This window comes from Kordia sp. (genome assembly GCF_050633145.1).
GTDB lineage: Bacteria > Bacteroidota > Bacteroidia > Flavobacteriales > Flavobacteriaceae > Kordia.
The window spans coordinates 1-43,178 of record NZ_JBOEFY010000059.1; the positions used below are offsets into that span (position 1 = coordinate 1).

A 43,178-nucleotide genomic window follows, 5' to 3' on the forward strand; every position below is an offset into this window, starting at 1 on the left:
AATACCCAACACCCAACACCCAACACCCAACACCCAACACCCAACACCCATAACATCAAGCGTAGTCGAGATACAGACTCAATTCAAGACATTAACTCATCAACAACTTGAGCAACTCCTATTGAAGCTTTTTCTGCGATAACAGTTAAGTTTTGATAGGATTTTTGATCTACAGCAGGTTTTGGATCAATGAAATATATCGGAATGTTTTTCGGAACAAAGTTAATCAGACTAGCAGCTGGATATACTTGCATAGAAGTCCCAATAATTAATAAAATATCTGCTTGGATACATTCGGCAACAGCCGTTTCAATCATAGGAACGTCTTCGCCAAACCACACAATATGCGGACGTAATTGCGAACCGTTTTCACACAAATCACCTAGCGAAATATCACCTGAACAATCATATATTTTATTTGGATAGTTTACACCTCGCATTTTAGACAATTCGCCATGTAAATGCATGATTTTAGAACTTCCAGCGCGTTCGTGTAAATTATCTACGTTTTGTGTGACAATAGTGACATCGTATTTGTCTTCAAGTGTAACCAATGCTGTATGTCCATCATTAGGAGCAACTTCATTCAATTGTCGTCTTCGTTGATTATAAAAATCTAACACCAATGCAGGATTTTTTTCAAAACCAATTGGTGAAGCAACTTCCATAATATCGTGTCCTTCCCATAATCCATCTGCATCACGAAAGGTTTTAATACCACTTTCGGCACTAATGCCGGCGCCAGTAAGCACAACTATTTTTTCTTTTTCCATCTTTTGTAAATACGAGCGTTTGGTAAATGTATAAAATCGTTTGATTTGTCGTCTATAAATTCGATCAAGTCTTCTTTATTATATTCTTCGCTTTCAATCATGCGATTCAGCAATACAATATTATCTTCATGCTTTTCTAAAAAGTCATACAAATACAGTAGGTTTAGTTTAGCTTCTTCAAACCCAGGATATTCAATAATAGTATTCGCATACGATCTTTCAGCCAATTCATAATCTTGAAATTGCCAAGCTACGTTTCCTCTAACATATTCAATAAAAACATCTTCCGTACTTTCCTTTATTTCATCTAAAAGGCGCATTGTTGCGTTGTAATCTTTCAACATCACATAATAATCAACCGCCATTAATTTGGTGTACGGATCATTTGGAAACTTTTTTAATAGTTCGTCAATAGCTTCTAAATGAAATACGGTATTAATTTTTGAAGCAATTTTAATTTTTGTGGTATAATACACTTTTTTCTTTGTAAAATCGCCTTTTAAGCTATGTGTAAGTTCCAATGCTTCTTTAAATTTGTTAGTATTCAGTAAACTTTTTAAACGCATAAAGTAAATCAAATTCTTCAAGCGTTCTCTATTGGTTTTAATATCTTTACGGTCTTTGCTAGGAACACTTAATTGATACAAATCTTGATAGGTATCACTCATATATTCGCCCATTACATGAATAAATATATCTTCTAATTGAAACCTTTCATTGTCATAACTTAATTGATAATCATGATAATTAAGTCCACCATTTTCAGAATATATACGAAATAACAAATGATATTTGCGTTCATCTAAATGGTAATAAAAATTGACAAGACTATAAGAAGCACCATTTTCTATAGAAGTACGAATGTTTTGAGGAAACATGTGAAACTTTTCAATGAATAATCCGTCCTTAAAAACTTCATTAAACTTCTTTACAGCATCATCTTCCGAGATTTTATCATTAATTGAGATTACTTTTTTAGCAAAACTTTCCAGATTAAAATTATCTAGAAAAAAGGTAGAATCTTCTTCATAAAAGGAATCGGCAAAACGTTGTCCAAATTCAATTACCTTTTCATCATTCTGCTCATCATTTTTGGCAAATACTTCTAATGTTTCTTGTGAAGAAACAATCATAGAACAAAAAAGGAGTAAACAGGAGAAAATATACTTCATTCATTCGGTTTTAATGAATTACTAAAATAGTTAAATTATCAATGAAATTCATTCTATTCGTTAAACATCTTGATATTTTGCTTGCTAGTGTTTTTATAATAGTTTTGTAGCATGATTAATGAAGACTTATTAGAACATTTAGAGAGTTATCTTACCGAACGAAGAAAAGGCTTGTTTTCCAAAGTGTTAGCGCAACGTACACGTCATTTTACAGTTGCTGTAGAAGATGTATACCAAATGCACAATACAAGCGCTGTATTGCGTAGTTGTGATGTTTTTGGCTTGCAAGATGTGCATGTTATTGAAGAACAATTGGGAAAAAAAATGGACCGAGAAATTGCAATGGGCGCGCAAAAATGGGTAGATATTCATCGTTATAATAATACAAAAAGCTGTATTTCACGCTTAAAAGAACAAGGATATCGCATTATTGCAACAACACCTCATATAGATTCTCAATATGTATATGATTTTGATATTACTCAAAAAGCAGCATTCTTTTTTGGGAAAGAACAAGAAGGTTTGAGTGAAGAAGTATTATCGCAAGCAGATGAATTTTTAAAAATTCCAATGGTTGGTTTTACTGAAAGCTTAAATATTTCGGTCTCAGCAGCAATAACGATACAACATGCTACTTCAAAATTGCGGAACTCTGATATAGCTTGGCAATTGACAAAGCAAGAAATACTAGAAAAACGTTTCGATTGGTGCAAAAAATCAATCAAAAGTATTGACGATATTTTGAAACGTTATCACGAATTAAACCCACAATAATCAACTATTAGTACATCACTTCGAATGAAATTTTGAAAAGAATTTTGTGTCGAGAAATGCTTGATTATACTATTTTCTCACCACATTCGCTTCATACAAATCAATCCAATCTTGTGGAGACATTTTTGTAGCCAGTTCGGTAATTAAATCATACGGAATATCGTCCATCTTTTTAAAGCGAATACAACTTTTTCCCATATCGAGTTTTCGTTTGCAATGTTTTGGGTATTCGCCAACAAACCAATCCATCAATTCTTTATTCGCGTAAATTCCCATGTGATATAATGCTACAAAATTCTTCTGAGAAGCAAAACTTATAAAAGGCAATGGTAATTTTGGATCGCAATGATAACCGCCAGGATAGGTATCATGAGCTACAACAAAAGCAGGCATGTTATAGCCAATTGTTTCTGTAAAACCTGCGGGTAAATTGTCTTGTAAAATACTTCTAATTTTAGTAACTGCTTCTTTGCGTTCTTCTGGGAGTTGTGCAATATATTCGTCTACTGAGTTCGCGTCGTATTTCATGTTATTCGGTGTTTTTAGGTAGATAAATTTACTATTTTTTTGAAGATAACCTAATCTAGATTACAAACAGATTTTTTTCATATAATTTGAATACACAAAATAAAAACTTAATTTTAGAACTCAATTGAATAACCTAAGTTGTTCTTTTTGAGTGTAAAATATCCTAAAAACCAACAAAACCCAACTATTATGATGATTGTATTGTACATCCTTGGCGGACTTTTAGCTTTACTTATTTTCTTAGCTTTAATTGCTCCCAAAAATTTTGCTCTATCTAGAAGTATTATCGTAAACAAATCGCTCGCCGATACGTTTGAGTTTGTAAAATTTACAAAAAATCAAGACTTGTGGTCACCTTGGAAAAAGAAAGATCCAAACATGGTGCAATCGTATGAAGGAACTGATGGCGAAGTAGGTTTTATTTCACGTTGGCAAGGAAACAAAGATGTTGGAGAAGGAGAGCAAGAAATTTTGAAAATTGTAGAAAATCAAAAAGTGATTTCGAAACTGCGTTTTTTTAAACCATGGAAATCAGAGTCGGATGCATATTTAGGAACGGAAGCTGTAAGTGATACTGAAACCAAAGTTACTTGGGGATTTTCAGGAAAGAACAAAATTCCATTCAATATTTTTATGTTGTTCATGAATATGGACAAAACAGTAGGAAAAGATTTTGAAGAAGGATTGGCAGATTTAAAAGCATATTTAGAAAAATAAAATACTAGTATTATGGTAAACTGGTTTGAAATTCCTGTGGAGGACATGAATCGAGCTCAAAAATTTTATGAAACTGTTTTTAATGTTTCTATTAAAGTACAGGATTTGGGCGGATTATTATATGGCTGGTTTCCACCAAATCCAGCTTCAGAAAGTTGTACAGGCGCATTAATAAAGTATGAATCGTATGTACCAAGTAAAACAGATGGTGTATTGATCTATTTTGCTTCAGAAGATGTTGATAATGAATTAGCTATTATTTCAGAAGTTGGCGGAACTGTTGTACAAGAAAAAACACAAATATCTCCAGAAGTAGGGTATATGGCTGTTTTTATAGATTCTGAAGGAAATAGAATTGCTTTATTTTCAAGAGCGTAAAGAAATTAAATCTTAAAATAGATTTTATAATATAAAAAAGAGAAGCAAACCGAAGTTCGCTTCTCTTTTGTTTTATGTTGGTTGATAACAAGAGTGACTACTTATATTACAAAGCTCATGCGCATAGCAATCTTCATTTGAATCACACAGGTTAGGACGATCTTTAGCTCCTCCATGAATAGATTTTTGTTCAGCTTTATTTAATACTGATCCTAAGTTTATAATGTTTTTTAACATAATAATAGTTTAAATTAATAATGTTTCAAATGAATAGAAAATTATAAATAGAAACAATAAAAGCAAGTCGTGATTAACGTAAATACGATACTTAAAAATCTATAATCTGGAATAGTATCAGAGGAATAATAGAAACTACTTATTTTTTTGAAGTATACACAACTCCTAAATTCCCGTCAAAATCAAAATCACGTTCGCAGGACAAACCAATTTTTTCTAGGACTTTGACAGAAGCAATATTGGCTTTCATAGCTCTACCAACAATTGTGTTGAGCTGTAAAGTATGTAAACCATATTCAATACAAGCTTTGGCAGTTTCTGTAGCATATCCTTGATTCCAATATTTCTTAAAGAATCGGAAACCGATGTCGTATTCGTTAGATTTCGATGTAAATTTAAGTCCACACCAACCTAAAAACTCTTCCGTATCTTTATGAATCACTGCCCATCTTCCAACTCCAAATTTTGCGTATTGATCGTAGTTTTCTAGAAACATTTTTGCATGATTGATGCTTTCAAAAGCAACATCGCCAGTATATTGTAATACTTCTTTATCGAGATTTAAGCGATAAAAAGATTCTGCATCTCTAACCGTTAATTCTCGTAAATATGTGCGTTCTGTTTCTAGAATTTTTTTCATGAATTATTGATGTAATAATACAATTGAAAACTGTGAGTCAATCGTCACTTTTCCGTTTTCAATTGTAGCAGTTTTTCCAGAATAATGATCTGTAATTGTTGTGCCGTCTTCAAACTGCTTTCCAACATTGATTTCTTTTTTTCCTTTCGGAAGATCTAATCCAACGACAACTTTATCTGTGTTATAGTTTCTCTTAAATACATATGGACTTTCTGAAATCATGCTATGTGTTCCAGCACCAATTGCAGGATGCGCTTTTCGAAATTGTCCTAATTTTTGCCAATGTGAAAGTAGCGCTTTAGTTTCTGCATCGTTCATCATATCCCAATTCATAAATGAGCGCAACGTAGCATCTCCGTTTGTGCCTTCAATAATTAAAGAACGTTTGGTTTCGTCTCCATAATAAATTTGAGAAATCCCAGGAGTTAATAACAGTTTTGTTGCCGATTCGTAGGTTTTCGTGCGCGCTTTATCAAACGGATCGCCATCATCATGCGAACTGATATAATTCATCACGCTTTTTCCTTTTAAATCCGTATGAAGAATTTTGTCATATTTAGAAAACAACGTTTCATAATTTCCCTTCGCATCATATTTGAATTGAAAGTTGATCAAATTATCAAAACCATTTGCATAATAATCTACTTTCTTGTCGCCAAAATCATAAAAGCGTTTTGAGTCAATTCCGTAGCCATACAATTCGCCTAACATAAAAAAGTTTGCATCGTCCAACACAGCTTCAGGGTTTGCCGTTTTCCAAGCTGAAAAGGCAATCTGTGCTTGCTTGTTTAATTCGTTCCAAGCACTTTCCTCTACATGTTTTACCGTATCAACTCTATAACCATCTACGCCATATTCACGTACATAATCTGTCAACCATTTAATGATATAATTCTTCGGACTTCTTTCCAAGCCTGTTTTTTGAAAAAACGCATCTAATTCTTTTATTTCTACATCATAGCGACCTTCTGCTTTCCATTTTTCAACTAATGGAGTAGGTAAGGAGACCATTTCTGAATTGTTTGTTAAAATATCTGGAAGATTTTCTACAAGCGTACAACTTACGGCAGTGTCGTAGTTTTGGTACGAGCAACCAGGTTCCGTACGAACCCAATTTACATCCCAAACAGGATCTTTTTCAGTAACTGGACCTGTATGATTCATAACAACGTCCATTAAAATTCGAATTCCGTGTTTGTGTGCAGTTTCAATCAATTCTTTAAAATCGGCTTCTGTTCCAAAATTAGGATCAAATTGCGTCCAATCTTTCGTCCAATATCCATGAAAAGCATATGTATTTCCTGTGCCTTCATCTGTACTATCGTGAATTTGCTCTAATACAGGTGAAAACCAGATTGCATTCACGCCTAAATCATCAAAATAACCTTCTTTAATTTTTTGTGTAATTCCAGCCATATCACCGCCCATAAAACCTCTTAGTTTTGCAGGTTTTTTGGTACGATCAAAATTTAAATCATTTTCCGAATTTCCATTATTAAAACGATCCGTCAACATAAAATATACATTGGCAGCTTCCCAAACAAAAGGCTGTACTTCTGTTGTCGTTTTTGCTACTTTAGAAGATTTAGATGTACATCCAAAAAAACAAAAAGTGATTAAAATTAAGAAGAATGATTGCTTCATTTTACAAGTAAATTTACGTTAGTACTACTGCAATATAAAGGTTACATCGCTATTTTCATATCGTGAAATTTGGATTCAGTCAAAAAACAGGTACTACAACGATTGAGTTAACTATTTTCTTAATAACTTATTTTTATTTTGAATAAAAAAAGTGAAAATTAAAACTGATTTGTGTGTGGAAAGAAAGCATAAATGAATCTAAAATCTATTTCTTCTTTTGTCTACTTAGTATTTTATACTCTTCATAACAATCATTAATAGCGTCCAAAATCTGTAGATCATTGGCATTTGTAATGAATGTTTTAGAATAATTACATAGCGAAAGAATTTCATCAATATCAACACGTTCTACTTGTAGTAGTTCGCGGAGCATTTGTCGGTCAAACTTAGAAGCTAAAAGTTCACGAATTTTATCATCTTCTTTCATGCGACGTAGTTTTCGCATTTGTCTAGGCTTTTTACCAAAAATATTTTTTAAGAAATCTGCAGGATTAAAAATTGCACCTAATACAGAAGAGATAGCTCCTGGCGCTTTTTCTCCAGCTTCGTACCCTGTAGAAAGTCCTGCAATACGATAGCGATAATTTGGACGTATAGGAACGTTTTTCGCGTCTATATCTAAATATCCTGTGAGTTGATATGGTGTCAATACAACTTTTTCAAGTGCATACGCCAATTCGGTCAATCTAATTGTAGAAGAACCTTTGTATTTTAGCATGTCGTTGGTAACACGAACTTTTATCGATTTAAATCCTAAAAAAGAAAAGAACAGCATATCATCTGCTTTTGCTTCAATTTCAAATTCTCCTTTCTCGTTTGTAATTACACCTTTAATAGTTGTCAAGTTTACAACATGCACCGTTTTCATGGCTTTGTCATCTGCATCGTTGACAACTTTAGCATACAACTTTTTCATTTCCTGTGCGGAAAGCGTAGTAATCGTTAAAAATAAAAGTAGAAAAGTATATACTTTTTTCATGTATGCAATTTTTGTATAAATAGTCTTATTGACGTAATAGTCGTATAAAAGTACTAAACAAAACAATAAAAAGTGCGCCGAAGCACACTTTTTACTTAATATTAACAATTATTGTTGTTATTTTCTTCTAGATCTTCCTCTAAATCGTTCGTTTCCGCCTCCGCTATCTCCAGAGCCAGAACGTCTTCTACGATCTCCACCATTAGATGATGAACTGTTATCACTTCTACGGCTTCTTCTACGATCTCCACCGTTTCCACCACCGCCATCTCTACGACGACGACCGCCACCGCCGCCACCATCTCTACGACGACGTCCACCGCCACCGCCACCAGTGTTGGTAGATTCTTCTACATTTACAAAACGTCCATCAACTTTAAAGTCAGTGAAATGTTGTAAAACTTTTTCTTTCTTATCTACATCTGTATTAAAGAATGAAAAACTTTCTTTTACATCTACTTTATATACATCGTCACGTCCTAAATCTAATGTTTCTTTTAAGAAATCTTTTAAACGCATCCAATCGTATCCATCTTTTTCACCAACATTGATAAAGTAACGTGTACTATGATCATTACTTCTTCCGCGAGATGAACCTTCTTCATTGTTTCCTTTCGGCTGATTTAAATCACGTTTCTTATTATAGTAATTGAAGAATCTGTTAAATTCAACAGAAACCATACGCTTGATTAATTCTTCCTTAGAAGTATCTTCAAAAATTTCGCTGATAGAAGGTAAAAACTTTTCTACTTCTTCGTTTACTTCCGTATTGTGAATTTTGTTAGCTAAGTGAAATAACTGAACTTGACAGATTTCAATTCCTGTTGGAATGGCTTTTTGCTCAAATTTCTTCTGAATTTTACGTTCAATCGATTTGATTTTACGCATTTCACTTTTGGTAACAATTACCATTGAAACTCCTGTTTTTCCAGCTCTACCAGTACGACCACTTCGGTGCGTATAGGTTTCTATTTCATCAGGAAGTTGGTAGTTAATTACGTGTGTAATATCGTCTACATCAATTCCACGTGCCGCTACATCGGTTGCAACTAACATTTGAATTTGACGTGTACGGAATGATTTCATCACTAAATCACGTTGATTCTGACTTAAATCTCCGTGAAGTGCTCCAGCGCTGTAACCATCTTCAATTAATTTTTCAGCAACACTTTGTGTATCACGTTTTGTTCTACAAAAAACTACTGAAAATATATCTGGATTGGCATCTGCCAAACGTTTTAAAGCTAAATAACGATCACGACCACTTACGGCGTAATATTCGTGTTGTACTGTATCTGATCCTGAATTACGTGATCCAACTGTAATTTCTTTTGGATCATGCATAAACTTTTTAGCAATGGTAGAAACTTCTCTTGGCATTGTTGCAGAGAATAACCAAGTGCTTTTATCTTCTGGAGTATGTGATAAGATAGCTGTAATGTCTTCATAGAATCCCATGTTTAACATTTCATCAGCTTCATCAAGTACACAATACTCAATTTTAGTAATATCAACCAAACGACGATTAATCATATCTTGCATACGTCCAGGTGTTGCCACTACAATTTGTGCACCTTTCTTTACTTGTCTTGCTTGATCTGTAATACTAGCTCCACCATAAATAGCGACAACATTAATGTTTTCGTATTTAGAGTAGTTTTTTAATTCATTGGTAATTTGCAGGCATAATTCTCGCGTAGGCGATAAAATTAGTCCTTGCGTTGTGCGACTATTTGCGTCTATTTTTTGAATAAGTGGAAAACCAAAAGCAGCAGTTTTACCTGTCCCTGTTTGGGCAAGTGCCACAATATCAGTTTCTTCGTTAAGTAATAATGGAATTGCTTTTTCTTGAACTTCACTAGGCGTTTCAAAGCCCATATCTTGGATAGCACGCAAAAGCGAATCTTGAAGACCTAATTCTTCAAATTTTGTCATAATGTAATTTTAAAAAGGTTCGTACAGCTTCTTGCTGTGTTGAGAAGTTACATGGAGCGTTACGACCTATTAAAATACTTTGACGCTGCATAACTTCATCCCGCTCTGGGATTTCAAGGCGCAAAGGTAGTGTTTTTATTTAGATATACTATTATGTAAGCATAGCGAATTTTAAAATGCTGTTTTTAGGTTGTAACTTGCTGTAAGTAAATGCGTTAATTTGCTTTGGGGAGCGAAACTTTTATTTGTGGGTAATCAACACCAAATGCTTTTTCGTTTTTAAATGGAATTTTTAGGGTGTCTGCCTTACCAAACGGAATCCAAATTTCGAGATCGTCGAGGTTTTTGAGTTCGTATGCTGCTAGTGGAATATCATAAAATCCTGTTTTTGGCTTGTTTTGATCTTTTAATTTTATGAGATAATTTTCACTATAATTCATTTCATGTTCTAAATTTGAAAAACTAACATATTGCTTTCCTTTGTCTTTATTTTGAATAACAATGGTTGGCGCGTCATATACTTCATTTTTTAAAGAACTAATTAAATAATGATTGTCCTTCGTAATTATAGATTTTATAATGTCGTTTGATTTTAATACTGAATTGCCTTTTAAATCCAATAAATTATATGTGGATGTACTTGTGCAACAGCCGTATTCAATAGCTAAAAAGTAACCTTCTTCCTCATAAAGGTCTAAACGATCTCCATAGGCTACAACTTCGTATGTAGGCTTTGTCATTTCTTCATTTTCTGACCTTGAAAATATCTGAATGGTATGCTTTTTACTTCTTCCACCTTCAAAATAAATATTTCTAAATTGTTGAACTAGTTTTTTTATAACATGCCCGCGTGTATCATATGTATTATAAAAATTGATTCTTTCATGTGCTACAGTCGCACTTTTTGTATAAGTATAACTATCATCTAATTGCAGATATTCTCCTTTGAATGAATCATCAAGGTTATACTTTTTCTGCATCTTTTTAAATTCTCTTCTATGACCATTTTCTGGTGATAGATAGGTAACTAAGCTATCAATTTTTTCTATTTTAAAATGAATTTTTCCAGATGCGATTTTTGATTTTGAAATTGAAACTTCTTGTAGGCTATCATTAACCTTTTGGAGATAAACGATTTCTTTCTCAACAATTGTCTTAGTAACTGTTTTAGTACAAGAGAAAACAAAAGCTAAAAGGAAAAATGATAAAAGTAACTGTCTTTTCAAGATTGACTATTTTTTGGTGTTCAAAAAGTCAATCAATTTTTGTACCGCTTTTCCACGATGTCCTACACGATTTTTTTCTGCTAACGATATTTGAGCGAATGTTTCCGTAAATCCATCTGCCATAAAAATAGGATCGTAACCAAATCCTTTTCCGCCTCTTTTTTCTTTGATGATAGTTCCTTCACAAATTCCAGGAAATGTATGTTGTTCCCCATTTAAAATGAGCGCAACTACGGTTTTGAAATGTGCAGAACGATCTTCTTTGTTTTCGAGTTCATTCAATAGTTTATTCATATTATCGTCAGCATTTCGCTGCAAACCTGCATAACGTGCCGAAAATACACCTGGTTCACCATTCAATGCATGTACTTCCAAACCTGTATCATCAGCAAAACAATCGTAACCGTAATGCTCTTTCACATATTGAGCTTTCTGAATGGCGTTTCCTTCAATAGTAGGTTGTGTTTCAGGAATATCTTCATCACAATTAATATCCTTCAAACTTAAAATAGTAATGTGCTCAGGCAATAACGATTGTACTTCGTTGACTTTATTTTGATTATTGGTTGCAAATACGAGTTTCATAAATTATAAGTTTTATCGATGATGGTACGGCTCATTCCGTAAAATAGTAAAGGCTCTATAAATCTGTTCTACCACAAATAAACGGACCATTTGGTGTGAAAATGTCATTTTGGATAATGATATTTTTCCTTGCGCTTTCGCGTAAACGGTCTCAGAGAAACCATACGGTCCGCCAATAACGAATACTAAGGTTTTAATACCTGAATTCATTCGTTTTTGTAAATAGCTAGAAAAATCGACGGAAGAAAACTGTTTTCCGTTCTCATCTAACAAAACCAATACATCGGTTGCAGACAGTTTTTTAAGAATGAGTTCGCCTTCTTTCTCTTTTTGTTGCGCTTCACTGAGATTTTTAGTGTTCTTTAAATCAGGAATAATTTCCAAATCAAACTTTACATAATGTGACAATCGTTTTACATACTGATCTATCAATTGTTGTAATTGTTTGTCATCCGTTCGTCCAATAGCGAGCACTTTTATATTCATCTGGCAAAAATAATAGAATTGACATAAAATAAAGGTAATTTATCTGTTTTTAGACTTTCTTAATCGGAATACGGAAAATAATGATATGTCAATTTTGATATGCGATATAAACTTTGCAAATTTGAGGGAATTACTATTATTATCTTAAAAGAATGATTTCAGAAACACAATTTCAAAAAGAATTAGAATTAATAATCTCAAATGCTATCCGTGAAGATGTTGGTGATGGCGATCACAGTTCGTTAGCTTGTATTCCAGCTACAGCAGAAGGAAAAGCAAAATTACTAGTGAAAGATGAAGGAATCATTGCAGGAATTGAATTTGCAAAAATGGTTTTTAATTATGTTGATCCAGACATGCAAGTAGAAACTTTAATTGAAGACGGAAGTTCTGTAAAATATGGAGACATCGCTTTTTATGTCACTGGAAAATCACAATCAATCTTGAAAGCAGAACGTTTGGTGTTGAATGCAATGCAGCGTATGAGTGCCATTGCGACAAAAACAAATATGTTTGTACAATTGTTAGAAGGAACAGGAACTAAAATATTAGATACTCGTAAAACTACACCAGGAATTAGAGCACTTGAAAAATGGGCTGTAAAAATTGGCGGTGGTGTAAATCATCGTTTTGCATTGTACGATATGATTATGCTAAAAGACAATCATATTGATTTTTGTGGAGGAATAACACAAGCAATCACACAAACAAAAGCATATCTAAAAGAGAACAATCGCGATTTAAAAATCATTGTGGAAGCGCGTGATTTAGATGAAATTGCTGAAATCTTAAAAACGGAAGGTGTGTATAGAATTTTGATTGATAACTTTAATTATGAAGACACACGAAAAGCTGTGGAAATGATTGGAGATCAATGTTTGACAGAATCTTCGGGAGGAATTAACGAAAAAACCATTCGCGATTATGCACTTTGTGGCGTAGATTATATCTCTTCAGGAGCATTGACACATTCTGTATACAATTTAGATTTAAGCCTAAAAGCGGTTGAATAATGTCTAAAGACATCGAAGACAAACTTGATCAAATTCCCATCATCAATATATTGGTGATGTTGCTTAGGAAAGTAAAACTTCCTGGGCTCGAAGGTTTGTCTCTCTATGACTTGTTAGAAATGTACATTGTTGGTATTATCAACGGAACGTTAACAGCACGTGCTGGTGCTATTGCATTTAGTTTTTTTATGGCAATATTTCCATCACTGCTATTCTTTTTAAACTTACTTCCGTATGTGCCAATCGATGATTTTCAGGCAAACTTTATAAATACAATTACTTCGTTTCTTCCGGATGAATCAGGAAGTTTTTTAAATGAAATTATTGTTGATATCGTTAAAAACAAACGCGGAGGATTGCTTTCATCTACTTTCTTTCTCTCCATATTCTTAATGGCAAATGGAGTAGGAGCTATTTTTGCAGGATTTGAAAATTCATACCACGTCCATGAAAAGCGTAATTTTTTTAAGCATTATCTATATGCTTTAAGTGTTGGTTTGCTTTTGGCATTGTTGTTGATTTTAAGCATAATAGTATTGGGATATTTAGAAATATATATACCGCTTCTAAGTAACTCGGAAGGACAGGCAAGTGGCGGAATTTGGATGCGAATTACTGAATATGTCTTCTTGATTTGTATGATATATTTAGGAACAGCAATCTTATATTATTTTGGAACAGTTAGAGGGAAAATAGCACGATTTTTCTCAATTGGAGCATTATTGACAACTGTGCTTATTATACTTACGTCGTATCTGTTTGGAATTTATATTGCTAACTTTTCTCAATACAATGAATTGTATGGTTCTATAGGAGCTTTGTTAATTTTAATGTTATATATCTGGCTGAATGCGAATATATTACTCTTAGGATTTGAATTAAATGCTTCTATTGATATGTTGAAAAACAAAAACCAGACTTCCTAATTTATTATGTTTGCATAATAAAAAGTAGTATATTACGAACGAAAATTATAAATAAACCCAATAGAAAATGAAAAAGACAATTTATGCGTTGATCGCTTTTTTAATCGTAGGTATGAGTGCTGTAAATGCACAACATGAAGTAGGATCAACAACTTTGCCAGACACTGTTACTTTTGAAGGTCAGGAACTTGTATATAATGGTGCTGGTGTGCGTAAAAAAGCTTGGTTTAAGCTTTATTCAGGCGGATTGTACTTATTACAAAAATCAAGTAATGCGTATGATATTAGAACTGCAGATGAGTCGATGGCTATTAAGTTAAAGATTACATCAGGTATGATTTCAAGTAAAAAAATGATCAATGCTGTAAACGAAGGTTTTGAAAAATCTACGAAAGGAAAAACAGCGCCAATTTCTTCGGAAATAGAAACATTTAAAAGTTTCTTTAGTGATGAAATCAATGACGGAGATATTTTTGATATTGTATATATAAAAGACAAAGGAGTTATTGTGTATAAAAACGGAACTGAAAAAGGAGTGATTCCTGGTTATGAATTTAAAAAAGCACTTTTCGGAATTTGGTTAGGTATGAAACCAGCTGATAAAAAGCTTAAAAACGGAATGTTAGGAAACAATTAATCCTACACTTATATACATGAAAACTGCATACATTTATAGTGCGTTACTTGCGTTTACGCTGCAAATGGGTTTTGCTCAAAGCGTTGTTGGGAAATGGAAAACCATTGACGATGAAACGGGAGAAGCAAAATCAATCGTAGAAATCTACCAAAAAAATGGAAAGATTTATGGAAAGGTAGTAGGCATTTTTGATGCATCAAAACGTGATGGATTATGCGAGAAATGTAAAGGAAGTCGAAAAAATAAGCCAGTTTTAGGAATGCAAATCATCGATGGATTGACCAAAGATGATGATGAATATTCAGATGGGAAAATTCTTGATCCTGAAAAAGGAAAAGAATATACTTGTAAAATATGGCTCGATTCCAGCAATAAAAACAAATTATATGTGCGTGGTTATGTCGCGTTTTTTTACCGAACCCAAAATTGGTATCGCGTAGAATAATTACATAAAACAAACTTCAAAAACCACTCTGAAAAATGAGTGGTTTTTTTATGCAAAGTATGTACCTTTGAACAATGGCATATTTCATTGACGTCATATTACCAATTCCACTTCAGCGACTTTTTACGTATAGTATAACAGAAGCCGAAGCACAATTTCTGCAACAAGGAATGCGCGTGGCTGTACCATTTGGAAAAAGTAAAGTATATACAGCCTTAGTCTACAAAATTCATCAGCAAGCTCCAGAAGTGTATGAAGCAAAAGAAATTCAACAAATTCTAGATGAAGAACCAATTGTTACGAAGCAACAATTACAGCATTGGGAATGGATTTCAAGTTATTATATGGCGAGTTTGGGCGAAGTATTCCGTTCTGCAGTACCAAGTGCATTTTTATTAGAAAGTGAAACGATTATTTCTAAATACGAAGATGGGAATGTAGATGAAAGTCAGTTAAAAGATGATGAGTTTTTAATTTTTGAAGCATTACAGCATCAATCGTTATTAAAAATTCAAGAAATCAGTAGTATTCTCGGAAAGAAAAATGTGTTGCCAGTCTTAAAAAGATTGATCGACAAAGAAGTAATTCAAGTATATGAAGAAATCTACGAGCAGTACAAACCAAAGTTAGTTCGTTATGTAAAACTGCATACAAACTATGCGAGTGAAGAAAGTTTGCAAGAATTATTAGACTCACTCAATAGAGCAAAAAAACAACGCGAAGTTATTCTCTCATTATTCTCCATTTCGGCAACAACAAAACGACCGATTTCTGTCAAAGAATTAACAAAACAAAGCAAAGCAAGTTCGGCTGTTGTCAAGGTGTTAATTGACAAAGAAATTTTAGAGGAATATTACATTCAAAAAGATCGAATAGAATATAACGGTGATGAAACGGAAGATTCAAAACAATTAAATCCGTACCAAGAAGAAGCCTACGAAACCATACAAACTGCTTTTAAAACACAAGATGTTTGCTTGTTATATGGTGTAACATCTTCGGGAAAAACGGAAGTATATGTAAAGTTGATTGAAGAGATTATAGCAACTGGAAAACAAGTATTATACCTCTTGCCAGAAATAGCCTTGACAACGCAACTTATCACACGTTTACAGCAATACTTTGGAGAAAAAGTAGCAATATATCATTCTAAATATTCTGTTCATGAACGTGTAGAAGTTTGGAATAATGTATTGCATAGCAAACCCAAAGCTCAAATAGTAATAGGAGCACGTTCTTCATTGCTATTGCCGTTTTCTAATTTAGGTTTAATTATTGTGGATGAAGAACATGAAACTTCATTTAAACAATACGATCCTGCACCGAGATATCATGCACGCGATGCCGCAATTGTATTGGCAAAAATGCATCAAGGAAAAATAGTATTGGGTTCTGCAACACCAAGTGTAGAGAGTTATTTCAACACAAAAAATAACAAGTATGCATTGGCAACGATTACAAGACGTTATGGAGATGTTTTAATGCCAGATATGGAATTAGTCGATATCAAAGAAAAGCATCGTAAAAAGCGCATGAAAGGTCATTTTTCAGACCGTTTGTTAGAAGAAATAGAAGAAACGCTTGAAAATGGCGAACAAGTGATTCTATTTCAAAATCGTCGTGGTTATGCGCCAATTATTGAATGCAATACTTGTGGACATTCACCACAATGCCCAAATTGTGATGTAAGTTTAACCTATCATCATTATAAAAATCAATTGCGTTGTCATTATTGCAGTCATCACATAGCGATGCAACAACAATGTTTGGCGTGTGGAGGTCACGAATTGGACTCCAAAGGTTTTGGAACGCAACAAATAGAGCAGGAGCTGAATGAAATATTGCCCGATATTAAAGTTGGGCGAATGGATTTAGATACAACTCGTGGGAAACACGGCTATCAAAAAATTATTTCTTCGTTTGAACAACAGGAAATTCAAATTTTGGTTGGTACGCAAATGCTTACGAAAGGACTGGATTTTAGAAATGTGAATTTGGTCGGAATCATGAATGCAGATAGCATGCTTAATTTCCCTGATTTTAGAGCGCACGAACGTAGTTTTCAACTTATTCAACAAGTTGCCGGTCGCGCCGGAAGAACTAAAAAGAGAGGAAAAGTCATTGTACAGACGTACAATCCGTATCATCAAATATTGCAACAAGTTTCTATGGGAAATTACGAAGCAATGTTTATAGATCAACTGAATGATCGACGACAGTTTCATTATCCACCGTTTTATAGATTAATTAAAATTACGCTTAAACACAAAGAGTACAATCGCGTGAATGAAAGTGCGGCATGGTTTGCTAAATCGCTTCGCAACAGTTTTGGAGATAATGTATTAGGTCCGGAATTTCCGCCAATTGCACGAATTCGAAACTTGTATTTAAAAAACATCTTATTAAAAATTCCGAAACAACAGTCGTTGGCAAAAACCAAAGATGTGATTTCACGAATTAAAGCGAGTTTCTTGTCAATTTCAGAATATAGAAGTATTCGAATTATTATTGATGTAGATACGGTTTAAATTTGGTATTGATAAATTGGTAATGAGTGTAGAGATTTTTTTTCTAAAAAGTCATTTCAAGTAATTTTTGGGGGAAATGTATGGAGGAATACTTGAAAATTTTTGTTTTAACGTCAAGCAATCTATGTGAAGTCGAGAAATGTGTAGCTTACAGTCTGAGCGTAATCGACGACTAAATATTAGAAAGAGCTTCAGATAATTCTACTTTCTTATTTCTACTTAAAGGAATTAATTGACCAGCAATTTCAACATTTTTACTATTAAAACGATCTACTTTGTCCAAATTCACGATATAAGATTTGTGAATTCTTAAAAACTTATTTTCAGGCAATTGCTTCTCAAAAGCTTTCATTGTAGAAAGAACGACAATATTACTTTCGTCAGTAACTAATTTTACATAATCACCTAGCGCTTCAATCCACTTAATACTGTTTAAAATAACTTTACGTTTTTTCAAGTTACTCTTCACAAAAATGTGATCATCATCTTCGGCGCTTTTTGCTCCAAAGCTCGACTTGTCAAGGGCTCGCGCAATTGCTTTGTCAAAACGATCTTTCGTTAAAGGTTTGTGTAAAAAGTCGGTAACATCGTAATTAAAAGCTTTAAAAGCGTATTCAGTTTTTCCTGTTACCATGATAACCTGCGGCGGATTTTTTAACGACTCAAGCAAGTCAAAACCGTTTAAAACAGGCATTTCTATATCCAAAAATATTAAATCGACGTTATTTGTTTTAAGGCCATTTTTAGCCTCTATAGCGTTACTATACTCTGCAATTAAATTTAAAGAGGGATGATTTAATATCAACTTGGCGACAGCCATACGTTGTATAGAAGAATCATCTACGATTATACAGTTAAGCTTCATAAGCGAATTAGCGATTTTTTGAAATTTGGGTACATGCAATGTTATAAAAAATAAATCAAAACAGCAACAAATTAGCGGATTTATTACTGAATTTAACGAAAAAAAAGAAGTATTTTTATTTGGTTTACAACAAATAAACAGTACATTTGCGCCCAATTTCAATTAAAAATAGTATTTATGAATCATTATGAAACTGTTTTCATTTTAAATCCCGTTTTATCTGAAACTCAGATAAAGGAAACAGTAGCGAAATTTGAGGATTTCATCGTTTCTAGAGGTGGCAAAATGATTTCAAAAGAAGATTGGGGGCTAAAAAAGTTAGCGTATCCAATTCAACACAAAAAGAGTGGTTTCTATCACTTATTCGAATTCCAAGCTCCAGGAGAAGTTATTACTCCGTATGAGTTAGAATTTAGACGTGACGAGCGTATCATGCGTTATTTAACAGTACGTTTAGATAAACATGCAATTGCTTGGGCAGAGAAAAGAAGAAATAGAAAAACCGCTAAATCTTAAGAAATATGTCTTCAATAGAACAACAAGCAAAAGGAAAGAAAGAAGGAGAAATTAGATATTTAACTCCTTTAAACATCGAAACTACAAAGGCAAAGAAATATTGTCGTTTTAAGAAGTCAGGTATCAAATATATCGATTATAAAGATCCAGATTTCTTAATCAAATTTGTAAACGAGCAGGGGAAATTATTACCACGTCGTTTAACAGGAACTTCATTAAAGTATCAACGAAAAGTGTCTGTAGCTGTAAAAAGAGCACGTCACTTAGCATTAATGCCATATGTTGGCGATATGTTAAAATAAAATAGAGACAGATTATGGAACTTATTTTAAGACAAGACGTTGAAAACTTAGGATTTAAAGATGACGTTGTAACTGTGAAAAACGGATACGGAAGAAACTATTTAATTCCTCAAGGATTTGCAACATTAGCAACAAGTTCAGCTAAAAAAGTTTTAGCAGAGAACTTGAAACAAAAAGCATATAAAGAGCAAAAATTAGTGGATGAAGCTAACGCAACTGCAAAAGCATTGTTAGGTTTAGAAATTAAAATTACTGCAAAAACAGGAGCTGGAACGAAATTATTCGGATCAGTTAATAACATCGATTTAGCAGAAGCATTAAGTAAAGCAGGTCACGCAATTGAGAAGAAATTCATCAAGGTGATCGGTGGAAGCGTAAAAAGAACTGGTAAATACGAAGCGAAAGTTAGATTGCACAGAAGTGTAGTTGTTGACTTACCATTCGAAGTTATTGCAGAAGCAAAATAAGAACGCCAAGCGTTTGTATAGAAAGCCACTCAATTTTGAGTGGCTTTTTTTGTGCTATAATTTTCAATAGTTGTAAATTTGCACTTTTATTTTCAAAAGCATGAAATATACTAGACTTACAAAAGAGCAGTTAGAGGAGTTACACCAAGAATTTATCAACTTTTTAGCAACGCAATCCATTACTGCAGACGAATGGGCAACGCTTAAAACGGAAAAGCCAGCAGTAGCCGAACAAGAAATTGATGTGTTTAGCGATTTGGTTTGGGAAGGTGTATTGACACAAGCAACGTATCTTGAAAATATTTCATCGCAACACATGTATTTATTTCACTTGCGTGAAGACGAAATGAAGTTGATTGCTGTAAAAATTCTAAACGAATCTATTGATATCACTACGAAAGAAGGTTTTGCTTGGTTGCAAGAAAACTATTCAACTGAAGAAGTCGAAATTTTAACAGCTAATAAAGCGTATTCAGAAGACAGAAACGCAGATAAATTTGCACTGTTACAACAGGGTTCAAACATTACCAAAGGGCAATTGTTTCAATGGTTTGAAACGATGATGGCGTAAATGATTTACGATTTTAGATTTACAATTGTTGATTGCTGATTTTTGAGTATATTAATTTAAATAGATTTAAAAATATAATAGTTTTAAATCATTCAATCTTTTCATCTTTCAATTTTTCAATCCACAAAAAAATAGACTTATATTTGCGGGATAATACTGAATCATGGCACAAAAACCAAGCATACCAAAAGGAACAAGAGACTTTTCTCCAATAGAAGTTGCAAAACGTAACTATATTTTTAACATCATAAAATCAGCTTTTCAAAACTTTGGATTTCAACCTATTGAAACACCATCGTTTGAAAAATCGAGTACGTTGTTAGGGAAATATGGTGAAGAAGGCGATCGCTTGATTTTTAAAATATTGAATTCAGGAGATAAAGTAAAGAAAGCTGATTTGAAAGCTTTGGAAGATGGAAATTTAGCGCGTTTTTCAAATTCACTTTCTGAAAAAGCGTTACGCTATGATTTAACCGTTCCTTTTGCACGCTATGTAGTGCAACACCAAAATGATATTACATTTCCATTTAAACGCTATCAAATTCAGCCTGTTTGGCGTGCTGATAGACCACAACATGGAAGGTTTCAAGAGTTTTTTCAATGTGATGCTGATGTCGTTGGATCAAAGTCTTTATGGCAAGAAGTGGAATTCGTTCAATTGTATGATAAAGTATTTTCTAACTTAGGTTTGAATGGTGTTACAATCAAAATAAACAATCGTAAAATCCTTTCAGGAATTGCGGAAGTGATTGGTGCAAAAGATAAGCTAATCGATTTTACAGTCGCGTTAGATAAGTTAGATAAAATTGGCGAAGATGGCGTGAAAAACGAAATGATGAACAAAGGCATTTCTGCGGAAGCGATAGAAAAAGTACAGCCTTTATTCAGTTTTTCAGGAAGCTTAGACCAAAAGTTAGAGCAGTTAAAAGGTTTATTGGTAAGTTCGGAAGAAGGAATGCAAGGAGTTTCTGAATTAGAATTTGTTTTTGAAGCCATTGAAGTTTTAGGATTAGAAACTGCTGCATTAGATTTAGATATTACGCTTGCTAGAGGTTTAAATTACTATACAGGAGCTATTTTTGAAGTTGCTGCACCAGAAGGCGTAAAAATGGGCTCTATTGGCGGCGGCGGACGTTATGATGACTTAACTGGAATCTTTGGATTAAAAGATGTGAGTGGCGTTGGAATTTCGTTTGGATTAGATAGAATTTACTTAGTGTTAGAAGAGTTAGGTTTATTCCCAGAGACAGTTTCTGACAAAGTAGATGTATTGTGTATTAATTTTGGAGAGAAAGAAGCATTGGCCTCTTTAAAATTAATCAAAGTATTGCGTGAAGCAGGAAAAAGCGCAGAGCTATTTCCAGACAATGCAAAAATGAAAAAGCAAATGAATTACGCTAACAAGCGCGATATTCCGTATGTAATTATCATTGGAGGAAACGAATTGGAAAACAATACGTGCATTGTAAAAAACATGAAAAACGGAACGCAACTAGAAGTTCCTTTTGATGAAGTGTTGACGGCGTTTTGAAATGCTAAATGTTAAATGCTGAATTTTAAATGTAAAAGTGTTTTTGTACTAAGAAAGAGTTTAGTTTTATAGCACTTCTCGATACAAATTTGTTGCACTTGATAGCTGCGCTAGGTATTTTCAATCAAAATATATTTTGGTTTTAATAATACTCGAAGTGACGTTTTTTGTTTGAAATAAAATGGTGTTTTTTAAGACCCAAGACCCAAGACCCAAGACCGTTTATAAGTTTAACAGTTTAGATTTTGAAACAAGCAGAAAGTAAACAACCAACTTACTATTATTTAATAATAATCTTTTTAATCAAACTACCTTCTGTAAAGTCTAATTTTATGATATAGACTCCTTGCTTCATTTGTTGTACATCTAGAGTGGTTTGTGTATTTCCAGAAATAGTACGTTGTAAAATTTGTTCTCCTAGTAAATTGTAGAGCACAATATTTTGTAATGAATGATTGGCTGTATCAATGTAGAGTTTATCTTTTACAGGATTTGGATATATATTCACGTTAGCTAAAAGTTCATCATTTACACTTAATGGAATCACGATGACACTTACCATTTTGTTTGTAACATTATTTCCACATTCAGCATTTGTAGCTGTTAGTGTAACTGTGTAATCTCCAGAAACAGCATAGGTATGCGTTGGACTTACATCTGTAGACATGTTTCCATCACCAAAACCCCAAGAATATGAAGTAGCATCAGAGGACGTATTTGTAAAAGTTACTTCTCCATCATCGGCTGCACTAACTTGAAATGTATAGTCAGGAGTAGGAGAAGGATTTACGGTTACAGTAACTTCTTTTCGAGCACTTTTTAATGAATTTATTTTCCAATCGTAAAAGAAATAATAGAAATCTGCACCAGCACTACTATTTTTGATAGAGACACTTCCGTTAGTATACGGATAATTTACTCCAGAATTAGTTCTATAAACAGATAAACCTGACGATAATTCTTTTATCGCTAAGCGTAAATTGTTAGCTACAGGTAAAATGAAATCTAAATCGACTGTTTGTACACCAGAAGTTGGAAGAATTACAATTCTTGAATCTAGCATGTTTCCAGAACTATCTTGTAATTGTATTTCAAGTTCTCCCGTTTGGTTAGAATTTATTGTTACTTCATCTAACATTACAGATTCTACACAATCGAATATTAGGTATTGCGCAACATTTGTAAACTGAGATCCACCTGATTCGCTATCTGTGATGCCAATATTAGCTTTGTCAATAACATCTTCTACATAATAACTTGTCGTTGAAGTTAAGGTAGGTGTATTGTATGTACTTCCTGTTGCTATAGGTGTATCGCCATCAATAGTTGTATACCAATTTAATGTTCCGCTTCCGGTCGCAGATAACATGGCAGATCCTGAATCGCAAAAGTCAGTTCCGTTTGCTACTGGTATCGGTGTAGTAGCTATCAAAGTAACGTCTTGTACTGTTTTAGCATTGTCTGTTACAGTAACTGATATTGTTTGTGGTTGATATCCTGGCGCTTCATAAGTAACATTGTATGTTCCTCCATCTATAAGTCTATAGTAATCTCCGTGTTCTTCATAAGAAAAAACATAAGAGTTCAATTTATCATGTCCAGCAATAGAAATTTGTGCTGCAATAGGGTTTCCAGATGCATCAGTTATCTTTCCTTGAAAACCATAATTAGCTTGTTTCATATAATCTAAAAAAGCTTGTCTATTAAATTCCCAGTGATTAGGTAGCTCTGCTTCAGGCAGAAATTTTATATCAGATAATTCTACGGTCACTTCTTTACTGTGAAGATAAAAGTTTGTAAAATCTTGTCTTCCGCCATAAACTAAAAACCATTGTACGCCATTGGTAACACCAGGACTTGGGTATATACCAGCATCTTCATCAACGGTCATATAGGTAGTGTCTCCTAAAAGATCGCTAGCATTTTGTGCATTGGTAGCGTATATTACAGAAATGCGCTCATAATAATCATGATCGGCATGTTGTGTTGTTGTATTGTCATACGGATAGTTTATTAATTCTGTTCCACCATGAAGATTTGCTACAAGTACAAAGTTTCGTGAAGCTTGAAAATTCATAAAAGACTCAGTTTCTGCTTCGTAATTACCATTTACGGCATTATCGTGAATTCCACCTATGTTATCAGGATAGTTACGATTCAAATCTTGTCCAGAAGAATTAGATCTAGTAGGATTATTGATCGTATTACTTCCGGCTGCGCCATAAGTTCCGTCTGGGTTTGCTAATGGATTGATGTAAATTTCTGTAGAATTTACTAAATCAGCTATCTCACTATCTGTTGCGTAGTTTGAAAGTAAATGGTCAATGAGCCTAATCATTAATGGATATCCAGCCAATTCATCTCCATGCATGGAAGAAGAATAGAAAAATTCAGGTTCTGCTTCTTTTGTAGCTACATTATCAGAAATTTTCAAAACATATAATTCTCTTCCGTTTGGAGTCGTTCCTATACTTTCTAATGAACATAAACTTGGATAATCAGTTACAAAAGATTGCATTTTAGCAACATATTGTGAATAGGTTGGATATAAATTCCACTGTGTATCCCATTGGGCTAGTGTATGTTCAGGGAGATTTGCATGCGGATTAAATTCATTGTCTTCCGTAGAAACTTCATAATCTAAACCATACGATAAAAATCGATTGAATGTCGTAGGGTTTGCATAGGCCTCAACTTTTAATGTTTGCCTATTAATTGGTTTGTGCCCAAAGGAAAGAAACGAAGCAATTTCTTGTAACTGTGTTTCATTTTGTGCTGTAAATTGAAAACAAACTTCTCCTTTTTGGTTCAGATATTGTTCAGCTTTAGAGCGATTTCTATTTTGGGAATGTAATGAGTACGCCAAAAACCCTGCTAATATGAGCAACATGGTAGTTTTTTTCATTGTAGGTTATTTTTTTGATGTGTTTGGGTGTTATAATAAAAAGTAAAAACTGATTATTATAATAATCTTTTATAGGTCTTTCTACGCTTGTGTGTCACAGGTTCAAAATGTTTCCAAAGTTGGTGAATTGCAGTGTTTTCAATCAATTCAGGGGTTCGGATACAGGTTTGAATATTCTTTTCAGTAAACGTAAGGTAATATTCCATAAATAGAATGGCTGTCAATCCTTTGTTTTGATATTCAGGATGCACGCCTATTAAATAGAATGTGATATTTTCTGGTTTCTTACGAGCTTTCAATAAGTGAAAAATCCCGAAAGGAAACAACTTGCCATTTACTTTTTGCAAGGCTTTCGCAAAAGAAGGCATTACAATAGCAAAAGCAACTAATTTATCATCTTTATCAACTACAAATTTTATAAACTCAGGATTGATAAATCCGATATATCGCTTTTTAAAATATTCTTTTTGAATGTCATTAATCGGAACAAAAGAAGACAGAGAAGCATAGGAAGCGTTGAATAAATCAAACATTTCATCAACATATGGCATAATCTCTTTCGTCTTTGTAAAATTGAGTTCTCGAAGTTGATAACGCTTTTTAACTAAGTTTTGAACGCGTTCAAAAAACTTAGGTTTTACATTCTCAAAAGGAAACTTATTTTCTAAATATTCCTTTTCTTTCACCAATCCGTGATGAATTAAATGTTTCTCATAATAGGGATGATTGTACCAAGTAATCATGGTTCCAATATGTTCGAAACCTTCGGTAAGTACTCCAACTTTATCTAAATTGGAAAATCCGACAGGACCTTCCATGTATTCTAAATTATGTGATTGACCTATTTCAGTTATTTTATCAAGCAAAGCACCTGAAACCTCAAAATCGTCAATCATATCAAACCAGCCAAAACGCATTTTGGATAGTTTTTGTTCTTTCACTTCAATCCAATTGACAATAGCAGCCACACGACCAACAATTTTCCCATCTCTAAATGCTAAGAAAAACTGTGCGTCAGCATCTAAAAAGGCTGGATTTTTATCTTTGTCAAATGTTTCTAATTCATCCTTTACAATAGGCGGAACCCAATATTTTGAATTTTTATAAAGACTAAAAGGAAACTTTACAAATGCTTTTAATTCTTTCTTATTGGCTACTTCTCGAACGTGAATCATTAATTATGAATTTGGTTGATACAAAAGATTAGTTGTCATTGTCACCATCATCTTCAAACTTTTCCAACTCTTTTTCATCTTTTTTCTTCTTCTTATCCTTAGGATCTTCACCATTTGGATCTTGCTCATCAATCGGAATCAATTCATCTTCGTGCCAATCATCAAATCGATACGAAAGTCCAAAACCAGCAAAAATACGTGTTGGTGTATTCTTTACTCCAGCACCAATATATCCGTCTAATTGAAGGTTTTCAGCTAATAAATACGCGCCTCCACCTCTAAATAAAGCATCTGCATATAAATCGCCATCAATTCCTTGATGCTCTATAAAAGCAGACCATTTTGGATTGTCAAACGCATGTGTTAAAGTTAAAATATAGCTCAATTCTTTAGAGTCTGAAGTAATTCGATCATAAGTAATATTAGATACAAATACCCAACGTCCTGCAAAGTGACTTTGTGTAGCAACCGTAACTTTTGGACTTATCGAAGGTTCTGTACGTGGAAAATACGGATTGTCTGAAAACACAAAATTAGCGCCAACATATACACCAATTGCAGGAATTAAATCTTTCCAACGGAATGAGTTGTTTGCTTTCCAGCTATATAAATTTGGCTTTTCTTGTGACGATTTAATGTACGGATCGTAAATCATATATTTTGCACCAATGGTATGTGATAAAAAACCATTTCTATTAAATTCTATTGCTGGACTTGAAGCGTTTCTTGTAAACGTGTCAAATTGATATGCGCCTTCCCAACTAATTTCTAATTGTTCTTTAAACAGCCCATAACGTAAGGCGAAATCGATTCCGAAAGCATTTGTTTCGGTATTTAATTTCTTGTGTTCTTGTTTATCTACAAACATTCCAGCTTCAAACTGAATGACTCTTTTTCCAACAGAAAATGCGCTTATAGATGCTCCTGGACGATTGGAATTAATTACTTCTGTATATTGAGCAAACGCAGCAGTTGAGAAAAATAAAAAACCGATTACTGCTAAGAAAGATGTTGTTTTCATATATCTATAAATAGGTTGTTTTTGTAAATTAAAAAAAAACATTCGTTCAAATAATGCTCACAAATAATATAGGCTATGAGCAACGTATGTTTTTTTAACAATTTTTAACAGGTTTAAGCCAAAACTACATAAAATTATAGTTTTTTATCTAGTAAAAACGATAATAAATCTGCATAAATTGTATTTTTGAAAAAATATAGGTCATAATATAATATGGGAGTACTAAGAACAATAGCAATCATAATTCTAGTGATGTATGCATTACGCATATTGGGTAGGTTGTTTGCGCCTTTTATGATACGTTATGTAGCAAAGAAAGCTGAAAGGCGTTTTTCAGAACAATTCAATCAGCATGCTCAGCACAATGAGCAGCAACGTACTAAAGAAGGAGAAACTACGATTGATAAAGTGCCGAATAATAAATCATCCAAAAATGTAGGAGAATATATAGACTTTGAAGAAGTAGATTAGCATTTTATAAATTTGCCTTTCTATAAAAAGTCTTTCCAAAAAAGGTTTAGTATATTGCCATCGATCCATACACGTTAAAAATTACACCAAGTGAATTTAGATATTAAAAAGTTTATTCCACATGCAATTGCGTTAGCGCTGTTTATTGCGATGTCACTGGCATACTTTTATCCTGTCGTTCAAGGAAAAAAAATGCAACAGCAAGATATTATCCAATATGCTGGAATGGCAAAAAAGCAAAATGATTTCCGAAATGCAACTGGAGAAGAATTGTATTGGACAGATAATGCGTTTGGTGGTATGCCAACGTATCTTTTAGGAGCTAGATATCCGCATTCGTATATTAAAACCTTAGACAGAACGCTGCGATTTTTACCGCGTCCGGCAGATTATTTATTTCTATATTTCTTAAGTATATACGTCTTGTTGCTTGTCATGAAAGTTGATTGGCGACTCTCCATACTGGGCGCCATAGCGTTCGGGTTTTCCACCTATTTTATTATCATTCTCGGTGTTGGTCACAACGCCAAGGCACATGCCATAGCTTATTTTCCATTAGTATTATCAGGAATATTACTCGCTTTTCAGCGGAAATACGTCTGGGGATTTTTGTTAACTGCAGTCGCCATGTCATTAGAAATTATGACGTCGCATCCGCAGATGACATATTACTTGATGATGTTGGTCTTTGTGATTGGTATTGTGTATTTGATCGATTTCTATCAAAAAAAGGAGCTACCACACTTTTTTAAAGCTTCCGGATTATTGTTAGCAGCTGTGATTTTAAGTATAGGTGTGAATTGTGCAAGCCTACTGACAACTAAACAGTATGCAGATTGGAGTATTCGTGGTGAAAGCGAATTGACTATAAAACCAGACGGAAATAAAAAAGAACGTAAAGGACTCTCTAAAGAATATATTACTGAATACAGTTACGGAAAAATGGAGACTTTCAACTTGTTAATGCCTCGATTTATGGGTGGAGCAGGAACTGAAGATTTTGGAACAGATTCCAATTTATATGAGGTTTTATTGAAAGGTGGATACCCTCCAGCTCAAGTGCGAGAAATTGTGAGGTATGTTCCAGGGTATTGGGGAGATCAACCTATTGTAGCTGCGCCAGCGTATGTAGGAGCAGTTATTATTTTCTTAGCATTTTTAGGATTGTTTTTGGTTAGAAGCAGAGCGAAATGGTGGCTTGCTGGTGGAATTTTATTATCTGTGTTATTGTCTTGGGGGAAAAATCTAAGTTTCCTTACAGATTTTATGATTGATTATTTTCCACTGTATAGCAAATTTAGAGCGGTTTCGTCCATGCAAGTGATTTTGGAACTGTGTATTCCTATTTTGGGTATTTTGGCCTTAGCGCGATTATTTAAAAAGGAAACTCTTGAGGAGAACCAGAAAAAAACGGAACGATTAATTTACATTGTAACAGGATCTTTTGTAGTTGTAATTTTAGGACTTGTCGCTTTTAAATCCTCTTTATTTAATTTTACTGGTTTAAGTGATGCGTATTATGAGCAAGTAAGTTTTGGTCCAGAACTTATGAAAGTCATTCGCGAAGATCGATCTGCAATGTTGACAAAAGATGCAATCCGTTCTTTAATCTTAATTCTACTCACCGCAGGAGTTTTAATTGCTTTTGTGAAAAGAAAAGTCAAAGAAAATGTTGTCATTGTATTAATTGCAGGATTGTTACTATTCGATTTGGTTTCGGTAGCAAGAAGTTATGTAAGCACGGAAGGATTTGTGAGTAAAGCACAATTTGAATATCCATACAAAACACTTGAAGTTGACAAACAAATTTTAAAAGATAAAGGACATTACCGTGTATTTGAACCAAGATTAAAATTGGCAAATTCACGTACTGCTTACTTCCATAATACACTTGGTGGTTATCATGCCGCAAAACCAAGACAATTTCAAGAGTTATATGACTTTTATCTTGATAGTGGGCGTAAAAGGTTTGAAGTTACTGAGCGAAATATCAATATCATCAATATGATGAATATACGATATATCATCAAAGATTTAGAAGGTGAACAAGATCAAGCTGGAGCAGGAGCAATTGCACTCAGAAATCCGTATCCAAATGGAAATGCTTGGTTTGTTAAGAAAATAAACTTTGTTGAAACAGCAGATGATGAAATATTGTCGCTTTATGGGTTGGATACAAAAGAAGAAGCTATCTTCCGTAAAGGACAAGAGGCAGAAAAAAACCTTAAAGATTCTTATGGCAAAGATTCACTATCTACAATTAAATTGACAAGCTATAAACCAAATGATTTAACCTATACTTCCGAAAATACAGAAGCAGGTTTTGCTGTATTTTCAGAAGTTCATTATCCACATGGATGGAATGCCTATCTTGATGGAAAACCTGTTCCACATTATCGTGTAGACTACGTTTTACGTGGACTGGAAGTACCAGCAGGAAAACATACAATTCAATTCAAATTTGAGCCTACAATTGTAGAAAAAGGAATTACTGTTTCACTTACGAGTACTATCATTTTATTTTTATTGATTCTTGGTGGTGTGTACTATGAGTTTAGGCGTAAAAAAGGAATGGAAAAAGCATAATTAGTTTTTTAGATTATGGCTAAAAAGGTAGTAATTGTTACATACTATTGGGCACCTGCCGGTGGACCGGGCGTACAACGTTGGTTAAAATTTGTAAAATATCTACGTGATTTTGACATTGAACCAATTGTGTTTATTCCTGAAAACCCAAGTTACCCAATGGTGGATGAAACCTTTTCGGATGATATTCCTAAAGATATTACTATCATCAAGCAGCCAATTTTTGAACCATATAAGTTTGCGGAACTATTCTCAAAGAAAAAATCAAAAACAATTAGTAAAGGCATTATTGCGAAAGAAAAACAATCTTTTGTAGAAAAAACGATGCTCTATATTCGTGGAAACTTTTTTATTCCTGATGCGCGAAAATTTTGGGTAAAGCCTTCGGTTGCATTTTTGAAGAAATACCTCAAAGAGAACAATATAGATACCATCATAACTACTGGTCCGCCACATAGTGTACATTTAATTGGACTCAACTTGCGAAAACAATTAGCTGTAAAATGGCTGGCAGATTTTAGAGATCCTTGGACAACGATTGGATATCATAATGAATTGCGTTTGACAGAAAAGTCAAAACAAAAACACCTCAAACTTGAATCGGAAGTATTGCAAACGGCAGATCAAGTGGTGACTACAAGTTTTACTACAAAAGAAGAGTTTTCAGCACTCACTAAACAGCCTATAGAAGTGATTACCAACGGATATGATGTAGAGAAATATTCACAACTTCCAATGGATAAAAAATTTACTTTATCACATATTGGTTCCTTGCTTTCTGAGCGAAATCCGTTGATTTTGTGGGAAGTATTATCCGAGTTGGTTCAAACAAATGAAGACTTTGCCAATGATTTTCAATTACAATTTGCTGGAGTTGTTAGTGAACGTATTCAACGTGCTATACGTGAAGTTGGCTTGGAAGATCGTACAATCTATTTTGGCTATGTTTCACATCAAAAAGCATTGCAATTACAGCGTTCTTCACAAGTTTTATTAGTGATTGAGATTGATGCCGAAAAAACCAAAGGAATTATAGCTGGAAAGCTATTTGAATACATGGCAGCGGAACGACCAATTATTGGTCTAGGACCGAAAGATGCAGACATTGCAAAGATCATTCAGGAGACCAATACAGGAACTTACTTTTTATATACCGAAAAGGAGCAACTCAAAACACAAATCTTAACGTACTACGAAGCATTTAAGAATAAACAATTGCAAGTGTTTCCAATTGGATTACAGAAGTTTTCGCGCAAAGCGTTAACCAAAAAATTGGCTGAGGTTTTGAAATCACTTTAGTTTCTTTAAGAATTACTTCGCATCTTTATATCTACTTTATTTATTACTATTGATTCGGTATGAATTTTGATAAAATACTGCACAAAAAGTAGTTGATATTTTTACTAAAAAGCAATGCCATGCACAAACCATTTTTCATTATAGTTTTATTTTCATGTATTTTTTCTTGTAAAGCGCAAATTGAGATAAAAGAAAGCGAAACGCAGCAAAAGGAAACATATACAAGGTTAAGGGGTAAAAAAGGTTGGGGATTTGTCAATCAAAAAGGAGATACTATTATTCCTTTTGGGAAATATAAGTTTTTAAATCCTATTGATGAAGAAGATATGATTTTGGCGCATGGGAAAGGAAAAAGCGGTTATATAAATATCAAAGGAGATACTATTGTACCGTTTATATACGAAGATTTAAGCGTATTTTCGCAGGGTTTGGCGCCAGCAAAAAAGAATGGTAAGTATGGTTTTGTTGATAGAAAAGGAACTGTTGTTATTCCGTTTTTATATGAGAATGAAAGTCATTTTCGTAAATGTAAATTGGCTCGTGTAAAACGAAATGGTGCATACGGATTTATCAATCAAAAAGGAGTTGCAGTACTTCCTTTAAAATATGAAAATGTAAATTGTAATAATGTAGATTCAATGGTTTCTGCAAAACAAAATGGAAAATGGGCTTTCTTTTCTTGTGGTGGTGAACAATTAACCGATTTTGAGTTTGATAAAATAAAGGAATCACGGTATAATTACAGAAATGGAACGTACTTTGAGAATGGTTTGTGTCTTGTAGAAAAAAATGGAAAATATGCTTATTTGAATAAAAAATTAGAAGTAATTGTTCCGTTTGGCACATACGATGTTTGCAAACCTTTTCGTAACTTTTTGAGTATTGTAGCGAAAAGAGGGAAATTTGGAATTATAGATAATTTGGGCAATGTTATTTTACCACTACAATACGATCTAATTGAGTACCCGAAAGAATATTCAAGCGAATCTGAATTGTTTGCAGTCACAAAAGGAAAAAACATCCAGTTCTTAGATAAAAATGCGAAGCCTATTACCGATTTTACAATTAAATCATATGAATGGGATTCGTATAAAAACAATGAAGAAAAGTATAACCGATATTTTGTATTGACGAATACTTCAGGGAAAATGGGGACATTATCAAAAAATGGTACAGCGGAAATTCCTTTTATATATGAAACAATAGAACCTTTTGACGGAAACCCAGTAACGTCTGCTACAAAGGGTGGAAAAGTTGGTCTAATTGATACTAAGGGAAATACAATACTTCCATTTAAATATGACGAAATTGCTACAGGAAGATTCTTTGATCACTATATAGTGCGTATAGCAGATATGTGTAGCATTGTAGATAAAAAAGGAAATCCATTATTTACAACTTCTTATGAAAGTATTACACCAGTTTTTTATGATAGAAATAATAAGTTTATTGTTCAAAAAAATGGACTTCGAGGTATTGTTGATTTGAATGAAAAAGTAATCATTCCAATTGAATATGATGAAATTTCAAATTGGGTTGAATATGGTCCAGATGAACATTTTGTCACAAAAAATAATAAAAAAGGATTGATAAGTAGGGAAGGGAAAATTGTTATTCCAGCTGCATACGATGAAATTAGAGTAGATAATTCAAAATTGATTCGAGTGAAAAACAATGGACTTTATGGTACTATTGATTGGAATAATACAATTGTACATCCAATAAAATATCAACAGATTTTATGGAAATGGCCATACTTAACACGAAAACCATTAAACATTATTTATCTTCAAAAAGATGGGCGTTATTTCTCAACAGATATTAAAGGGAAAATACTAGAAAAAAGTGTGAGTAAAAAGCGTATTGATGAAATGTTTAATTAGACGCTAGTAATGTAAAAATTAGCTATATAATTGGTGAGTACATTACAAAGTGTATTTGTCACTTTGTACAGCTATATGATTCTTAATCATGCTATTCTTTCTGTAAAGTAAAAAGTATTAAAAGTCTTACTTTTTACTTTGATTTCGAATAAAATTCTTTTAGTTTTAGCTATAAAAGAAATAGTAGATATTATGAGAACTGAAGAATTAATATTAACTGCATCTGGAATCTTATTGACTCTTGTTACTTTGATTATCGGTATTTTAAAATTTTCAAAGCAAAAAAAAAGAGAGTTTCAAAAGACTTTTTTCTCAACCCAATTAGAAATATACAAGCAAGCTGCACATCACGCAGCTGCATTATATGTGTATCCGAAATCATCTGATGAATATATGGCACATCGCTATAAATATAAAAATCTATTCTTAGGTGAAATGTGTATTGTGGAAGATAAGATAGTAGAAGAAAGAATGGTTCAATTCAACACTATTTTAAATTGGTATCACGAATCTAAAAAAGAATCAGAAGCAGCTATTTTGAAGAAACAGCTTAAACATTTTGCGCTAGTATTGGCGCATACTTTAAGAAATTCAAGTATTGAAACTTGGAAATTAAAGAATGATGTTTTAGGAGAATTATTTAATGATTTTTCTATAAATATAGAGGAAGATAAAGTTAGAATCAAAATTTGTCGTCAGATGATTTCCGGGGAACTTACACCAGAACTTTATGATAAAGAGCTGAATAAACAACTGAATGAATTAAGGATGAAAGAGCCTATAATAATATACCACGATTAAAATAAACTTCCCCAAACTCAAAACCAACACACAAAAAAACCTCACTCAATTTTTACATCAAGCAAGGTTTCATTTTTATAAAGGAACAACTAAATTTTAATTTCTTTTTCTAGAACTTCTTTGTCTACTATTCGTTGCCTTTCTTTGCGTACGACTAGAACTTCTGGTAGCTGACTTACGCTGAGAACGATTATTTGATCTTGTAGCTCTAGAAGAATTACTTCTCTGTGGCTTTGCGATCGTTCTTTTGTTAGATCTGCTATTGTTTCGTGCCGAACTGTTATTTCGTGTGCTTCTCGTAGCTCTTACATCTCTTGAATTTCGAGAGTTGTTACGTGTTGCTCTTGTATTGTTTCTTGAGTTGCTACGTGTAGCTCTTGTGTTATTTCTTGAGTTACTACGTGTAGCTCTCGTGTTATTTCTTGTTGTATTAGAACGAACACTATTGTTATTTTGTGATCTTGTGTTTCCGCGTTCAATTCTAGTATTGTTGTTATTGCTACTGCGAACACCACCTAATCTACTGTTGTCACGTGTGTTTCTCGTATTTCCGTTTCTTACAGTATTACGAGTTGTAGAACGTGTACCTTGAGCTCTTGTGTTGTTACGCGTTGCAGAACGTGTATTTTGATTTCTCGTATTATTACGTGTTGCAGTGCGTGTATTACGAGTTGTCGTATTAGTACGAGTTACGGTTCTACGTGTATTGTATACTGCTGCATCATTTCTACGTGTTACTCTACGATTGTTTCTGTAAATACTTCTTCTATTTGTGTTTACGCGTGCTGCGCTGTGATAAACGTGTCCAACTCTAGCTCTTGCATATCTGTATCTAAGATTATTTCTATATGGATTACAGTATGTGTAACGTACTGGAGTATAAAATCTTCGGTATGGATTTACGTTTACTAAGCAAAAGTTAATGCTTGGGCGAAAGAATACTGTATTGTAATACGCTGTACGTCTGTAAATTCTATTATAAGGATTTATAAAACCACTTGTGTGTGAGAATCTAGAGAAAGAATCGTAGTAAAGAAACAATCCGCCAACTTGTATTAAGTTTCCAAAATTATTGTAATTAAAGTTTACTTGTCCAATTCTATATACTCTACCATAATAATCATAGTAAATTGGTGTGTTTTCTATTTGAATAATGGCACCATAATCATCATACTGAACATACGGATTGTAATTATATCCTGAATTATAAGAAATTTCTAAACTACCAAGATTTATATTGGCATTTATATTTGAATGTAGTCGGTTAATGAAAAAATCAAACTCTCCATCATTATATACTGAAAACGTAATTCCGTTTTCAACAAAAGAAATAGCTTCGTTTGATAAAAAAGAATCTGCGGTTGGTGCGTTTGTCCGTTTTGCTTCGACAGTGTGTGTTGCCAAGAAGAACAATCCTGTTAGTGCAATTAGTATTTTTTTCATAACGTAAGGTTTTAATATTCAATTAATAGTAACCAAACAGCGTGCCAAAAAATAAATGATATTGTTAATTAAAAAAAGTAGCGCTATCAAACGAGTTTAATAACTGATGTAAAGTATGGTTTTGCCATACTGCAAAGTAGTTGCAAATAACTATTTTAGACACCTAATATAGTAGTGCTGTGACCGTATGCGTAATTACATAAAGAAATTAGTTATAATCGTTTGATGTAATAAATTTTGTAGTTTAGTTGGCTCTTTATGTCTTATGAGAAATACGAGAAAAGCGAAGAAATAATTGGAGCGTTTTCTTTATACTATAAAAAAATAACCTCGTGATTCTATTGATTCACGAGGTTTTATAATTATAGGAATTAATGCGAGTTAATGTCCTTTTTTAAACTTCTTTTGTTCTCCTTTCTTTTTGTAGTAATACAAATCTTCATCATCTGCTGGTATATTATGTCCACCACCATTATAATCATCATTTCCGTATGGACTTCCATGGTCAATTCCACAACTAGTAACACCACAAACAGCACAACTAGCAATTGGTTTAACATTTCCAATTTGTCTAATCAATCTTCCTCTATAGTTATACTTTAAACGCAAACCACCAACTTGTTTTAATTTTCCATGTCTGTTATGGTAACGCATATAAATAGATCCAATTCTTTTTACTCTACCAAAACGGTCATAATTGATGAATAAATTTCCAATTCTTCGAACTCTTCCGTTGTAATCGTGTTCAACTCTCACACCAATATTTCTGGTGTTGTGACGGTTTCCTCTAGTTCGAACTCTTGGAGCACCATACGTTCTGTTTGCAGTACTTCTTCGTCCTCTTCTGTAGTTGACAGGATGTGTGTTAAAATCGAATTCTCCATTTAAGAAAACGAAAAATTCAACACCTCGTTCTACAAACTTAATTGGTTGTGCATAACGATAGCGATTGGTTAACCCGTTTTCGCTTCCATTTCCTTGGTCGCTTTTTACATTTGCTTGTGTAGTTGTTACACTAAGTAACAATCCTACGAATAAAAGATAAAAGTTTTTCATATTCTGTACTTTTAGGGTTATGCCTACTCGTAAGCTTTTCGGCGTGCGCTATTTGCTAATAGTAAAACCAATTTGCGTGCCAAAAATGTAAAATATTGACAGTCATATATTTAAATGGTGTTTTGAATTGTATTTTTTTGAGTAAATTCACAAAGAGAAAATAAATAGTGTAACGAAAACCATTTTTTTTGGTCTGATGCACATAATTACTTTTTACACATAGTTTATATGAAAAAGAAAAAAATAAGCTTAAATAATCCGTGGTTTGTCACATTGATTTCTACCATGATTGGTATCATTTCAGGATTGTACATCACCAGTTATTTTGAAAATAACAGATTGCTCGATGCGAAAGAAAACGCATTGAAACAGGTAGAAAGTGAGTTAAAAGAGAATTATAGCTTACTGAAAGATTTTAATGAGAAACTAATCGAAAAATATGAGCCAGTTGGTATAGTATTATCAAATTTGGACAAAAAAATGAATCTTGTCATTCATAAAGATTCACTGAAAAGTTTTCAATTAAATACAAGTACAGTCTTTAAATATGATTCTTTCACTGCTGTAGATGAAACTCAGATTCAATTACACGGCGATTTTAATTTCAATATAGAAGCTGGCTTGATGGGGAAAAAACTATCTAGTATTGTTTGGAATTCTTATAAGCAAACTAATTATCTATCGATCACTAATTTTAAATGTTTAACTGCTATTGAAGCATTTTATGAATTACAAGAAGAAGTGAATGAAAGAACCATCATTTGGAAAAACGAATTATACCAAGCAGGTTTCACGGCAAATAAACGAGCTATAGAAAAATTTAAGAACGCATGGAGAATGCTTCTTTTACAACAAAAGTTATTGTTAGATTATTATGAATATATTGATGACATACTTGCCAATTGTAAATAGATTTTAGCATATTTGCGTAACCGATATAGCCAACTAAAGTAAATGTCAGCCGAAAATAAACATTGTCCAAACTGTAAGTATCTACTAACACGCTATCATAACTATTGCCCAAACTGTGGTCAAAAGGTAGATGATAAGCTGAGTATGCGTGTATTGTTTCATAATACAGTAATGAATTACTTTTCGGTAGATGCACGTTTTTTTAGAAGTTTTATTCCTTTACTTATGCGTCCAGGCTATTTGGCAAAGAAATTTGTGTCGGGAAAACGGTTACTATATTTGCATCCTGCACAATTTTACTTATTTGCTTCTATTGTGTTTTTCTTTATCTTCTCTATTTCTACCCGAGCTATGCAGCAAGATGTTGAAGCAGAGTTGAAAGCTACTTTTGGAAAAACAAAACGATTTCAGGATTCTATAAAAAATGTATTAGAGGTAGATTTATTAAAAACAGAAGGAAAAGATAGTCTGGCGATTCAAAAGTTGACCTATTTTCTCAAAAATGGTGAAATGCAACCTCACGACAGTATCCGTAACGATTCTACAAGAGCATCTAAAAAAGGGCGAAGAAGAAGTGGAAACATTCAAGGGTCAATTTTTGGCATTGATTTTAATACCGAAAAACTCGATTCATTGTACGCTTCTGGCGCAAGTATGGATGAAAAATTGAAAGCATTAGGGCATAAAGAATCTGATGGATGGTTTTCTAAGTTTTTTGGAAAACAGCTTATAAAGTTTCGAGAAAAAATGGGAGATGGAATTTTAAAAGCTTTTATGGATACCATTCCAATTTCAATGTTTTTCCTAATTCCAATTTTTGCGCTATTGCTAAAACTATTTTACAGAAAACGTGGACGATTTGCGCATCACATGGTCTTTAGTTTCTACTATTTTGCTTTTATATTTTTAGCTTCAAGTATTATTATTGTTACAAATTATATTATAAATATTCCCGATTGGATAGATCTTACATTAATTCTGTCTATGCTAATTTATTTAATGATAAGTTTGAAACATTTTTATGAACAAGGGTATATACTAACGTTTTTCAAGACAACTATATTAACGTTTATTTACCTCATATTCGTTATACCATTGACATTTGTAATCCTTTCTGCAGTGACATTTTTTATGTACTAAAATCGTTTGTAACGTTCTCTAATAATGTTTATAAGTTCTTTATGAAACTCAAAGATTGCCGAAATACTACTTGTGTTTTCTTCAAAAACTAATGAGAAAACGGTGTGAATTGTATATGTTTTTTCAGAATTAACTCCTTCTGTGGTAGGTTCAAAAGCAGTGTTTTTAATCAATTTATCAAGTGTATGTCTTTGTAGTAATTTTTCAATTTCTCTTTTTAAGTATATGTCTTTGCATTGTACTTTAAAGTTGTGTTTTTTGAATAAGACGAGTTTTGTAAAATGACTAATTGTGGTAAGTTCAAACTTAGGAACGTTCTTTAAATCATTGAAGCCAATCTTAAAATCTGCCGTAACTGAATTCCCAAAATCATACAGAATATCAATCATACAATCTTGATAAGGAATTTTTAGATAGTATTTGACAACATAAATAGATTCACCCATTTTAGCGCCACCAACCTTAAAATCTTTTATTGTGAGTTTACCATTGTATTGATCGCAAATTCGTTGTAATTCTTTTTCAGGATCCATGTTATGTGTGACGTATCAATGATAGAAACGTTACAACTTCTCCTTTAAATACTTCCCTGTAAACGAGTTTTTATTCTTTGCAATTTCTTCAGGTGTTCCTGAAGCGACAAGTGTTCCACCATTTTTTCCACCGCCAGGACCTAAATCAATAATATGATCGGCACATTTAATCAATTCAATATTATGTTCTACCACAATGATCGAATGTCCTTTCTCAATCAAAGCATCAAAAGAAGTTAACAGCTTTTTAATATCATGAAAATGCAAACCTGTGGTTGGTTCATCAAAAATAAACAGCGCTTTTTCTTTTGTGTTTCCTTTCACCAAGAAAGAAGCCAGTTTAATACGTTGCGCTTCTCCACCTGAAAGGGTAGAAGAGCTTTGTCCTAATGTTACATAGCCTAAACCAACATCTTGCAAAGGTTTTAACTTACGATATATTTTTTTCTGCTCGTGCTTTGTAAAGAATTCCATTGCATCGTCAAGCGTCATGGTTAAAATATCATCGATATTCTTTCCTTCATACGTAACTTCTAAGACTTCCTTTTTAAAGCGTTTTCCGCCACATGTTTCACATTCCAAATGCACATCTGCCATAAACTGCATTTCAATGGTTACTTGTCCTTCACCTTTGCAGGTTTCACAACGTCCACCATCAACATTAAACGAAAAATGCTTAGTTTTATAGTTTCTAATTTGTGATAACTTCTGACTTGCATACAAGGCTCTAATATCGTCATAGGCTTTAATATACGTCACAGGATTGGAACGTGAAGAACGTCCAATTGGATTCTGATCAACAAATTCAATATGTTTTACGGTACTATATTTTCCGTCTAATTTGGTAAACTGACCAGGTTTTTCACCATAACCGCCAGTTTCTTTCAACATAGAAGGATATAATATCTTCTTTACTAACGAACTTTTTCCACTTCCAGAAACACCAGTAACAACCGTAAGCATGTTCAACGGAAAAGTAACGTCAATATTTTTTAAATTATTCTCACGAGCACCAATAATATCAATATACTGATTGGAAGTCCTACGTTGCTGAGGTACTTCAATTTCAATGGATTTGTTGAGATATCTTGCTGTGAGCGAATCAGCTTTTAAAATGGCTTCATAATCCCCAAAAGCTACTACATGTCCACCATGTGTTCCTGCTTCAGGACCTATATCAATAATTTCATCTGCCGCACGCATAATGTCTTCGTCGTGCTCTACAACAATCACGGTATTTCCTAAATCGCGTAATGACAATAATACTTCTATCAAACGTTCACTATCTTTTGGATGCAATCCAATACTAGGTTCATCTAAAATATACATAGAACCAACCAAACTACTTCCTAATGAAGTTGCTAAGTTAATTCGTTGCGATTCTCCACCAGAAAGTGAATTCGATTTACGATTCAGTGTCAAATAATCCAATCCGACATTGGTTAAGAACTGCAAACGATTTTTAATTTCTTTCAATAAACGTTTGGCAATTTGCTCATCGTTTTCATTGAGTTGTAATTCATCAAAAAATACAATCAATTCATTTAATGGCAATACCACCAAATCAGTAATCGTTTTTCCGCCAACTTTTACATGATTGGTTTCTGGGCGTAAACGTTTCCCTTCACACACAGCACATTTAGTTTTTCCGCGGTAACGAGAAAGCATGACACGATTCTGAATTTTATAACTTTTTTCTTCTAGGAAAGTGAAGAATTGATGCAATCCTTCAAAATATTCATTCCCATCCCAAACAAGTTTCTTTTGTGCTTCAGTAAGCTCAAACCATGGTTTATGAATTGGAAAATCAAATTGATAGGCATTATTTACCAATTGATCTCTGTACCAACTCATGCTTTCACCACGCCATGGAAAAATAGCGTTATCATATACAGAAAGTCCCGTGTTTGGAACCACTAAATCAGCGTCAATTCCTATAACATCTCCATAACCTTCACATTTTGGGCATGCACCATACGGATTGTTAAAACTGAATAAATGCACATTTGGTTCAAGGAACTTCATGCCGTCTAGTTCAAATTTATTGCTAAAATGAACTGACTTTTTATCGTTAACGGTTTCAATATAGCATTCACCTTTCCCTTCAAAAAAGGCAGTTTGTACGGCATCCGCTAAACGATTGTAAAAATCTTCATCATGAGAAACGACAATACGATCAATGACAAGTGAGAAATCTTCTGTAAAATCCTCATTAATTTCATCAATACGTAAAACCTCGTTATTCTTCTTAATTCTCGCATATCCTTGTTGTGCCAATACTTTAATGGTATGAAACGCACTTCTACCTTCTGGTACAGTAACAGGAGCTAATAACAATAATTTGCTACGCTCATCAAAAGTCTTTATATAATTGATAACATCAGTTACGGTATGTTTTTTAACTTCTTTTCCAGAAATAGGAGAGATGGTACGTCCAATACGTGCATACAATAACTTTAAATAGTCATAAATTTCGGTGGTTGTTCCTACTGACGAGCGCGGATTGGTAGAGTTTACCTTTTGCTCAATGGCAATGGCAGGAGCAATTCCTTTAATATAATCTACTTTGGGTTTGTGTAAACGTCCCAAAAACTGTCGCGCATACGAAGACAGGCTTTCTACATAGCGTCGTTGTCCTTCTGCATATAAGGTATCAAAAGCCAAACTTGATTTCCCTGAACCCGAAAGTCCAGTAATCACAACCAATTTATTGCGTGGAATTACCACATCAATATTTTTAAGGTTGTGCAGTTTTGCACCTTTTATGATGATATTTTCTTTTGGATTTACAGTAGCGAGATCTTGTGTCATTGGAAAAAAAATAATTGCAAAGATACTGCTTTTCATTGCCGAAATAAAATCATTTTGAAGTAAAACATCTTTAAGAAATATTGTTTTTTGTTTAAGTAATTCTTTAAAAATGACCGTTTGAGCGCAATAAACTCATTGAAAATGTTAAAATATTGGGTTTTATTTGCATTTTTTTAACGAATGTTGTTATATTTGGGAATCATTAATCAAATTCTACAAAAAATCTGCGTATAGCATAAAAATACTTTTTTAAGAAAATCGGAAAAAATTATCAGCCTCGATAATTATTATATAAAAAAGTTAGTGTTATGGGACAGATCCTGCAAGATTCAGTATTGGTATCTAATTACATCAAAGGTGACGAATGTGCTTTAGGCGTATTAATTGAACGTCACAAACAGCGTATATACAGCTTTATATACTCTAAAGTATTAGATAGAGATATCACAGAAGACATTTTTCAAGACACTTTTATCAAGGTGATTAGAACATTGAAAAAAGGAAATTACAACGAAGAAGGAAAGTTTTTACCTTGGGTAATGCGTATTTCGCACAACTTGGTTATTGATCACTTTAGAAAAAATAACAGAATGCCAAAGTATGACAACAGTGGTGATTTTAATATTTTTTCTGTGTTGAGTGATAATGACTTAAATGCGGAAAGCAGAATCATTAAAAATCAAGTAGAAACTGATGTTCGTCGTTTGGTAGATGAACTGCCAGCCGATCAAAAAGAGGTGTTGTTGATGCGTATGTATCAAGACTTGAGTTTTAAAGAAATCTCAGAGAAAACAGGTGTTAGTATCAATACAGCTTTGGGTAGAATGCGTTATGCACTTATCAACCTAAGAAAAGTGATTGAAAAACATAACATAGTTTTAACAAATTAATACAATAAAAAATAAATACCTGCGTTGTTATTTTAAATATAAAACCAACGTATGGCAAAAAATTACACTAAAAGTTCACCTGAAATGAAAAAAATGCTTCCTAAAAAGGAAACAATTAACTTCTTGCTGAACTATTCGAAAGCTTTAAGTGTTATTAATTACAAAAGGATGAAGTTTGAAACGCTTCTCAACTAAACTTTGGAAAAAAGACTCGTTAGCTGCGAGTCTTTTTCGCTTTTAAATAGTCATCAATAACCGTTTTTCTACCAATAGTTTTGGTAATAATATCTTTTTCTAAGTCCCAACCACGCGCAGGAGAATATTCTCTCCCATACCATATAATTTGTAAATGTAAATCGTTCCACTTTTCTTTTGGG

The 43,178-nt window shown here is 33.2% G+C and carries 40 protein-coding genes and 1 pseudogene; 21 read left to right on the plus strand and 20 right to left on the minus strand.

The window, feature by feature from the left end:
- Positions 1-83 precede the first annotated feature (83 nt).
- Together ACRBBL_RS22550 and ACRBBL_RS22555 are read right to left on the minus strand one after the other, a co-directional pair.
- The gene (locus ACRBBL_RS22550; protein ID WP_431371360.1) at positions 84-773 is read right to left on the minus strand and encodes an SIR2 family NAD-dependent protein deacylase; all 690 of its coding nucleotides are present in this window, start codon (positions 771-773) and stop codon (positions 84-86) included.
- On the minus strand, positions 755-1,945 hold the full coding sequence (locus ACRBBL_RS22555; RefSeq protein WP_431371361.1) for a tetratricopeptide repeat protein: 1,191 nt from the start codon (positions 1,943-1,945) through the stop codon (positions 755-757). Before ACRBBL_RS22555 ends, ACRBBL_RS22550 begins: the two co-directional genes overlap by 19 nt.
- A gap of 114 nt (positions 1,946-2,059) precedes the next feature.
- Here ACRBBL_RS22555 and ACRBBL_RS22560 point away from each other — a divergent pair, with 114 nt between their 5' ends.
- Entirely contained in the window at positions 2,060-2,719 is a 660-nt protein-coding gene (locus ACRBBL_RS22560) for a TrmH family RNA methyltransferase (protein WP_431371397.1), read from the plus strand.
- 69 nt (positions 2,720-2,788) lie between these two features.
- Here ACRBBL_RS22560 and ACRBBL_RS22565 read toward each other — a convergent pair whose 3' ends face one another.
- Positions 2,789-3,247, minus strand: coding sequence for a DUF1801 domain-containing protein (locus tag ACRBBL_RS22565; RefSeq protein WP_431371362.1), 459 nt, complete (start codon positions 3,245-3,247; stop codon positions 2,789-2,791).
- 189 nt (positions 3,248-3,436) lie between these two features.
- On the opposite strand from ACRBBL_RS22565, the gene ACRBBL_RS22570 reads away from it, so the two are divergent.
- Together ACRBBL_RS22570 and ACRBBL_RS22575 are read left to right on the plus strand one after the other, a co-directional pair.
- Positions 3,437-3,964 (plus strand): SRPBCC family protein, encoded by a 528-nt coding sequence (locus ACRBBL_RS22570; RefSeq protein ID WP_431371363.1) that lies wholly within the window; start codon positions 3,437-3,439, stop codon positions 3,962-3,964.
- A gap of 12 nt (positions 3,965-3,976) precedes the next feature.
- The gene (locus ACRBBL_RS22575) at positions 3,977-4,342 is read left to right on the plus strand and encodes a VOC family protein (RefSeq protein WP_431371364.1); all 366 of its coding nucleotides are present in this window, start codon (positions 3,977-3,979) and stop codon (positions 4,340-4,342) included.
- Positions 4,343-4,414: 72 nt separating this feature from the next.
- Here ACRBBL_RS22575 and ACRBBL_RS22580 read toward each other — a convergent pair whose 3' ends face one another.
- From ACRBBL_RS22580 to rlmH, 8 genes are all read right to left on the minus strand, one after another.
- Complete coding sequence (locus ACRBBL_RS22580) at positions 4,415-4,579, minus strand: hypothetical protein (protein ID WP_431371365.1); 165 nt, start codon at positions 4,577-4,579, stop codon at positions 4,415-4,417.
- Positions 4,580-4,718: 139 nt separating this feature from the next.
- Positions 4,719-5,219, minus strand: coding sequence for a GNAT family N-acetyltransferase (locus tag ACRBBL_RS22585; RefSeq protein WP_431371366.1), 501 nt, complete (start codon positions 5,217-5,219; stop codon positions 4,719-4,721).
- Positions 5,220-5,222: 3 nt separating this feature from the next.
- Positions 5,223-6,863: an alpha-amylase family glycosyl hydrolase gene (locus ACRBBL_RS22590; RefSeq protein ID WP_431371367.1), complete on the minus strand. Its 1,641-nt coding sequence runs from the start codon at positions 6,861-6,863 to the stop codon at positions 5,223-5,225.
- A gap of 205 nt (positions 6,864-7,068) precedes the next feature.
- Positions 7,069-7,842, minus strand: coding sequence for a carboxypeptidase-like regulatory domain-containing protein (locus ACRBBL_RS22595; protein WP_431371368.1), 774 nt, complete (start codon positions 7,840-7,842; stop codon positions 7,069-7,071).
- A 117-nt stretch (positions 7,843-7,959) separates the two neighbouring features.
- A complete protein-coding gene (locus ACRBBL_RS22600) occupies positions 7,960-9,777 on the minus strand; it encodes a DEAD/DEAH box helicase (RefSeq protein ID WP_431371369.1) in 1,818 nt (605 codons plus the stop codon).
- 215 nt (positions 9,778-9,992) lie between these two features.
- Positions 9,993-11,003 (minus strand): hypothetical protein, encoded by a 1,011-nt coding sequence (locus ACRBBL_RS22605; RefSeq protein WP_431371370.1) that lies wholly within the window; start codon positions 11,001-11,003, stop codon positions 9,993-9,995.
- Positions 11,004-11,009: 6 nt separating this feature from the next.
- Positions 11,010-11,588, minus strand: a complete 579-nt coding sequence (locus ACRBBL_RS22610; protein WP_431371371.1) for a non-canonical purine NTP diphosphatase — start codon at positions 11,586-11,588, stop codon at positions 11,010-11,012.
- 12 nt (positions 11,589-11,600) lie between these two features.
- Entirely contained in the window at positions 11,601-12,074 is a 474-nt protein-coding gene (gene rlmH / locus ACRBBL_RS22615; protein ID WP_431371372.1) for a 23S rRNA (pseudouridine(1915)-N(3))-methyltransferase RlmH, read from the minus strand.
- A gap of 152 nt (positions 12,075-12,226) precedes the next feature.
- Here rlmH and nadC point away from each other — a divergent pair, with 152 nt between their 5' ends.
- From nadC to priA, 5 genes are all read left to right on the plus strand, one after another.
- Complete coding sequence (gene nadC, locus ACRBBL_RS22620; protein ID WP_431371373.1) at positions 12,227-13,087, plus strand: carboxylating nicotinate-nucleotide diphosphorylase; 861 nt, start codon at positions 12,227-12,229, stop codon at positions 13,085-13,087.
- Complete coding sequence (locus ACRBBL_RS22625; RefSeq protein ID WP_431371374.1) at positions 13,087-14,013, plus strand: YihY/virulence factor BrkB family protein; 927 nt, start codon at positions 13,087-13,089, stop codon at positions 14,011-14,013. Before nadC ends, ACRBBL_RS22625 begins: the two co-directional genes overlap by 1 nt.
- A gap of 67 nt (positions 14,014-14,080) precedes the next feature.
- Positions 14,081-14,650, plus strand: coding sequence for a chalcone isomerase family protein (locus ACRBBL_RS22630; protein WP_431371375.1), 570 nt, complete (start codon positions 14,081-14,083; stop codon positions 14,648-14,650).
- Positions 14,651-14,666: 16 nt separating this feature from the next.
- Positions 14,667-15,095, plus strand: a complete 429-nt coding sequence (locus ACRBBL_RS22635) for a DUF2147 domain-containing protein (protein WP_431371376.1) — start codon at positions 14,667-14,669, stop codon at positions 15,093-15,095.
- A gap of 74 nt (positions 15,096-15,169) precedes the next feature.
- Positions 15,170-17,623, plus strand: a complete 2,454-nt coding sequence (gene priA, locus ACRBBL_RS22640; protein ID WP_431371377.1) for a replication restart helicase PriA — start codon at positions 15,170-15,172, stop codon at positions 17,621-17,623.
- Between the two features lie 172 nt (positions 17,624-17,795).
- On the opposite strand, the gene ACRBBL_RS22645 is transcribed toward priA, so the two are convergent.
- The gene (locus ACRBBL_RS22645) at positions 17,796-18,488 is read right to left on the minus strand and encodes a LytR/AlgR family response regulator transcription factor (protein WP_431371378.1); all 693 of its coding nucleotides are present in this window, start codon (positions 18,486-18,488) and stop codon (positions 17,796-17,798) included.
- 177 nt (positions 18,489-18,665) lie between these two features.
- Here ACRBBL_RS22645 and rpsF point away from each other — a divergent pair, with 177 nt between their 5' ends.
- From rpsF to hisS, 5 genes are all read left to right on the plus strand, one after another.
- Positions 18,666-19,004 (plus strand): 30S ribosomal protein S6, encoded by a 339-nt coding sequence (gene rpsF / locus ACRBBL_RS22650; RefSeq protein ID WP_114904420.1) that lies wholly within the window; start codon positions 18,666-18,668, stop codon positions 19,002-19,004.
- A 5-nt stretch (positions 19,005-19,009) separates the two neighbouring features.
- On the plus strand, positions 19,010-19,306 hold the full coding sequence (rpsR, locus tag ACRBBL_RS22655; RefSeq protein ID WP_046757893.1) for a 30S ribosomal protein S18: 297 nt from the start codon (positions 19,010-19,012) through the stop codon (positions 19,304-19,306).
- 14 nt (positions 19,307-19,320) lie between these two features.
- Positions 19,321-19,773 carry a 50S ribosomal protein L9 gene (gene rplI, locus ACRBBL_RS22660; protein ID WP_431371379.1) on the plus strand — a complete coding sequence of 151 codons (453 nt, stop codon included), beginning with the start codon at positions 19,321-19,323 and terminating at the stop codon, positions 19,771-19,773.
- Positions 19,774-19,873: 100 nt separating this feature from the next.
- A complete protein-coding gene (locus ACRBBL_RS22665) occupies positions 19,874-20,344 on the plus strand; it encodes a DUF6495 family protein (protein ID WP_431371380.1) in 471 nt (156 codons plus the stop codon).
- 163 nt (positions 20,345-20,507) lie between these two features.
- Positions 20,508-21,875 carry a histidine--tRNA ligase gene (gene hisS, locus ACRBBL_RS22670; protein WP_431371381.1) on the plus strand — a complete coding sequence of 456 codons (1,368 nt, stop codon included), beginning with the start codon at positions 20,508-20,510 and terminating at the stop codon, positions 21,873-21,875.
- 280 nt (positions 21,876-22,155) lie between these two features.
- On the opposite strand, the gene ACRBBL_RS22675 is transcribed toward hisS, so the two are convergent.
- The 3 genes from ACRBBL_RS22675 to ACRBBL_RS22685 are packed head-to-tail and all read right to left on the minus strand — an operon-like array spanning position 22,156 to position 26,976.
- Positions 22,156-24,780: a M14 family zinc carboxypeptidase gene (locus ACRBBL_RS22675; RefSeq protein ID WP_431371382.1), complete on the minus strand. Its 2,625-nt coding sequence runs from the start codon at positions 24,778-24,780 to the stop codon at positions 22,156-22,158.
- A gap of 56 nt (positions 24,781-24,836) precedes the next feature.
- Entirely contained in the window at positions 24,837-25,955 is a 1,119-nt protein-coding gene (locus ACRBBL_RS22680) for a GTP cyclohydrolase (protein WP_431371383.1), read from the minus strand.
- Positions 25,956-25,983: 28 nt separating this feature from the next.
- Positions 25,984-26,976: a transporter gene (locus tag ACRBBL_RS22685; RefSeq protein ID WP_431371384.1), complete on the minus strand. Its 993-nt coding sequence runs from the start codon at positions 26,974-26,976 to the stop codon at positions 25,984-25,986.
- A gap of 213 nt (positions 26,977-27,189) precedes the next feature.
- Between ACRBBL_RS22685 and ACRBBL_RS22690 the strand changes: the two genes are divergently transcribed.
- From ACRBBL_RS22690 to ACRBBL_RS22710, 5 genes are all read left to right on the plus strand, one after another.
- Entirely contained in the window at positions 27,190-27,447 is a 258-nt protein-coding gene (locus tag ACRBBL_RS22690; RefSeq protein ID WP_431371385.1) for a DUF4834 family protein, read from the plus strand.
- Between the two features lie 90 nt (positions 27,448-27,537).
- A complete protein-coding gene (locus ACRBBL_RS22695) occupies positions 27,538-30,033 on the plus strand; it encodes a YfhO family protein (RefSeq protein WP_431371386.1) in 2,496 nt (831 codons plus the stop codon).
- A gap of 15 nt (positions 30,034-30,048) precedes the next feature.
- The gene (locus ACRBBL_RS22700; RefSeq protein ID WP_431371387.1) at positions 30,049-31,332 is read left to right on the plus strand and encodes a glycosyltransferase; all 1,284 of its coding nucleotides are present in this window, start codon (positions 30,049-30,051) and stop codon (positions 31,330-31,332) included.
- A gap of 119 nt (positions 31,333-31,451) precedes the next feature.
- On the plus strand, positions 31,452-33,215 hold the full coding sequence (locus ACRBBL_RS22705; RefSeq protein ID WP_431371388.1) for a WG repeat-containing protein: 1,764 nt from the start codon (positions 31,452-31,454) through the stop codon (positions 33,213-33,215).
- Positions 33,216-33,407: 192 nt separating this feature from the next.
- Positions 33,408-34,016, plus strand: coding sequence for a hypothetical protein (locus tag ACRBBL_RS22710; protein WP_431371389.1), 609 nt, complete (start codon positions 33,408-33,410; stop codon positions 34,014-34,016).
- 96 nt (positions 34,017-34,112) lie between these two features.
- Here the strand turns inward: ACRBBL_RS22710 and ACRBBL_RS22715 are convergent, their stop codons facing one another.
- Together ACRBBL_RS22715 and ACRBBL_RS22720 are read right to left on the minus strand one after the other, a co-directional pair.
- Positions 34,113-35,459, minus strand: coding sequence for a hypothetical protein (locus ACRBBL_RS22715; protein WP_431371390.1), 1,347 nt, complete (start codon positions 35,457-35,459; stop codon positions 34,113-34,115).
- Positions 35,460-35,840: 381 nt separating this feature from the next.
- The gene (locus tag ACRBBL_RS22720; RefSeq protein WP_431371391.1) at positions 35,841-36,515 is read right to left on the minus strand and encodes a hypothetical protein; all 675 of its coding nucleotides are present in this window, start codon (positions 36,513-36,515) and stop codon (positions 35,841-35,843) included.
- A 228-nt stretch (positions 36,516-36,743) separates the two neighbouring features.
- Here ACRBBL_RS22720 and ACRBBL_RS22725 point away from each other — a divergent pair, with 228 nt between their 5' ends.
- Positions 36,744-37,427, plus strand: coding sequence for a hypothetical protein (locus ACRBBL_RS22725; protein ID WP_431371392.1), 684 nt, complete (start codon positions 36,744-36,746; stop codon positions 37,425-37,427).
- 42 nt (positions 37,428-37,469) lie between these two features.
- Entirely contained in the window at positions 37,470-38,567 is a 1,098-nt protein-coding gene (locus tag ACRBBL_RS22730; protein ID WP_431371393.1) for a DUF3667 domain-containing protein, read from the plus strand.
- Here the strand turns inward: ACRBBL_RS22730 and ACRBBL_RS22735 are convergent.
- Both ACRBBL_RS22735 and uvrA read right to left on the minus strand, forming a co-directional pair.
- On the minus strand, positions 38,564-39,100 hold the full coding sequence (locus ACRBBL_RS22735) for a hypothetical protein (protein ID WP_431371394.1): 537 nt from the start codon (positions 39,098-39,100) through the stop codon (positions 38,564-38,566). The genes ACRBBL_RS22730 and ACRBBL_RS22735 overlap by 4 nt on opposite strands.
- A 30-nt stretch (positions 39,101-39,130) precedes the next feature.
- Positions 39,131-41,911, minus strand: a complete 2,781-nt coding sequence (uvrA, locus tag ACRBBL_RS22740) for an excinuclease ABC subunit UvrA (RefSeq protein WP_431371395.1) — start codon at positions 41,909-41,911, stop codon at positions 39,131-39,133.
- 308 nt (positions 41,912-42,219) lie between these two features.
- Between uvrA and ACRBBL_RS22745 the strand changes: the two genes are divergently transcribed.
- Entirely contained in the window at positions 42,220-42,801 is a 582-nt protein-coding gene (locus ACRBBL_RS22745) for an RNA polymerase sigma factor (RefSeq protein ID WP_431371396.1), read from the plus strand.
- 214 nt (positions 42,802-43,015) lie between these two features.
- Here ACRBBL_RS22745 and ACRBBL_RS22750 read toward each other — a convergent pair.
- Positions 43,016-43,178, minus strand: a pseudogene (locus ACRBBL_RS22750) (endonuclease III); the annotation flags it as partial.

Coding starts and splice junctions, on each gene's coding strand:
- priA (WP_431371377.1), top strand. CDS start 15,170: ATGGCATATTTCATTGACGTCATATTACCAATTCCACTTCAGCGACTT.
- rplI (WP_431371379.1), top strand. CDS start 19,321: ATGGAACTTATTTTAAGACAAGACGTTGAAAACTTAGGATTTAAAGAT.
- ACRBBL_RS22675 (WP_431371382.1), bottom strand. CDS start 24,780: ATGAAAAAAACTACCATGTTGCTCATATTAGCAGGGTTTTTGGCGTAC.
- ACRBBL_RS22720 (WP_431371391.1), bottom strand. CDS start 36,515: ATGAAAAACTTTTATCTTTTATTCGTAGGATTGTTACTTAGTGTAACA.
- ACRBBL_RS22565 (WP_431371362.1), bottom strand. CDS start 3,247: ATGAAATACGACGCGAACTCAGTAGACGAATATATTGCACAACTCCCA.
- ACRBBL_RS22735 (WP_431371394.1), bottom strand. CDS start 39,100: ATGGATCCTGAAAAAGAATTACAACGAATTTGCGATCAATACAATGGT.
- ACRBBL_RS22625 (WP_431371374.1), top strand. CDS start 13,087: ATGTCTAAAGACATCGAAGACAAACTTGATCAAATTCCCATCATCAAT.
- rpsR (WP_046757893.1), top strand. CDS start 19,010: ATGTCTTCAATAGAACAACAAGCAAAAGGAAAGAAAGAAGGAGAAATT.
- ACRBBL_RS22730 (WP_431371393.1), top strand. CDS start 37,470: ATGTCAGCCGAAAATAAACATTGTCCAAACTGTAAGTATCTACTAACA.
- ACRBBL_RS22700 (WP_431371387.1), top strand. CDS start 30,049: ATGGCTAAAAAGGTAGTAATTGTTACATACTATTGGGCACCTGCCGGT.
- ACRBBL_RS22645 (WP_431371378.1), bottom strand. CDS start 18,488: ATGAAGCTTAACTGTATAATCGTAGATGATTCTTCTATACAACGTATG.
- ACRBBL_RS22710 (WP_431371389.1), top strand. CDS start 33,408: ATGAGAACTGAAGAATTAATATTAACTGCATCTGGAATCTTATTGACT.
- ACRBBL_RS22585 (WP_431371366.1), bottom strand. CDS start 5,219: ATGAAAAAAATTCTAGAAACAGAACGCACATATTTACGAGAATTAACG.
- ACRBBL_RS22680 (WP_431371383.1), bottom strand. CDS start 25,955: ATGATTCACGTTCGAGAAGTAGCCAATAAGAAAGAATTAAAAGCATTT.
- ACRBBL_RS22715 (WP_431371390.1), bottom strand. CDS start 35,459: ATGAAAAAAATACTAATTGCACTAACAGGATTGTTCTTCTTGGCAACA.
- rlmH (WP_431371372.1), bottom strand. CDS start 12,074: ATGAATATAAAAGTGCTCGCTATTGGACGAACGGATGACAAACAATTA.
- ACRBBL_RS22595 (WP_431371368.1), bottom strand. CDS start 7,842: ATGAAAAAAGTATATACTTTTCTACTTTTATTTTTAACGATTACTACG.
- ACRBBL_RS22610 (WP_431371371.1), bottom strand. CDS start 11,588: ATGAAACTCGTATTTGCAACCAATAATCAAAATAAAGTCAACGAAGTA.
- uvrA (WP_431371395.1), bottom strand. CDS start 41,911: ATGACACAAGATCTCGCTACTGTAAATCCAAAAGAAAATATCATCATA.
- ACRBBL_RS22690 (WP_431371385.1), top strand. CDS start 27,190: ATGGGAGTACTAAGAACAATAGCAATCATAATTCTAGTGATGTATGCA.
- ACRBBL_RS22725 (WP_431371392.1), top strand. CDS start 36,744: ATGAAAAAGAAAAAAATAAGCTTAAATAATCCGTGGTTTGTCACATTG.
- ACRBBL_RS22685 (WP_431371384.1), bottom strand. CDS start 26,976: ATGAAAACAACATCTTTCTTAGCAGTAATCGGTTTTTTATTTTTCTCA.
- ACRBBL_RS22570 (WP_431371363.1), top strand. CDS start 3,437: ATGATGATTGTATTGTACATCCTTGGCGGACTTTTAGCTTTACTTATT.
- ACRBBL_RS22665 (WP_431371380.1), top strand. CDS start 19,874: ATGAAATATACTAGACTTACAAAAGAGCAGTTAGAGGAGTTACACCAA.
- ACRBBL_RS22575 (WP_431371364.1), top strand. CDS start 3,977: ATGGTAAACTGGTTTGAAATTCCTGTGGAGGACATGAATCGAGCTCAA.
- ACRBBL_RS22705 (WP_431371388.1), top strand. CDS start 31,452: ATGCACAAACCATTTTTCATTATAGTTTTATTTTCATGTATTTTTTCT.
- ACRBBL_RS22555 (WP_431371361.1), bottom strand. CDS start 1,945: ATGAAGTATATTTTCTCCTGTTTACTCCTTTTTTGTTCTATGATTGTT.
- ACRBBL_RS22630 (WP_431371375.1), top strand. CDS start 14,081: ATGAAAAAGACAATTTATGCGTTGATCGCTTTTTTAATCGTAGGTATG.
- ACRBBL_RS22635 (WP_431371376.1), top strand. CDS start 14,667: ATGAAAACTGCATACATTTATAGTGCGTTACTTGCGTTTACGCTGCAA.
- ACRBBL_RS22745 (WP_431371396.1), top strand. CDS start 42,220: ATGGGACAGATCCTGCAAGATTCAGTATTGGTATCTAATTACATCAAA.
- ACRBBL_RS22590 (WP_431371367.1), bottom strand. CDS start 6,863: ATGAAGCAATCATTCTTCTTAATTTTAATCACTTTTTGTTTTTTTGGA.
- ACRBBL_RS22550 (WP_431371360.1), bottom strand. CDS start 773: ATGGAAAAAGAAAAAATAGTTGTGCTTACTGGCGCCGGCATTAGTGCC.
- ACRBBL_RS22600 (WP_431371369.1), bottom strand. CDS start 9,777: ATGACAAAATTTGAAGAATTAGGTCTTCAAGATTCGCTTTTGCGTGCT.
- ACRBBL_RS22580 (WP_431371365.1), bottom strand. CDS start 4,579: ATGTTAAAAAACATTATAAACTTAGGATCAGTATTAAATAAAGCTGAA.
- rpsF (WP_114904420.1), top strand. CDS start 18,666: ATGAATCATTATGAAACTGTTTTCATTTTAAATCCCGTTTTATCTGAA.
- hisS (WP_431371381.1), top strand. CDS start 20,508: ATGGCACAAAAACCAAGCATACCAAAAGGAACAAGAGACTTTTCTCCA.
- nadC (WP_431371373.1), top strand. CDS start 12,227: ATGATTTCAGAAACACAATTTCAAAAAGAATTAGAATTAATAATCTCA.